We start from the raw sequence: 57,671 nt of genomic DNA, 5'->3' as shown, positions 1-57,671 counted from the left end.
GGAACAAGTTTCTTAACATCGTCTTCCACGTCTTGGAAATAACGGTCTTTTGAACCTTCTTGCATGGCTTCAACAGAACCCATTCCTCTATATGATTTGAATTTTCTTCCTTCAAAAATAATGGTCTCACCTGGAGATTCCATAGTACCAGCCAATAATGAACCTAGCATTACGCAATCTGCACCAGCGGCAATCGCTTTTGGAATATCTCCTGTGTAACGAATTCCACCATCGGCAATTACGGGAACTCCTGTTCCTTTTATAGCAGCTGCAACTTCAAGCACTGCAGAAAATTGAGGAAAACCAACACCTGCAACGATTCTGGTTGTACAAATAGAACCAGGTCCTATTCCAACTTTTACACCATCGGCACCATTTTCAACCAAATACAAAGCTGCTTCTGGAGTGGCAATATTACCAACGATTACATCAAGATTTGGGAATTTAGCTTTCACCGCTTTTAATACATCAACCACACCTTTTGTATGTCCGTGAGCTGTATCAATAATTACGGCATCAACTCCTGCGTTTACCAAAGCAGTTGCTCTTTCAACAGCATCGGCAGTAACACCCAAAGCGGCTGCTACTCTCAAACGACCAAATTTATCTTTATTGGCATTTGGTTTTTGAGTCAGTTTGGTAATATCTCTAAAAGTGATTAAACCAACTAGCTCATTTTTATCATTTACTACAGGTAATTTTTCGATTTTATGACCTTGTAAAACTACCTCAGCTTGTTCTAGCGAAGTTCCTTCGGCAACAGTTACCAGATTTTGGCTTGTCATAACCTCAACAATAGGTCTTGAACCGTTTTTTTCAAAACGTAAATCTCTATTGGTAACAATTCCTTTCAATATTTTATTCTCATCAACAATTGGAATACCACCAATACCATATTCTCTCATGGCACTTTTAGCATCGGCAACTGTAGCGGTCATTAATAAAGTAACAGGATCGATAATCATCCCAGACTCTGCACGTTTTACTTTACGTACTTTGGCTGCTTGTTGCTCGATTGTCATGTTTTTATGCAAAACACCTATTCCTCCTTCTTGAGCCATAGCTATAGCCATAGAACTTTCGGTTACGGTATCCATAGCTGCGGATACAATAGGAACATTTAGTGTAATATTTCTTGAAAATTTGGATTGGATACTCACTTCGCGCGGAAGAACATTTGAGTAATTGGGAACTAATAATACATCATCGTAGGTTAAACCCTCGCCGACAATCTTAGAGATATGTGCTTTCATGTTGCAATTTGTAGTTGAATTGCGTGCAAATATAGACAATCTTAAGCTAAAAAACACTTAAGTCCCCCGTTTTATTTTTAAATTGCATGGTAAAAATAAGTTAAAGTCTTATTTTATTTATAACCACACCTCGCAATTATGTCAGCAACAAACGGCTCTATTTCAGGATTAAACAAAGTTGAAATTGAACAATCCAGAATCAAAAATGGCTTAAATTCCATAGAACACCAAAAGAAAAACAACTTACTTTCTTCCATAATAGAAATGGTCAAAGAACCAATGTTTTTATTACTGCTAACTGCTACCAGTATTTATTTTATCACTGCCGATTTTGGTAACGGGATTTTTATGACAGTAGCAATTTTACTGGTTTCCACCATTTCACTTTATCAGGAATCCAAGAGCAGGAATGCCATTGAAGCCCTGCATAAATTAACGCAACCCAAAAGCAAAGTAATCCGAGATGGTGAGCTTATAGAAATACCCTCCGAAGAAATTGTTCTGGGTGATTATATCCAATGTGAAGAAGGTACCTTTATTCCTGCCGATGGTATTATCATTCAGTCGAACGATTTTTCGGCAAACGAATCGATAATCACAGGAGAATCATTCGCCGTTTTTAAAAGTGAAAAAGGTGAAAACAATCAAGTTTTTCAGGGAACAATTGTCGCCTCAGGTTTAGCTATTTGCAAAGTAATAGCAATAGGAAGCCAAACAGAATTGGGTAAAATCGGAAAAAGCCTGGATGATATTACCGAAGAGAAAACACCTTTGCAAATTCAGATTGGAAATTTTGTCACCAAAATGTCTCTTATTGGCTTGGGGGTATTCCTTATTGTTTGGGGAATCAACTACTACAATTCAAAAATTATTTTGGACAGTTTATTAAAAGCATTAACCTTGGCGATGAGTATTATTCCCGAAGAAATTCCAGTTGCATTTGCCACATTCATGGCTTTAGGCGCGTGGCGATTGATGAAAAGCGGAATCATTGTCAAACAAACCAAAACAGTGGAAACATTGGGAAGTGCCACCGTAATTTGCACAGACAAGACTGGAACTATCACCGAAAACAAAATGAGCCTGGCACAATGGTATTTATTGGAAGAGGACAGATTTAATGGCAATTTCAATGACAATAGCAATGGCAATAACAATTTCAATAAAAATGAAAACAACAGTTTATCCGCAAAAGACGAGGACTTATTAAGCCTTTCCATGTGGGCCAGCGAACCAATCCCATTTGATGCAATGGAAATTGCTTTACACGATGCTTACGCAAAAATAGGAATCAAAGATGAGCGCCCCAATTACAGAATGGTTCACGAATATCCTTTAAGCGGAAAACCGCCAATGATGACCCATCTTTTTGAAAACACAAACGGAGACCGAATCATAGCCGCCAAAGGAGCTCCCGAAGCCCTAATCGCTTGTTCTTCATTATCCGAAAATCAAACCAATCAAATTCTAGATGCAGTCCGATCTATGTCCGAAAAAGGGTATCGAGTTTTGGGAGTTGGCGTAACCCATTTTACGGGAACTGATTATCCAAAAACACAACAGGAATTTTTATTTGATTTCAAAGGGCTTGTTGCCTTTTATGACCCGCCAAAAGCCAATATAAAAGAAGTTTTCGAAACTTTTTACAAAGCCGGAATTCAAGTAAAAATCGTCACGGGAGACAACGCCTTGACGACAGCAACCATTGCCAATCAAATTGGATTTAGAAACTCTGCAAAAATCTTAAACGGAGACGAACTCATGACGATGGACGATGCTACTTTGAAAGTGAAAGTTATGGAAACCAATATTTTTACAAGAATGTTTCCTGAGGCTAAATTAAAAATCATAAAAGCTTTAAAAGACAACAACCAAATTGTTGCGATGACAGGTGATGGTGTCAATGATGGACCTGCATTAAAATCGGCTCATATCGGCATTGCGATGGGAAAAAAAGGAACCGAGATAGCCAAACAAGCAGCGAATTTAATTTTGATTGATGACGATTTTTCCAAAATGACAGAAGCCATAGCGATGGGGCGAAAAATTTATATTAACCTAAAAAAAGCCATTCAGTACATTATATCGATCCACATTCCTATTATTATGATTGTGTTTATTCCGCTAGTTTTAGGATGGGTGTATCCCAATATTTTTTCACCTGTTCATATTATTTTCCTAGAAATTATTATGGGGCCAACCTGCTCCATAATCTACGAAAATGAGCCTATGGAACCCAACCTGATGAAACAAAAGCCGCGTCCTTTTACCAATACTTTTTTCAATCTAAAAGAAATTACAATTAGCATTATTCAAGGACTTGTAATTACGCTTGGACTTCTATTCATTTACCAATACAGCACAAAAAATGGATTCTCAGAAGATCTCACCCGAACTATGGTTTTCCTCACATTAATTTCAGCTAATATTTTTCTGACACTTGCCAATCGGTCTTTTTATTATTCGGTCTTGACCACTTTAAAATACAAAAACAATTTGGTTATACTTATTATTGGAACAACACTGTTGATAACTGGTTCGCTATTAATCATACCAGCATTCAGAACATTTTTCCAGTTTGAAAGCATTACGCTTTTACAAATTGGTTTTAGTGTTTTAATTGGATTCGTTTCTGTAGTTTGGATTGAAATTTTTAAATTTTTCAGAAGAAGAAAAAAAGTAAAATCTATTGACTGATTCCATGTTATTTACTGCTTCCACCCGAAATTATATTAACTCCTATTTGAAAAGTAAGGGCATTTGCCTTAGAAACATCACTATAGGCTAGAAGATTATTGGCCATTGCGTAAAAATTGACCACGCCAATCTTGGTTGTCAATCCCAAACCTATGTTTGAATAGGAATAGGAATCAATGGTGTAAGTAGCTTTCATCTGCAATCCTTGAAGAAGCCTCCTTCTGTAATATGCGGTTAAGGCTAACATCGGAGCTCTGGGAGTTGACATTGCAAAAAATTGCGCCCCAACTGCGCTTCGATACCAAGAATCTTCATCCGTTGAACAATTACATTCTGTTTGCCTTTCTTCCTCAAATGAATATTGAAACGAAGAATAAAATTTCAAAGGTCGTTGTGTGGTGTACTTATTATAGATAGTATCCAAAGGAATCGCATCGTTAAAATCCTCATAGGCATCATCTACCGTCCCGTCTTCATTAAAATTGGTAAGAACTCCCTTGAAAACATAATCCCCTTTAAACGTATAATCGACAACGTCTTTCGTATGGCTTACAAATCCAATATCCACTAAACTAGCTGTGATTTGAATATTTTTTTCGGGATAATAAGTAAGCCCTAAATCCATTCCTAAGCCTAAATTCCCCCCAAAAAAGGCTTTTTGGGGAATATCATTCCTTAAATCAGTTGCTACATCTCCTTCATAATTTTCATCCAAATACTTTGCTGCGCCTGAAGTGTTGAGTTGCAAATTGGATTTTATGACTTGATCATAAATTAAGTTAGAACCTTGTGAAGTATAAAAATATCCTGAATTTTGCGTTGAAGTCGCATTGAAAATACTGGAATAAATTTTTCCACGAATTCCAAGTATAAGCTTCTCATTAAGCTGCTTATTAAAACCTACATGGAAGACAGAGAGCACTTCAGCTTTTGCGCTCAAATCACCCAAGTCAAAAGACTTGCCTATGTAATCTTTATTACCGTACAAAGACAAAATCGCCAGATCTTTTGGAACATAAATAAACGAGTCAAATTCTTGATACATTCCAAAAGAAACATAAGACTTACTTTCTTCACCACCTACTCTAAAACCGGCAGTAAATATTTCCAATTGTTGATTGGCAGTGATGTAATCGTTTCTGCTGGTTGAGGCTAAAACATTTTTTACTTTGGTTGTAAAATCCACTCCATCATCAGCAAATAAATTATAAGCGTCAAATCCTGTTGAACCTACATTTGCCGATATTCCAGATAACAATGGCACACCAAAAAACCATTTGTATTTTACATCGGCACCAGGATTAAGCAATAAGCTTTGAGGTTGAGGCGTGAAATTATATAAAACTTCTTTGTTTTGGGAAAAACTACAAAAAGAAATTGACAGACATAAAAGGATTATTATTCTTCTCATTTTACGTCAAAATAAGCGGTTATACTTGAACTCATTTCTATTCTACCTGGACTACTAGCTGTTAATGGCGGCCCTGGAAGTATCGTAATTGAAAAAACCATTTTAGTTGTACTCTTCAAAATGGCTACATCTGCAGAAGTAAACAACACCGTTTTTTCTTCTAAAATTTCAGTACCATTGTATGCTCCAACAGGTATATTTATAATTTTTACAGGGGCATTATTTACATCTAAAAAAGTAATATTATAATTGTAGGCTCTTGCAATGGTATTTTTAATTCTAAAATACAATTCCGCTTTTATCAAATCCTCTTCGACAAAAGAAGTGTTCAAAAAATCAACATTGGCAATATAAGGATAGACATTTAGTCCTGCTCCCGCAGCTTCAAAATCTGGAGCCTTTGCTTCATAATAAGCAAGATTTGTAGTAACTACAGGCTGCGCAGTAAAATCTTCGACTTGATTAAAATCGAGATCACTACTACATGAAAAAGTACATAATACCAATGTAGTAATTAGAATAATTCTATTGTAAATTCTATGTTTCATATTATTGTCACATTAATTATAATCTAACTTTTTATCAGCCAACTAAACATAATTAAAGTAACAACAAAAAATTGAAATTATTTAAATTTACTACTTTTTATTGCAGAAGTATTTTCAATGAAATTCCCCAAATATTTTTGAAGCCTCATTATAAGCACTTTCAAAACTCATTGGACTGCAATTGGTGTTTTCTTTTTGAACCGTAAAATAAGAGAGTAATTTCTCCGTAGGCATGTTACCTGTTAGATTATCCGTTGCCATCGGACAGCCTCCAAAACCTTGAATTGCACCATCAAAACGGCGACAGCCTCCCTTATAAGCTGCATCAATTTTTTCCAGCCATTTATCGGGTGTTGTATGAAGATGGGCTCCAAATTCAATTTGAGGATATTGGGGAATCAAATTAGAGTACAAATAATCAATTACGTCAGGTGTAGAGCTTCCCACAGTGTCGGAAAGGGATAAAATTTTCACTCCCATTCCTGCCAATTTTTCAGTCCATTGTGCCACAATTTCGACACTCCAAGGATCTCCATAAGGATTTCCAAAACCCATAGAAAGATAGGCTACTGTTTCTTTATTGGTCTTATCGGCAAGATTTAAAATCTCATCCAATGTCACTAAAGATTCCGCAATTGTTTTATGTGTATTTCGCATTTGAAAATTCTCGGAAATCGAAAAGGGAAAACCTAAATATTGAATAGCGTTATGTTCAGAGGCAAGAGTTGCTCCTTGTGAATTAGCAACAATTGCCAATAGTTTACTTGTTGTTTTGGATAAATCAAGTTGAGCTAAAACTTCGGCAGTATCTTGCATTTGAGGTATGGCTTTCGCCGAAACAAAACTCCCAAAATCAATGGTATCAAAACCTACACGCAATAAAGATTGTAAATAAGCTACCTTTCTTTCGGTAGGAATAAAAACTTTTATGCCTTGCATCGCGTCTCGTGGACACTCAATAATTTTTATTGCCTTCATAACGTTCAAATATATAAAAAGGTTTTGAGTTACAAAGAAAGAAAAATCGTTATCCTACTATTTTTTTGACAAAATTGCTTTGTTTATTTTCTTCACCAATGCCGGGCCTTCATAGATAAAGCCTGTATATAATTGGATTAAACTGGCGCCAGCCTCTAATTTCTCTAAGGCATCGGCTGCAGAATGTATTCCTCCTACTCCAATAATTGGAAATGCTTTATTGCTTTTTTGGGACAGAAAACGAATCACTTCGGTAGAGCGTGAGGTCAATGGCTTTCCGGATAATCCGCCAGTTTCCGTTTGATTGCAGGATTTCAATCCACTTCGGGAAATTGTAGTATTGGTTGCGATTACACCTGCAATCTTAGTTTCTTCGACAATATCAATAATATCAAGCAATTGCTCATCGGTAAGATCTGGAGCAATTTTCAGCAATACTGGTTTTTGCTTTGGCTTCGCCAAATTCTTATTCTGCAAAGTTTGAAGTAATTGAGTAAGCGGTTCTTTTTCCTGTAATGCTCGGAGATTAGGCGTATTAGGAGAACTCACATTGACTACAAAATAATCCACATAATCGTATAAGGCGTCAAAACAAATTTCATAATCTGAAGTAGCATCTTCGTTTAAAGTCACTTTATTTTTTCCGATATTTCCTCCGATAAGAACACCGTTATTTTCTTTTAACCGTTCAACCGCTTCCAGAACACCACCATTATTAAAACCCATTCTATTAATAATTGCCGAATCTTCGACCAAACGGAAAATTCTTTTTTTATCATTTCCGGGTTGTCCTTTTGGAGTAAGTGTCCCTATTTCGATAAATCCGAAACCAAAATTAGACAGTTCCTTATACAAAACTGCATTTTTATCAAAACCTGCAGCTAAACCTACTGGATTTTTAAACTTTAAACCAAAAACTTCGGTTTCTAATCTTTTGTCATTTACTTGATATAAAAATCTAAAAAGTGAAGGAAATCCTGGAATTTTTGAAACTATTCTAATTAACGAAAAAGTAAAGTGATGCACTTTTTCAGGGTCAAAACAAAAAAGAATAGGACGTATAAAAATCTTGTACATAGTTCAAATATTGATTGCCACAAAAGTAAAGAAATGTTTTTAGTTTTAAGGTATAGAAAACCGTATAAAGCCTCCCTTTTGTTAAATTACCCAACAAAATTTTCATCAAACCAAACTCCTTTTCATAAAAAAAAATAAAAAACGACACATAAGCATCGCTTTTTATTTTCACCAACCAATTAACAATTAAATTTACTTTGGCAAAGCAGCATTTATAGCCGCTTTATCTACATATTGTATAACCCGATCCACTTTATCATTCGAATTAAAATGATAATCGGTATGAATCCACTGAGTCATTTCTTTGCCGTTTCTATACTTTGCTGTTGTTTTGTGCCAAGCAAGCAACCAAACTCCTTTAGCCTCGACGCTTTGCGGTTTATTCACCATAATAGGTAAAAACACAGCATCGCTGAATTTTATGGTTTCGATTACATTGGCTCTTCTTTGCTTCCAATAAGAAGCTATTGCGGGTTTTCCAACCAAACTATCTCCGCTATTCCATACATAAACTGCGCTATCGGCATAGATTTCCATCCAACTGTCCATATCGCCTTTTTCCATATCAGCAAGCGTTTTCTTGCCTATTTCTATATACTTAGAATCGGCAAATTCAGCAGGCTTAACAACTGTATCGTCAGTTGCAACTGTCATATCCATTTCTTTGGATTCTTCTTTTTTACAGCTTATAATTAGGAAAAAACAACAAACGATCAATACGGTTTTTTTCATAGCTTAAATATTTAAAAAGAGTTAAAATATCTTAGATTAAGCTATCTCTAGAAAGGGTGTGTAAATTTAATTAAAAAACCAATAAGTTTACATAAATTTTAAAAATAAATTACCTGATTATCAAATTTTTACATTTAAATTTTAACACTAATCGAAAATATCATTTTTCACAATAAAAACAGGTATTTATGTCTTTTTTATAAAATAATCAAATTGGATCAGATAAACTTTGATGTGTTTTTGATGGGATTTTTCAAATCCAAAATGAAGCAGTGTTAAACTATATTTGGAACTCATAGTTTGAATCAAATAAAACCCATTTTATGCTAAAAATAATAACCTTCATCATATTGTGGATTAGCTCACTTTTTTACGCATCACTTTTTGCACAAGTAAGCCCCAAAAGAGGAGTTGCTTATGGAAAACACACCGTCGAAGATTTGAATATTTTAAAACCTGGAATTTCATGGTGGTACAATTGGTCACCTGAACCCGAATGGGCCGTAAATTCAAGTTACGAAAGTCTGGGAGTAGAATTTGTGCCGATGGCTTGGGGAAAAGTAAACAATCCAGATGCTTTTATTGCAACCGTAAAACCAGGAGCTAAATATTTAATGGCCTTCAATGAGCCCAACTTTAATGACGGTTCACGGTTAACTCCTCAAGAAGCCGTAGACGCTTGGCCAAATATTGAAAAAATTGCTGCCGCAAAAGGTCTGGAAATTGTAAGTGCCTCTCCTGCCTATAATGGCCCTTCCAATTATGGTGGATATCAAAGTCCCATTGCCTGGCATGACGAATTCTTCCGCCTTTGTCCAACCTGCAAAGTAGATTATATTGCTTTTCATACCTATGATGATACAGCTGGATCAGTAATTGGAGTTACTGAAGGATTAAAAAAATACAACATCCCAATTTGGGTAACCGAATTTGCCAATAGAGTAATACAATCTGCGACTGATAAAACCAATTTCATGAAACAAATTGTAACTGCTTTTGAAAATGATCCCGACATTTATCGTTATTCTTGGTTCACCTGCAGAGTTTCCGCAAACTGGACCGATATGCTCGAAGGACAGTTACTTGGCGCCAATAGTGGCGAAATTCGAACGATAGGAACTGCCTATCTTAACGTCCCTTATAACGCAAAAAAATGAATGTGCCAGGCAGAATTATAGCCAACAAACATTACCGTCGAAAAGGAACAGGTCTGCAAAACACCTCCGACGGAGGAACAACCCAAAATGTATGTTTTACAGATGCTGGAGATTGGGGAGAATATATGATAAACGTTTCCAAAAACAGTTCGTACCAAATGACTTTTCGAGTAGCCTCCTTAGTTCAAGGGAAATTTGACATCAGTGTGAATGGTATCATTGTAAAAACCGACGAAACTTTTGAACCCACTGGAGCATTACAAACCTACACTGACAAAGTAGTTACAGGAATCAACTTACCACAAGGAGAAAATTACATCCGGATTCTCTATAAATCGCAGTTTAACTTTAATTATATTGATGCAGTTGACGAAAATAATCTTGGAATTAATGACGGAAATTTAGAAAACAATGCGAATGTTTTTTATCCAAATCCTTTCACAAACGAAGCCACATTCCAAATTAAAAACACAACCACCCAACCACTTTTTTTTAAGATCATTGACATGAAAGGTACGGTTTGTTTTTCCAGCAATAATTTTCATACCAATCAAAAAATAACAATTGGTAATTATTTGGCAAGTGGGATTTACACCGTTATTGCTATTTATGGAGATGCACAGAAAACATTCAAAGTGATTAAGAATTAAAAAACAATTCATCACAATTCGGGCATGACCACAAGGGTCAGGCTGTCCATTATATCTTTTCTTTTCCTAAAAAAAGGAAAAGAAAAGGATGCCATTTCCATCCTTCATGCAAACCCATTTCCAAAACAGTATTTTTCTTTCAAAAATAAAATAATCCTATAAAACAGTAAGTAAAACCAGATTATCCTCTTAACGGTATTTAATAGTGTACATTAGCCAAAAAACAATGTCTATAGAACATAAAGTTCAATTGGTTGAAGAATTATTTGACCTTCTAGAGAATGAAATAACTAATTTCAAATCAGAAACAAATTTACATTGTCTTACAGGTTGTGGTCAGTGCTGTTCAAAACCAAACATAGACGCTTCGCCTTTAGAATTTTTCCCATGGGCCTTTTACTTATTTTTGAACGGAAAAGCCGAAGCTGTTTTAGAAGAACTAAATACAAAAACGAATACTTTTTGTCATTTATACCAATCACTTTCAACTACAGACAACAAAAATGGCCGATGTACTGACTATAAATACCGTGGATTAATCTGCAGACTTTTTGGCTATGCCGCCAGTAGCGATAAATATGGCGAGCTACGATTAAACACATGTAAAATCATAAAAGAGAATCAACAGGAAAACTACAACAATACCAAAGTAGCTATTAACAAAGGATTGTATGTTCCTGTTTTCTCGGACTATTATATGCGGTTAACGCAAATTGACCAGAGACTTGGGATAACTTTACTTCCCATCAATGAAGCCTTAAAAATGGCTATTGAAGAAGTTTTGCATTATTACGCTTATAGACCTTTTCCAGGCGGACTTGAAAACATTGCTTAGAATTAAAAATTCACTTGTACGCAATAATCAATATTGCAAAAACAATCGCTTTTTTTCCTAAATTAGTTGAATCAAATAAAAACCAATGAAAAAACTAACCAAGGAAGATATCAGTCAGGAAGTTTTTGACCTGTACGATGACTACGCACACAACAAAATAGAGAGAAGACAATTTATCGAAAAACTGTCCTTATTTGCAATAGGAAGCTTGACTGTCCCATCGCTTCTTAGTTTTATGACTCCTAATTATGTGGATTCTATCACTATCAAACCCGATGACCCAAGAATAAAATCAGAATACATAACCTATCAATCCCCTAAAGGCGGTGGAGCAATCAAAGGGCTTTTGTCACAGCCAACGAAAACCAAAAAAAAATTTCCTGGAATCATTGTCGTTCATGAAAATCGCGGACTGAATCCCTATATTGAAGATGTGGGAAGAAGAGCGGCTACAGAAGGATTTATTACTTTAGCACCAGATGCGTTATCTCCACTAGGAGGCTATCCCGGAAATGATGATGCGGGTAGGGAACTTCAAAAAAAACGTACCCGAGAGGAAATGCTCGAAGACTTTATAGCTGCCTACGAATACCTGAAATCCCATAATGACTGTAATGGCTATGTAGGTGTCGTAGGATTTTGTTTTGGAGGCTGGATTGCCAATATGATGGCGGTTAAAATTCCAACTTTATCTGCGGCGGTACCTTATTACGGAGGACAACCCTCTGCAGTAGAAGCCGAAAACATAACAACACCAATTATGCTGCATTATGCTGCATTAGATACCCGTGTCAATGAAGGCTGGCCAGCTTTTGAAGCCATACTCAAAAAGAACAAAGTCGAACATACCGCTTATTTCTATCCAGGAGTGAACCACGGTTTTCATAACAATACAACTCCTAGGTATGATGAAGCTGCTGCTACTTTATCTTGGACACGAACCTTTGATTTTTTTAAGGAAAAACTAAAAAAGAAATAATTATGAACCTTATAGCAAAAGCAACGATACAGATTCAGAAACCGATTGAAGAAGTTTTTGAAGGAATTGTTAATCCTGAAAAAATGACAAACTATTTCATTTCGGAAAGTAGCGGACGAATGGAAACTGGAAAAGAATTGATTTGGAAATTTCCCGAATTCCCAGTCGAAGTTCCCATAAAAAACATCCAGATTGAAATCAATCATTCGATTTCATATGTTTGGGATCCGAAAACCGTCGTGAAAATCATATTGGAAGAACAACCCGACAAAAGCACCGTTATAAAAGTAACCGAAGACGGAAAAACATACAACGAAGCCAACCTGAAATGGGCTATAGGAAACACCGAAGGTTGGGCAAATTTTCTCGCTTGTATGAAAGCTTATCTCGAATACGGAATACAACTTCGCAAAGGAGCATTTGATTTTATGCGCGAAAATTGAAAATAAAATTAAGTGAAGCAAACAAACTACTGCACATTAACTTAACATAATGCTTAAAAAGAGTTTAGCTTACATAAATTAATGTAATGAAGGCACTACATCTAAATTACAACTAATCAGATAGAGATATGTGTATAGTTTTTAATACAATTGGCTGTCTAAATGATATCCAAAAACAATTAGATAACCACAATATTGATGAATTTTCTTCGGTAGACGAATTAATTAATTTTCAGAAAACTTGTCATTTTACTCAAGAACAAATCATTTTAGAACATACACAGCAAATTGAAAAAGAGAAAATTATTCTTTATAAAGAAATAACTGAATTAAAAGACAACATTTCAACAAGAAAACGAGAGCTCCAAGAGTATTATAAAGAACGTCTTCTATATTTAGACCGACAAATCGAAAACTTACCAATACCCGATTCCAAAGCCATTCCAATTTTAAAAGATTACTATTTAAACCTAATTATTTGGCTGAATATATGGTTTACCCAAATTAAGCATTTCTTAAAAATTTTCTTCATATCACAACAATCGAATAAATTTCTTTCTAAAAAAAATAACCGTTTAAATTATATAACGACAAACTTCACTGAGGCAGTAAATCAAAACAGTTCAGCCCAATTACAAATATTACAGCAAAAAATAACAATAATTAATGAGATCAACAATTCAATTTATGGAGCTATCGGGGAGCAAAAAGTTGTAAATATTTTGAAGAACTTATCTGATGATTATATACTGATAAATGATTTCATTTGTTCATTTCAAACTCCAATATATAATCGAAAAGAAAATGATTATATAAAATCTATTCAAATTGACCATCTTCTAGTCTCTCCTTCCGGTATATTTATAATTGAAACAAAAAACTGGAGCGAACATACAATTAACAATCTAAATCTGCATTCTCCTGTTCAACAAGTAAAAAGGACAAATTTTGCATTGTTCAAAATTTTAGCTGATGAAATAAAGAACTTAAACTTAAGGAAACATAATTGGGGGGATAGAAAAATTCCGATAAGAAATCTTATTGTTTTTATTAACAACAAACCCATTGAAGAGTTTCAATTTGTAAAGATTTTATCTTTAACACAGCTATTATCACATATTGAGTACTTTAAACCAAGTTTTTCTTTTAATGAAACCCAAATGATTGCAGACTTTTTATTCAAGATTTCAGATAAAAGGAAACAATCTAATTTAATTATCCAATAGTTGCTATTACAAGTAAATTTATGCAAAGTAGCAACCCCACAAAAATCCAATAAAAAACAAAAAAGCTCCATAATTGGAGCTTTTTTTATATCAAAATTTGAGATTATTACTTACTCAAATACATTTTTCTTCTAGAGTACAATTCGTAGAATTGGTCGTCTTTCAAGTCATCAATAAACAAGATGCTTTCTCCTGTTGATTTCATCTCTGGTCCTAATGCTTTGTTCACATTTTGGAACTTACTGAAAGAGAAAACAGGTTGTTTGATGGCATATCCTTTTAATTGCGGATTGAAATCAAAATCAGTTACTTTATTGTGTCCTAACATTACTTTTGTAGCATAGTTCACATAAGGTTCTCCATAAGCTTTTGCAATAAATGGAACCGTACGAGACGCTCTAGGATTTGCCTCAATAATATAAACCGTATCGTCTTTTATTGCAAACTGAATATTGATCAAACCTACCGTTTTTAAAGCTTTGGCAATTTTATGCGTGTGATCTTTTATCTGTTGCATTACAAATTCACCCAAGTTGAAAGGTGGTAAAGTAGCATTACTGTCCCCAGAGTGTACTCCACAAGGCTCAATATGCTCCATTATACCTATAATATAAACATTACCATCAGCATCACAAATCGCATCCGCTTCGGCTTCGATAGCTCCAGCCAAATAATGGTCTAAAAGCAATTTATTTCCAGGAATTGTTTTCAATAAATTGATTACATGCTCCTCTAATTCTTGTTTGTTGATTACAATTTTCATTCCTTGACCTCCTAAAACATAAGAAGGACGAATCAATAAAGGGAAGTCTAAAGTATCTGCTAATGCCGAAGCCTCGTCTGCAGTTTCTGCAATTCCAAATTGCGGGAAAGGAATTTTTAATTCTGTCAACAATTCAGAGAAACGTCCTCTGTCTTCTGCTAAATCGAGAGCATCAAAACTAGTTCCGATGATTTTTACTCCGTATTTAGACAATTTTTCAGCCAATTTCAAAGCCGTTTGACCTCCTAATTGTACGATTACGCCTTCCGGTTTTTCGTGTTGAATAATGTCATAAATATGTTCCCAGAATACAGGCTCAAAATACAATTTATCGGCTGTATCAAAATCAGTCGAAACCGTTTCAGGATTACAGTTAATCATGATGGTTTCATAACCACATTCTTTGGCTGCCAAAACTCCATGCACACATGAATAATCAAACTCGATTCCTTGTCCAATTCGGTTTGGTCCAGACCCTAGTACTATAATTTTCTTTTTATCAGTTACAATACTTTCATTGTCCACATAACGTTCTCCGTTTGCTTTCTCAATTTCAGCCTCAAAAGTAGAGTAATAATAAGGTGTTTTTGCTTTAAATTCTGCCGCACAAGTATCAACTAGTTTAAAAACACGGTTGATATCCATTGTCATACGCAAAGCATGAACTTCACTTTCCATACAATTTATCATGTGAGCAATTTGTCTGTCGGCAAATCCTTTTTGTTTTGCTTCAAGTAAGAGTTCTTTAGGTAAATTAGAAATCTTATAGTTTGAAATTTCTTTCTCTAATGTATAAAGCTCTTCGTATTGTTTCAAGAACCACATATCAATTTTTGTGATTTCGTGAATACGACTCAATGGAATTCCCATTGCGATTGCATCATAAATTACAAAAACACGATCCCAACTTGCAAAAGTCAGTTTCTCGATAATTTGCTCGTAGTTTGTATATCCTTTTCCGTCGGCACCTAAACCATTCCTTTTTATTTCCAATGATTGAGTCGCTTTATGCAAAGCTTCTTGGAACGAACGTCCAATCCCCATTACCTCACCTACCGATTTCATTTGAAGTCCCAAAGTTCTGTCAGCTCCTTCAAATTTATCAAAGTTCCAACGTGGTATTTTTACGATTACATAATCCAAAGTCGGCTCGAATAAAGCTGAAGTTGATTTTGTAATTTGATTTTGTAATTCGTCAAGGTTGTATCCTAAAGCCAGTTTAGAAGCAATTTTTGCAATTGGGTAACCTGTCGCTTTTGAAGCCAAAGCTGATGAACGAGACACACGAGGATTGATTTCGATAGCCACGATATCTTCTTTTTCATCTGGAGAAACAGCAAACTGAACGTTACATCCTCCCGCAAAATTTCCGATACTTCTCATCATTAAGATGGCGTAATCACGTAATTTTTGGAATGTTGTATCCGACAAAGTCATTGCTGGTGCAACAGTAATCGAATCTCCAGTATGAATTCCCATTGGATCCATATTTTCGATAGAACAGATAATCACAACATTATCGTTCTTATCTCTCAACAACTCCAATTCATATTCTTTCCAACCTATCAAAGCTTTGTCAATCAAAACTTCATGAATTGGAGACATTTCCAATCCGTAGGTTAGTTTTTCGTCAAATTCTTCTTTCGTATGTACAAAAGCAGCTCCAGTTCCTCCAAGTGTAAACGAAGGACGAATTACTAATGGAAATCCAAATTCCTGTGCAATTTCTTTTCCTTCTAAGAAAGAAGTAGCCGTTTTTGCAGGTGCAGTAGGAACATTTATTTTTTGAAGCAATTGTTTAAATTGCTCTCTGTCTTCGGTAATATTAATGGCATTAACATCAACACCAATCATTCTTACTCCAAAATCTTGCCAAATTCCTTTTTCGTCTGCTTCCAAACATAAATTCAAAGCCGTTTGTCCTCCCATGGTTGGAAGTACGGCATCAATCTGAGGATGTGCTTTAAGAATCTCAATAATAGACTTAGTCGTTAACGGTTTCAAATAAACATGATCCGCCATAGAAGGATCCGTCATAATTGTCGCAGGATTCGAATTGATTAAGATTACTTCAATCCCTTCTTCACGTATAGAACGTGCTGATTGTGAACCTGCATAATCAAATTCACATGCTTGACCAATAACTATCGGACCTGAACCTATTATTAAAACTGATTTTATAGATGTATCTTTTGGCATTTTATTATGTATTGTAGTTGTTGTTGTTTTTTATCACTTAAAATTTGAAATTTGTTAGAAAAACTCGAATTTCAAACTTAATACAGCAGTACCGCTTGGGTATAAAAAAAGGCGATACTAAAAAAAGTAACGCCTTATAGATGTTTATTCAAACATTATTTTTTGTGTCTTGGTTCAGAAGAAACAGTCAATTTATGTCTTCCTTTAGCTCTTCTACGCGCTAGAACTTTTCTTCCATTAGCAGAAGCCATTCTATCCATAAATCCGTGTTTATTTCTTCTTTTTCTTTTCGATGGTTGAAACGTTCTTTTGCTCATTGCTTTGTATGTTTAAAAATCTTAATTAAGTATCTATTTATTTTTGAATAACCGTTATTCTAAAACCGAGTGCAAATATACAAAGACTTTTTTTTCTGGCAAGCAGTTTTTAAAAAATATTTTTAAATCCTTTTACTATCTTTGCAACCTTAAATCTTTATACATTATGTTTCACAAAAATATTAAATTTATTATCGCTGGACTTCTTATAGTCGCTGGTATTTATCTGATTACTGACAACTACACAGGTAACGGAATCTTCCTTATTTTATTATCCGCAATCCCAATTTTTTTATATTTCAAAAACGAGTTTATCCTGCTTGCCTTCTTAAAACTAAGAAAACAAGACTTTGAAGGTGCAAAAAAATGGTTAGCATACATCAAAAATCCCGAAACAGCTTTGGTTAGAAAACAACAAGGATACTTCAATTATTTGCATGGAATTATGCTTTCGCAAACAAACATTAACCAAGCAGAAAAATATTTCAAAAAAGCAATTGAGCTAGGATTATCAATGGATATGGACTTGGCAGTTGCAAAATTGAACTTAGCTGGTGTTGCAATGACCCGCAGAAGAAAATTGGAAGCAACCTCTTTATTAAACGAAGCAAAAAAATTAGACAAGCAAAACATGCTTAAAGAACAAATTGCCATGATGAAAGAACAGATGAAAAAAATATAAACACTAAGTTTAAAATACTTTTTTATCATATTACAAAAAGTCATTCTAGTTTAGGATGACTTTTTTTTGCCTAATAATTTTTACTAAAAATAAAATTACTACAATAAATGAGTGTATAAAAAACACAACATAAAATTTTAGCCCACTTATTTTATCATTTTAAAAAAAATATTCTAGTTTTAGGATGACTTTATTTACGCCATAAGTATTACATCGGATTAATATGCTATTCAACGTTATTTTTACATTATTAAATACAAACCAAATACTTTAGCTAATCGTTTTATAATTAATGATTTATGCGTAGATTTTTACTTACACTAATTTTATCATTATCCTTCACGGCATCTTATTGCCAAGATACAATTATGTACCTAACTGATGCCATAAAAGAAAACATTAATCCTTATAAAAGAGCAAGCAATATAGCTTACGAAAAAAGAAATATTGAAGAAGGTAAAAACCTTTTTGATTCCTTAGTAAAAACCAAACTCATCGGAACAAAATTTGATGATTTCAGCTTGAAAGTTTACAAAGAAAAAAACGTAAAAATTAACCGAATCTCCAAACCTATTTTCATTATCACCTATGCTTCATGGCTTGTTATCCCAAAGGGGGAGATTCCCGCTTTGAACATACTAGCCAAAGAACATCGCGATGACATGCAGATTATAGTAGTGTTTTGGGATAAAAAAAATGATTTAAAAAATATCGCTTACAAGTTTAGTGACAACATTAAGGTATGCTACGCTAATGAATATTACGCCAAGGACTCCCATATTGTCGCAACCATCAAGCATACTTTAGGCTTTCCAACCTCGATTTTTGTTGATGAAAATAAAAATGTCGTAAACATCAAGCATTTTGAAAGTAAAACAAAAATAAAGACTCCAATTAAAGAAGCCATAATTACCAGCTACAATTACTTCAGCAAAGACATTAATGAAAATCTCATGAAATCATTATCCAGCAAAAAAAGCTTTACCACTAATTAATTGCTTTTCCAACATGGCTTACTGTAGTTAGGTTATAATTATTTGCCATCATAATATTGATCTAGAATAATTTTAGGCAAATTTTCATTCAACCATTTGCATTTCATCAAAATCATCACGTGAGTACCTCCTTTGACAATTAAGCAATTAGAAATGTTTTTAATTGGAAAAACGTCGTCTGCATCTCCGTGAATATGTATAACATTTTGATCCGCAACCGTTCTATCCCACAAAACAACTTGCTCAATTGCCCAATCCAAATATCGTTTATCTCGCACCGAAAGAAATTTTTCATACAACTTAAGTCTTTCATTTACTTTTTTTCCAAAAGAAAATTTAGCCAGACTTTCTATATTTTGAACTAAACTTATTGGTATTAGTTTATAAGCTTTCGTACTTTTGGCTACCATCATTCTTTTAGGGAACTCCAAATTACTTTTTACGCTGGAAATAATTATAACTTTACGCACCTCAATAAAACGTACCATTTCCTGAACCAAAATACCTCCAAAAGAAACTCCTATCAAAACCGGATTTTCATGTTTAATCTTTTCTGTCATCCGTCTGGCATAATCTTGCAAAGATTCTTTTTCCAATGGAATTTCCCATTCCAAAAAAAACATTTCAAATTCTAACTCAGGAAGCTTTATCCTTTCAAAAATAGAAACGCTAGCCGCCAAACCTGGCATAAAATAAACTGGAATTTTATTCATAACTAATTAAATATTAACTGCACAATTATTATAATACACCGTTTTAAAATTAATTATTTTATTCCCATTTACAGCCTACTTGAACATCTATTTCAAATTTAAAACAAGATCTAAAAACAATTCACAGTCACTAATCCAAGCTTTTTGAAAATTCAGTTTTGCAAGTTAATCCAAAAAACATTTGTATCTGATTATCAAATCATTACCTTTGCACATTATGTAGCAAATTCGACACTTTCAAATTATTTCAACAATAATTTAAAAGCACCTTTTAAAAGATAAAACTTATTAAAGAATAATTTTAACACCTTATACACTACTTAAAACACAAAACAGCTCATCATTTGCATCAATACAACCAAAAAAATGGAAACTATCATAAAATTAGAGATTAAAGACAATGCTTTTGCTCGACAATTTGAAACAAAAGTTGAAACTGGAATTGTTTCTGTTGAATATTCTTTTCAGGAGAAAAAAATATTTTTGACCAAAATAAACACTCCTGAGGGCTATAATGACGAGGAGCTCCTTTCTAATTTCCTAAAGAACATCATGGAAACTGCTATTGAAAAAAAATTAAAAGTAGTTCCTATTCTTCCTAAAATTGTTACTTTCTTTAAAAAAAATCCAATCTACAAAGAATTGCTTCCACCTGGAATACGCATATAAAAACATTCATTTAAAACAAAAAAAAGCAGGAGTTTAATTTCTCCTACTTTTTTCGTTTTAATAAGAAATTTAAAATTTACTTTTCAATTTCTTTCATACTATCCATTTTCTTGTGAGCCAAGAAACCGGTAATATCTTCAAAATGTTCTACAACACGTTTGTTACCAAATTCGAAAACTTTTGTAGCCAATCCGTCAAGGAAATCACGATCGTGAGAAACTAAAATTAAAGTCCCGTCAAAATCACGCAAAGCATCCTTGATAATATCTTTGGTTTTCATATCCAAGTGATTTGAAGGCTCATCCAGAATTAACAAATTCACTGGCTCCAACAATAATTTAATCATTGCCAAACGTGTTTTTTCACCTCCAGAAAGCACTTTAACTTTCTTAGTAATATCATCTCCATGAAACATGAAAGCTCCAAGGATATTTTTTATTTGCGTTCTTACATCACCAACCGCAATATCGTCTATGGTTTCAAAAATAGTTGCATTTTCATCCAATAAGGCCGCTTGATTTTGAGCAAAATACCCAATTTGAGAATTATGCCCAATTTCTACCGAACCGCTGTCAGGAGCAAATTCCTTCATGATAGCCTTGATCATTGTTGACTTTCCTTCTCCATTTTTCCCAACAAAAGCTACTTTTTGCCCTCTCTCAATAACAATATTAGCATCTTTGAAAACCACGTGATCTCCATAGGATTTAGACATATCTTTTACAATAACAGGATATTGTCCAGAACGAGCTGCAGGAGGAAATTTTAATTTCAATGCCGAAGTATCTACTTCATCAACCTGAACAATAACTAATTTTTCAAGCATTTTAACTCGAGACTGAACCGCATCAGTTTTAGAAAATGTCCCTTTGAATCGATCAATAAAAGCTCGGTTATCTGCAATCATTTTTTGTTGCTCATCATACGCTTTTTGCTGATGCAGACGACGGTCTTTTCTCAACTCTAAATAATGAGTATACTTTGCTTTGTAATCATAAATACGTCCCATTGTCACTTCAATAGTTCGATTTGTAATATTATCTACAAAAGCTCTATCGTGCGAAATAACCACAACCGCTTTAGCCGAATTGATCAAGAAATCTTCTAACCATTGAATACTTTCAATATCCATGTGATTGGTAGGCTCATCCAGCAAAATTAAATCGGGTTTTTGTAAAAGTATTTTAGCCAATTCGATTCGCATTCTCCAACCTCCGGAAAACTCTGAAGTTTGGCGTGTAAAATCTTCACGAACAAAACCAAGACCCATTAAAATTTTCTCTACTTCAGCTTCATAATTTACCTCCTCAATGGCATAATATTTTTCGCTTAAATCAGAAACTCTTTCGATCAATTTCATATACGCATCACTTTCATAATCGGTACGAATAGTCAATTGCTCATTAATTTCATCTATTTCGGATTTCATACTGAAGATTTCACCAAAAGCTTTAGATGCTTCTTCCATTACCGTAGCGCCATCGGTGGTCAATAAATGCTGTGGTAAATAAGCAACAACAGCTTCTTTTGGCACAGAAACATTTCCAGTAGAAGGTTTGCCTTGTCCTGCAATAATCTTTAATAGCGTTGATTTACCAGCGCCATTTTTACCCATAAGGGCAATTTTATCATTTTCATTTATTGCAAAAGAAACATCACTAAAAAGTGTGGTACCTCCAAATTGAACCGAAATATCGTTAATTGTAATCATTTAGATTTTTAGATTATTAGACTACTTAGATTATTAGATCCCCTAGCCGTTATTTTTTGAAGGTGCAAAGATAGATTAATTAAATAATTGGACAACACAATTAGATTCATAGACTTCTTAGATTTTTATTAAAACTAAAAATTCGATAATTTGCATAGTAGTTTATACAAATTATCGAATCCATAAAAAATTCTAGAAGTCTAAAATTTTAACTATCCCAGAGCTATTCTTTTCTCCATTTTTTTGACTCCTCAAAAATATGCTCCAAAATAGCCGCTTCTTTCTCATCAAACTCTATATTTCTGCGGCTCATAACTAATCTTGCCGTTTCAAAAGCTTTCTTGGTCACATAAGTGGCAAATCCTGCTGCTCCTCCCCAAGAGAAACTTGGAACAAAGTTGCGTGGAAAACCACTTCCAAAAATATTGGCACTCACTCCTACCACCGTTCCTGTATTGAACATGGTATTGATTCCGCATTTACTATGATCCCCCATCATTAATCCACAAAATTGAAGACCTGTTTTGGCAAAACCTTCGGTTTCATAGCTCCACAATTTTACTTCTTCATAATTATTTTTCAAATTAGAATTATTACTGTCGGCACCAATATTACACCATTCCCCCAAGACCGAATCTCCAAGAAATCCATCATGTCCTTTATTAGAATATGCAAAAAGCACTGAGTTTTTAACCTCACCACCAATTCTGGAATAAGGACCAACGGTTGTTGCACCATAAACTTTAGCTCCCATTTTTACCTGCGCATTTTCGCATAAAGCAAATGGTCCGCGAATGATAGACCCTTCCATTATTTCAGAATCTTTACCTATATATATAGGCCCACTTGAAGCATTCAGGGTAACAAACTCCAATTTGGCTCCTTCTTCAATAAAAATATTTTCAGGTGCAATTACATTTACACTTTTTGGTATCGGCTGTGATTTTCTGTCTTCTGTCAAAAACTCAAAATCTTCACGAATTGCAATATCATTTTTGGAAAAAATATCCCACGTATTCTCAATAGTGATACAATCATCATTGTATTCCAGAATCTCATAAGTATCAAAATCTACTGATTCCTGTTCGTCATTTGTATAAAAAGCAATAACATCATCCCCTTTAAAAATAGCTTGGTTAGCTCTAAGATTACTAACCATTTCCGCCAAAACAGTATTTGGCAAAAAAGAAGCATTAATCATTACATTTTCCTCCAACTCTACCATTGGAAATTTCTCTGATAAATATTCCTCAGTTACTGTTGTCGTGGTAGACCCCAAATATGCTTCCCATTTTTGGCGAATTGTCATAATACCAACAAGAATATCGGCAACAGGACGTGTAAAAGTAAAGGGCAACAAAGCATTTCGAGCGGGACCGTCAAAAAGTATGTAGTTCATAAATTAAATTGTAAATTGTTAAAATGTGATTTGGTTATCACCGCAAAGTTACAACTATTTTTAAATGTTTAGAGGAGTAAGGAATCCCATACGAAAAGAATACGAGACAAATTTCCATAAAAAAAGCCCCGCAAAATGCGAGGCTTTAGTGTATTTGAAAACAAGTTAAAATTATTTAACGTGTTTAGCGTATTTAGTTTTGAATTTATCAATACGTCCTGCAGTATCAATAAGTTTAGATTTACCTGTGTAAAAAGGGTGAGAAGTTCTAGAAATCTCCATTTTTACAACTGGATATTCAACACCTTCGTGTATAATAGTTTCTTTAGTATCAGCAGTAGATTTAGTGATAAAAACATCTTCATTTGACATGTCTTTAAAAGCAACTAATCTGTAGTTTTCTGGGTGTACACCTTTTTTCATCTTGAATCTTTTTTATTTGTTAATCATAACTTGTCTTGAAGCTTTTCTTCTAACAGAAAAGGTATAAACACGCTATAACTTTTTGTTTTACAATATTATTTTGAGTTTGCAAATTTACACTTATTTTTCAATATACAAACCTTTGTTCAACTTTTTTTATATAGACTTAAAAATCATTTTTTACACGCCATTATATTGGGAATTGTTATATTTGTGAATTAATTTTAAAACATATAGAAATATGATTAATGAAGCCATTAAAAAGAACGGGATTACTTACGGAATTACCTTAGGTGTTATTTTAGCATTAATTACAGCTACGATGTATACAATTGACTTGAAATTATTTGTTTCTGGCTGGATAGGAGCATCAACATTTGTTATTTACTTGGTTATTGGTATTTTTTTACTTGTAAAAACAAAAAAAGATCTTAATGGTTTTCTCTCCTTTAAAGATGCATTCACTACTTATTTTATTGCCGTTTTAGCTGCTCTTTTAATTTCAACATTATTCAGTATTTTATTATTTAACGTAATTGACCCAGAGGCAAAAGATACTATAAGCGAATACCTTATAAAATATATGGCTGAAACGTTACAAAAATTTGGAACACCAGCCTCTGCAGTAAATGAAGCATTAGCAAAAATGAGAGAAACCAGTCCTTTTTCAACTTTAGAACAACTAAAAGGATTAGTTTTCAGTCTTGCACTTTACTCCATTTTAGGGTTAATTTTAGCAGCCTTTTTTAAAAGCAAAACTACACAAGAATAAAAATTTAAATGAATTTATCTATACTTATACCGCTTCTTAACGAAGAGGAATCCTTACAAGAGTTGTACACTTGGATCATTTCGATAATGAAATCTAACAATTACAGTTACGAGATCATTTTTCTAGATGACGGAAGTACAGATGAATCCTGGAATATTATATCCGGATTTGCCAATGAGAATCCCAATGTAAAAGGGATTCAGTTCATGAAAAATTTCGGAAAATCTCAAGCTTTACATGCTGGTTTTGCTAAGGCAAAAGGTGATGTAATCATCACTATGGATGCCGATTTACAGGACAGTCCGGACGAGATTCCTGGTTTGTACGAAATGATTACCAAAGAAAAATACGACTTAGTTTCGGGTTGGAAAAAGAAACGTTACGACTCTGTTGTAGCCAAAAATCTTCCTTCTAAATTATTTAATTGGGCAGCCAGAAAAACATCTGGAGTTGAATTGAATGATTTTAACTGTGGACTGAAAGCATACAAAAATGTTGTGGTAAAAAATATTGAAGTATCTGGTGAAATGCACCGATATATTCCTGTTTTGGCCAAAAATGCTGGTTTCGGAAAAATTGGAGAAAAAATAGTGCAACACCAAGCGAGAAAATATGGTGAAACCAAATTTGGAATGGAACGTTTCATAAATGGTTTCTTGGACTTGATAACGATTTGGTTTCTTTCCCGATTTGGAAAAAGACCAATGCATTTATTCGGCGCAATAGGTTCTTTTATGTTTATTCTTGGATTTTTATTGGCTGGTTATATTGGAGTTTCAAAACTATATCATATGTATATGGGAATGAAATATAGCTTAGTTACAAGCAATCCCTGGTTTTTCATTGCATTGACAACAATGGTTTTGGGAACACAATTGTTTTTGGCAGGATTTCTGGGAGAAATTATTTTGAGAACCAAAAACAACGAGGAACGTTACAAGGTTTCGACTGAGGTTAATTTTTAATTTTTTTCTTGTCTTTATAAAAACAACTTACTGAATTGAATATAAAAACTAAATTTCTCGCTTTACGGGTCTAGCCCTGATAGTAGCGACATCTTTTTTTTGATTTCTTTAGACAAGAAAAGATATAGCGAATAGCAGGACACGAACGAAGTGAACTGACGAAGTAAATAGCTCCTCGATTTGACAAAGCAGATTAACAACATAAACTAAATATAAAATGCATATACCGCAAAACATTTTAGACGCAGTAAACGAATGGTTGACACCAACATTTGACAACGAAACACATGTAGCAATCAAAGAATTAATGACTACTTCACCAAAAGAATTGGAAGAGAGTTTTTATAAAAATTTGGAGTTTGGAACTGGAGGTATGCGTGGTGTAATGGGAGTTGGAAACAACCGAATCAACAAATATACCCTTGGGAAAAGTACTCAAGGACTTTCTGATTATTTGAAAATTGCTTTTCCGAACCAACCTTTGAAAACTGTTATAGCTTTTGACTGTCGCCATAACAGTCAATCATTGGCCAAAGTGGTTGCTGATGTTTTCTCTGCAAATGGAATTCAGGTTTATTTGTTTTCGGACTTGAGACCTACTCCAGAATTGTCTTTTGCGCTTAAATATTTAGGTTGTCAATGTGGCATTGTACTAACAGCATCACATAATCCCCCAGAATACAACGGTTACAAAGTATATTGGGAAGATGGTGGACAAATTGTTCCTCCGCAAGACGGAGCTATTATTGATATTATTGAAAATTTAAATTACAACGAAATCAAATTTTCGGCAGATGAAAGTTTGATTAAATATATAGATACCGAAATTGATGAAGCTTTTGTAAAATCGTCTGTTGAAAATGCAAGTTTCAACACTCCAAAGGAAGCTAAAGACAACTTAAACATTGTTTTCACTTCTTTGCACGGAACTTCAATCATGTCTGTTCCTGCAACTTTGGAAAAGGCAGGTTACACCAATGTGAACATCGTTCCAGAACAAGCTAAACCAGATGGAAATTTTCCAACTGTAAAATCACCAAACCCAGAAGAGCCGGAAGCATTGACAATGGCACTTGCCTTGGCGGATAAACTGAACGCCGATATAGTTGTAGGTACCGACCCAGATTGTGATCGTTTGGGAGTTGCTGTTCGAAACAACGAAGGCAAAATGATCTTGTTGAACGGAAATCAAACCATGATTTTGATGACGGCTTTCCTATTGGAACAATGGAAAAAAGCTGGCAAGATAAACGGAAAACAATTTGTGGGTTCTACCATCGTTTCTACTCCAATGATTATGGAACTCGCTACAGCTTATGGTGTAGAATGCAAAGTAGGATTAACTGGCTTCAAATGGATTGCCAAAATGATTAAAGATTTTCCAGAACTGCAATTTATTGGTGGTGGAGAAGAAAGTTTTGGATACATGGTTGGTGATGCTGTTCGTGATAAAGATGCTGTTGCTGCTACTTTGTTGATTTGCGAAGTTGCGGCACAGGCCAAAGCTAAAGGAAGTTCTGTTTACAACACCTTACTACAATATTATGTAGATTTTGGATTTTACAAAGAGCATTTGGTTTCTATTACCAAAAAAGGAATGGAAGGATTGGCCGAAATCAATCAGATGATGATTTCCTTACGCGAAAATCCATTGAAAGAAATCAATGGTCAAAGAGTCGTAATGGTCGAAGACTACAAATCATCGATAGCCAAAAACTTATTTACAGGCGAAGAAGAAACTATGGATATGCCAAAATCGGATGTATTGATTTACTATACCGAAGATGGTTCTAAAATATGTGCCAGACCAAGTGGAACTGAGCCTAAAATTAAATTTTATATCAGCGTAAAAACAGAATTAGACAGCGTTGCCAATTTTACCAAAGTTGAGGAAATCTTAAACGAAAAGATTAAAAACATAATTACAGCAATGCAGTTGAGCTAATGAACAATTTTAAAAGAATATTTCCTTTTGTAATTCCGTATAAAAAGTATGCCTATATGAACATTTTTTTCAATGTTCTATACGCCCTCTTTAGTACACTTTCTTTTGTTTCCTTGATTCCGATGATGCAGGTTTTATTTGATCAAACTAAAAGAAATACTGAAATGCCGGTTTATAAAGGAATATGGGAACTCAAAAAATATGGTGAGGAATATTTAAGTTATTACATTACCCACACCACTGATACATTTGGTGTAGGACGTACTTTAACTATAATGGTCGCTATAATCATATCAATCTTTTTATTAAAAAATTTATGTGATTATCTAGCGATGTTTTTCATCACTTTTTTACGAAATGGAATTTTGAGAGACATGCGAAATGCCATGTACAAAAAGACAATTGAATTGCCATTGGCTTTCTATTCTGAAAAAAGAAAAGGTGATGTTATTTCTAGGATTTCGGGAGATGTCAATGAAGTTCAAACTTCCTTCTTGTCTATTCTGGAACTTATTGTAAAAGAGCCTCTGACTATTGTTTTTACTTTAATAACAATGGTTACGATCAGTACCCAATTAACACTTTTTGTATTTATTTTTATCCCCATTTCGGGTTATGTTATTTCCCTTATTGGAAAACAATTAAAAAAGAAATCAACCAGAGCACAAGAAGAACAAGGAATCTTTTTATCGACCATTGAAGAAACAATGGGAGGATTAAAAGTAGTAAAAGGATATAATTCCGAGAATTATTTCAACCGCGTTTTTCAAGAATCGACTCAACGTTTTTTTCTTTTATCGAATAGTATTGGTAATCGTCAAAACTTAGCTTCTCCGGCCAGTGAATTCATGGGAATTATGGTTATTGCCATTTTGCTTTGGTATGGAGGGCATATGGTTTTAATAGACAAAACACTGAATGGCGCTTCTTTCATCGCTTATATGGGATTGGCTTACAACATCCTGACTCCCGCAAAATCTATTTCGAAAGCATCCTATGCAATCAAAAGAGGAAATGCAGCTGCAGAACGTGTTTTAGAAATCTTGGATCAAGAAAATCCAATCACCAGTAAAATTGACGCTGTAGAAAAAAATACTTTCGATTCTGAAATTGAAATTCAAAACATCAACTTTAAATACGAAGATGAAAATGTATTAAAGCATTTTTCACTTACCGTAAAAAAAGGTCAAACTGTTGCGCTTGTGGGACAATCAGGAAGCGGAAAAAGTACTATTGCCAATTTGCTAACCCGCTTTTACGATGTAAATGAAGGGAGCATAGCTATCGACGGTGTTGCTATAAAAGATTTGAATTTGCAATCACTTCGTGGATTAATGGGATTGGTGACACAAGACAGTATTTTATTTAATGATACCATAAAAGCTAATATATCCTTAGGAAAACTTGATGCAACTGACGAGGAAATCATCGAAGCCCTAAAAATAGCGAATGCCTACGAATTTGTACAAGAACTCCCAAAAGGTATTTACACCAACATTGGCGACAGCGGAAACAAACTTTCCGGAGGGCAAAAACAAAGACTTTCTATTGCCCGCGCCGTGTTAAAAAACCCTCCAATCATGATTCTGGATGAAGCTACATCTGCTTTGGACACGGAAAGTGAAAAATTTGTACAAGTGGCTCTTGAAAATATGATGCAAAACAGAACTTCTATTGTAATCGCACATCGTCTTTCGACCATACAAAAGGCAGATGTTATTGTGGTTATGAAAAAAGGAAAAATTGTGGAGCAAGGAAAACACGAAGAACTTATCGCTTTGGATGGCACTTATAACAAATTGGTAACGATGCAAAGTTTTGAATCATAATTTAGATTAGTAATTTAGATTTCTAATGACTTCCCCTATATAATTCTAATTATGTATCTAAACAATCCTAACATAAAACTTCCACAAGATTCAGATACCATTGTATGGAAATATCTGGACTTGTCGAAGTTTTTGGATTTATTGCTTTCGCGAAAATTATTCATGTCCCGATCGGATAAATTTGAAGATCAATACGAAGGTACTTTTAGCGAACCTACATTTGAGGAAATCAAAAAACTTTCGATAGACAATCCTGACTTTTTAAATTACTACAAAACGCATCGGGAGAAAGTCGCTATCAGCAGTTGGCATATTAATGAATACGAATCATTTGCCATGTGGCAAATTTTTACCCAAAACAGTGAAGGACTGGCCATACAATCTACAGTAAAAAGACTTCAGGATGCCTTGATTCCCGAAAAAAATTACAAGCAGTATATTGGAGAAGTCAATTATATCGATTACAAAAAAGAATATATTCCGTTTGACGATTTGTTTTTCCCTTTTTTGTTCAAACGAAAAAGTTTTCAATACGAACGTGAGGTACGAATCATTACCGATGTGACCGAGAATACCATCAAATTAAATGATGGCCTAAAAATAAATGTGGATATTACCCAATTGATTGAAAAAATATACATCCATCCCAAATCCGAGAATTGGTATAAAAACTTGGTAATTCAGTTGGTAACGCAACTGGGTTTTGATTTTGAAATAGAAAAATCCGATTTGGAAAGCGATATTTTGATTTAGCTTTTTATATTGGATTATAGCTCTCTACTTTCCAGTCTTTATTAGCCAAATCGATGTAATTATAATGCACTACATCTTTACTGTCAAATTTCCCGTTTTTATTGGTGTCTTCAACAGTTCTAAAGTACAAACGATTTTGAGATTCAATTAGATTCCAATCAATCAATTCCTGAAAATCAGCTGAAACTTTGGTTAATTTATCTCCACTAATTTTGCTTAAATACAATGTTGTGATATCACTTACATCGAGTTTTCCGTCTTTATTGGTATCCAAATCCATCATCGAATACACCATAATTTGCTTGTTAATTTTATCGGAAACTGTTTTTAAGTACGTTGCAGTTTGAATCAAAACAGGTTTGTCTGTTAATGCTTTTATAGAATCTGAACCTATTCTTTGAAATTTAAGATTTTGTAAATATCCTGTAATTTCATACTCGGAAGCATTTGATATAGTAAAACTCAAATCATTCACACTCGAAGAACCGTATCTGTTTTTGGAGCCTTTTTCATAAACACTCAAATCACCTACTGGATGGATTAAATAATCAGTCCCCGTCATCTGTATTGGTAAATCTGCAATTTTTATTTGGGTAGAATCAGCTTTGGTGAGTTCTCTCCCAACTTTTGAAGCATCGTAAGTCACTTTCGGCTTTTCAATTTCTTCTTTACAGCTTGCTAAAAGCAAAAGCGAAATCCCAATATAGACAAAACGTGATGTTCTCATAATAATTCTAGTATTAAAAAATAAACTCAAATGTAATCATTTTTAAAAACGGAAAGGAAATATACAACAGATTTATTAATTCTGGTAATCCCGAAAAAACAGGCTACAATCTCATATTTAACTTCAAGTTAAAAACTCGGGTGGTCATATAATTTGGAATCGCATATTCTGTTTTGGTATATACATCACGAACCCAAGTATTGGTAATGGCATTTTGATTATCAAAAAGATTAAAAATTTCAAAACCCAAAGATAGCTCTTTAAAATTCTTAAAAAATTTCTTTTTGGACATCCCGACCTTTTGATCAATAAAGACTTTTGAAAACCCAACATCAACTCGTCGATAATCGTTCAATCTGTTTTGGTACAAATAGGGATCTGCATAAGCGGGTGAACCACCAGGCAATCCAGTATTGTAAACCATATTAAGATACAGTTTTAAACTTGGAATCTTTGGCATATAATCCTGGAACAAAAGCCCAAATTTTAATCGTTGATCTGTTGGTCTGGCGATATATCCTTTGTTGTCAATATTCTCTTCAGTTTTTAAATACCCAAAACTAATCCAAGAATCGGTTCCAGGAACAAATTCTCCATTAAGCCGAACATCAATCCCTTGTGCATAGGCAACAGCATTATTATCCGCAGCATAGCGTATCCTTACATTATCAACCGTATAAGGATTTACATCCGTCATTTTTTTATAATAGGCTTCGGTAACCAATTTAAATGGGCGTTTCCACATTTTGAAACTATAATCATTCCCCAAAACAATATTTAGGGATTTTTGGGCTTTAGTATCGGGTTGCACTACTCCATCATAATCACGCAACTCCCTATAAAATGGTGGCTGACTATAGATACCTGCTGTAAATCTGAAAAGCATATCTTTTTTCCAATCTGGTTTGATGGCAAATTGGGCTCTCGGACTAAAAATAGTTTGAAAATTACTAGCTAAATTATCACCTGACACTTCCCAATTTTGCATTCGTATACCCAAATTATACCAAATCTCGTTTGTTCCTAAATTGTCTTTTCGTCCCCATTGTCCATAAGCCGAAAATCTATCAATATTGGTAAAATTAGTGGCATACACATATTGATATGGAATCAGCAGTCCTGCATATGACTGATAAGGCTCGTCGTTTTTAGGCAATACAATTGGAGGTCGTATTGAAAACCCTGCCGAATCAATGACTTCCCATTCTGAAACTCTGTCTCGAATAGATTCTCTGGTGTATTTCACTCCCCATTCGATTTGATTTTGCTTCCAATTTTTAAAGCCTTTTACTTCCAAATTGGCAATTAAAGCATCCAAATCATTTCGGGCGTGATTGAGTTGGGAACCAATTCCTCTTGAAAAGGCAATATCGCCATAAGTGTCCGATCCAATATTAGTATCCACTTCCCCTAAACGATACTGTGCATAAATATCAAAATATTCTTGTTCTATCGTATGAAATACTGACCCAATAAATTTTAAGGTAAAACTATCATTCACTTGGTAAGTACTTTTTAAAGCTCCAAAATAAGTATCATATTTATCTTTTTCCTTGCCTTCGTAATAAACCGCAAGAGCCATTGGCGCATCTGCAGTACCAAAATTGGTTTGGCGAGTCAGTGGTTGGTACAAATACTTATTCTGGGAAATATTCCCCAAAAAACTCCATTGCCATTTTGGTGAAGCCTGATAATTGATATTAGTTTGAATATCTGCAAAAGTAGGAGTGTAATTCGTTTGGGTTTCTTGGCTATTGACAAGAAGACTATTATTTCTATATCTTATTCCAGTAATTGCAGACCATTTTTTATCTTTAGAAACCGCATCAACAGCAAGGCTTCCGCCTAGGAAACTCATTTCTAGAATGGCACCAAATTGTGTCGGATTTCTATAGGTGATATCCAAAACAGACGACATTTTATCACCGTACTTTGCCTGAAAACCTCCAGCCGAAAACTCTATATTTTGTACTAAATCAGTATTAACAAAACTCAATCCTTCCTGTTGCCCCGAACGAATCAGAAAAGGGCGATACACTTCAACTTCATTGACATAAACCAAATTCTCGTCATAATTTCCTCCGCGAACCGAATATTGTGTACTGAGTTCATTATTCGAATTGACTCCCGGTAATGTTTTCAGGACATTTTCTATACCCGCATTAGCACCTGGAATAAACCGTATGTCTTTGGCTTCAAAAGTAAGAATCCCTTGAACCGATTTTTTATTATTATTTATAACAACCTCCCCCATCTGTTCTGCCTGATCATTCATATACATATTAAATACATATACTTCATTGGGCAGCAGAGAAATTTTCAGACTTGCTTTTTTCAACGAAACATGAGTAAATTCGACTATAACACTTTGATTGGATGGAACAGCAATCTGATAAAATCCCTTTTTATCGGTTTGATTGCTGTTATTGGCACAAATCACATTCACACCCTCAACCGGATGATTCTTTTCATCCAAAACAATACCTTTTACATAAGCCGTTTGGGAATATGCATTTATTCCCATACCCAAAAAAACAAAACAATACAGGGATTTAATAATATTCAATTGATTTCGCTTTTACTTTTTTTGATTTCTTAGAAAATGAGTTTCAAAGGTAGCAGAATTCCCTACATTATCAACCACGACTACTTTTAATTCATTGTCTCCTTCAGCTACGATTCCGTCACTAAAATCATGGGTTAAAAGTTTTGTTTTGTTGTCATATTCCATCAAAATCCATTTCCCGTTAAGATAACCATTATATGATTTTATTCCAGACATACCATCTGAAATACTCACTTGAAGTCTTTTTTGGTTATCCAATCGTTTTCCTTCAATAGATTTTGCAATCTTAATAACCGGCGTAATGGTGTCTAAAACTAATTTATACTGACCTAATGTTTTAACCCTAATCTCATACACATTATCTTTCTTTCGAGTTGTATTGTAACTTACCCTTCCTCCATCTATTCGCCCAATAAACACTTTGTCTTTTTGACCTAAAGAAAAACTATCATTCTCAATACTAATTGTAAAATTTGTATGCGCTGGAACCGTATCGTCATGTACAGTCAAAACACCATTCTTTGCATCAAAATTCAAATTGAAGTCGTTGTAAAAAGTCCCAGCAGGAAAGAAAACGGAACATTTATCTTTTTCAAAAAAACAATCTTTAGAAGCTTTTACAACATAATTAGAAACTACTGGTTCGTTTTCGATTATAGTTGTAAGAATGTCATATTCTACAGGAATTGCAATTTTAGTTTTATTTCCAAAAAAATCAGAAACCTCCAAATTACAAACCGAAGTTAAGTTAGGCACAACAGAAACAACACCATTTTCAGCATCCGTTTTTATAATACTTAAATTATAAGGAGGATCCATAAACAACTTTTGAATCCTTTGCCCCGTTTTTTTGTAACGTGAGTAATCGATTAAAGCATTTATGTATCTCATCTCATCAAAAGCATAGGTATTAAATTGATAGCCGAAAATAGATTTTCCGTTGCAGGACAAATTAACGTCAAAAACACCGTTTCTATTAAAAGAGACATCATCATAATCGAACGCTATAATACCAAAACCTATTTTTCCATTAGAAATAACTTTATCTGCCAAATAGGTTCCGTCTTTTTGCAAGGACAAATTAACTGGAATAGGTCGTTGCGAATTATTGACTGTTGTTTTTGAATCCAAAGGAAAAGCATACAAATTGGAAACTATCGGTTTCTTGGAATCTTTTAACAAGGCATCAAAACCAAAAAACATAGGATTGATGATTTTCTCCGTTTTTGTATCTCGAAATTCAAAATGCAAATGAGGCCCTTCGGAAGCACCAGAATTCCCAGAAAGTGCAATCAATTGTCCTTTTTTGACAGGCATTTCATTGGGTTTGAAATACATTTCAATTTCAAAAGACTGTTCTTTATAATGCGTTTTCTTTATAAAACTTTCGATCGAATCAGTTGCTTTTTGCAAATGACCATATACTGAAGTAAACCCATTTGGATGATCAATGTAAATTGTCTTTCCGTTCCCAAAAGTGGAAATCTTGATTCTGGAAACATATCCATCTGCCACTGCATACACGTTTAAGCCTTCTTTTTGAAGGGTTTTAATATCAAAACCCGCATGAAAGTGATTAGGCCTCAATTCACCAAAATTTCCAGACAATTGCAACGGAATATCCAATGGAGGAGAGAAATAATCTTTAGGGTAATCCGTTTGAGCAAAAAGGGTAGTGGTGAATACTAGTAAAAAAAAAGAAAATTTCATGGAATAGATTTTTGCTAAGATAAAAAAAGCAAGTAAACCCCACAAGACAAAACAAAACCAAAACACAATAATCTGATTTTTAAATAATTGATTAATTTAGTGTAAAAAAAGCGATAAAATATTGCAATAATAAAAAGGAATACTAACTTTGTAAGATTAAGTAATGAATAGGAATTATAATGAGTGTGATTGCAGAAATAATTGATACTCTTGAAAATAAGATTGGAAAACTTTTTTTAAAAATAAAAAGTTTAGAAAAAAACAATCAAGAATTACATATAGAGTTAAAGAACGCTGCAGTGTTGATACAAAATCAGTCCAAAGAGATTGAAGCATTAAAAACACAATTAGAAACACTCAAAATAGCCAATGCATTATTAGGCAGTGACGACAATAAAAGAGATACAAAGCTTAAAATAAATTCAATAATTCGTGAAATTGATTACTGTATAGCTCAGCTATCAGACTAGTAAAAAATATGGACGAAAAGCTTAAAATTAAAATATCAATTGCTGACAGAGTTTACCCGTTAACGGTAGATTTCTCTCAGGAAGAAGGATTAAGAAGTGCTTCTAAGAAAATTGATGCAATGATTAAGCAGTTTGAAGAAAATTATGCTGTGCGGGATAAACAAGATGTATTGGCCATGTGCGCTTTACAATTTGCATCTCAAGCAGAACAAAAACAGATTGATAATACCATAAATGGTGACGAAACCATTGAAAGATTAAACAAAATCAATTTGCTTTTAGACGAATATCTCGAAAATTAAACGTTCTTTACAAAGACTAAGATACTGCCTACATTAGTTCATATTGGTAAACTCAACACTAACAATTTAGAATGAGCAAATCATCACTACTATAGTATGCCACGCTTCGGCGAGGAAACTTGAACAGTGAGTTAGCTCAAAACTTGTCTTTTCGAGTTTATACAACTTCTAATGTAGGCTTTTTTATATATAAATTTTAACAAACATGGACATCTTAACAATAATTATTTCAGGAATTACGGGTATTGCAGCAGGATTTGGCATCGCCAAAATCATCGAAAAAAGCAACATCTCTAATTTGATTAAAAGTGCAAAAAAAGAAGCAGCCTCAATACTAAAAGACGCCAATCTTGAAGCCGAAAACATTAAAAAAGATAAAATTCTTCAAGCAAAAGAAAAATTTATTGAATTAAAATCGGAGCATGAACAAGTAATTCTAGCCAGAGACAAAAAAGTAGCCGAAGTAGAAAAAAGAGTTCGTGACAAAGAATCACAGATTTCAAATGAATTATCAAAAGCTAAGAAAGTAAACGATGATTTTGAAGCAAAAACAGCAGAATACACCTCTAAAATTGAAAATTTAGAAAAAAAACAAATAGAAGTAGACAAACTGCACAAAAGCCAATTGCAACAACTGGAAGTTATCTCTGGATTATCTGCTGACGAAGCCAAAGAACAACTAGTTGAAGGCTTAAAAGCAGAAGCTAAAAGCAAAGCAATGTCGCATATTCAAGACACCATTGAAGAAGCGAAATTGACCGCACAGCAGGAAGCCAAAAAAATTATCATCAACACTATCCAAAGAGTTGGTACCGAAGAAGCCGTAGAAAACTGCGTTTCGGTTTTCAACATAGAATCGGATGATGTAAAAGGAAGAATTATTGGACGTGAAGGAAGAAACATCAGAGCTCTTGAAGCTGCAACTGGAGTTGAGATTATTGTTGACGATACTCCTGAAGCCATTATTCTTTCTTGTTTTGATCCGGTACGTAGAGAAATTGCTCGTTTGGCACTTCACAAATTAGTTACAGACGGACGTATTCACCCAGCTCGTATTGAAGAAGTGGTTGCCAAAACAACTAAACAAATTGATGACGAAATCATTGAAGTAGGTAAACGTACTGTAATAGATTTAGGAATCCACGGATTACACCCAGAGTTAATAAAAGTAGTTGGTAGAATGAAATATCGTTCTTCATACGGACAAAACTTATTGCAACACTCCCGTGAAGTTTCCAAACTTTGCGGAATTATGGCTGCCGAATTAGGATTGAATGTTAAACTTGCCAAAAGAGCTGGATTACTTCACGATATTGGTAAAGTACCAGATGCAGAAAGCGATTTACCACACGCATTGTTAGGAATGCAATGGGCTGAAAAATATGGTGAGAAAGAAGAAGTTTGTAATGCAATTGGAGCTCACCACGACGAAATAGAAATGAAATCATTACTATCTCCTATTATTCAGGTTTGTGATGCTATTTCGGGTGCTAGACCAGGTGCAAGAAGACAAGTTTTGGATTCTTACATACAACGTTTAAAAGATCTTGAAGAAGTTGCTTACGGGTTCAGCGGTGTCAAAAATGCTTATGCCATTCAAGCCGGTAGAGAACTTCGTGTTATTGTAGAAAGCGAAAAAGTATCTGATGATAACGCAGCTAATTTATCGTTTGAAATTTCTCAAAAAATACAAACTGAAATGACTTATCCAGGTCAAGTGAAAGTTACCGTAATTAGAGAAACAAGAGCTGTGAATATCGCTAAATAAACGACAATCTATTGCAAAAGCGACAGAGTGTAAAATACCAAAAAATCCAAATCCCAATTTATCAACAATTGGAATTTGGGTTTTTTATTTAGATGTCTTTTTATACAAAAACTATTACTCTTTTTTGAAATAAATTTTAAAAGTAGATCCAAAATCAAGAGTGCTTTCAACTTCAATTTTACCTCCCATATTTTCAATTTGGTTTTTGGTGAGGTATAGACCAACTCCTCTCGCATCATTGTTTCTGTGGAAAGTTTTATACAATCCAAAAATAGAGTCTTTGTGTTTTTCGAGATCAATGCCCAATCCATTATCCTTTACATTCAAAACAACAAAATCATCATTGGCTTCGGTGGTAAAAATAATTTTGGACTGGTCTTTATTGGGGTCTGAATATTTAATCGCATTAGTTACCAAATTCAACATGATGCTTTCCAAATAGGCAGGAACACACACTACTTTTAGGGAATTTGGGACATAATTAAGAACCTGAATCGATTTTAGCTTGATTGACTCATTCAAAACATCAAGAACTTTATCAATAAAGCCATTAATCTTCAATTGCTGCTTATCATTTTCTTTCTCTGCATAAATACTCACCAAATCATTTAAATTCTCGATAGTTGAAAATAACTCATCCGATACAATTTTAATATTACTCATTGTATCTACATCCGACAAAAGCCCTTCGTTATGCAAGTCCAATAATGATTTTATATTCCCGCTATGAGTCCTTAAATTATGGGAAACGATATGCGCAAAATTCAGCAACTTGTTATTCTGAGTATTTACAATTTCGAGCATTTTGGCAAGCTCAATTTCTTTTTCCTTTTGAGCAGATATATCGGTATGGGTACCTACGATTCGCAAAGGTTTGTCATCATCATCTCTTTCTATTACTTTACCCCTATCCAAAATCCATTTGTATCTACCGTTACACATAACGCGGTGGCAGGTTTCATAAAAAGGGATTTTATTATCAAAATGCAGGTTTATGTTTCCGTAATATTCTTCCCTGTCGTCTGGGTGCACTCTTTCGTCCCATTCTTCGGGAGCGGCAACAAGGTCTGATTCCGTTAGTTCCAAAATTTTCATCGATTCTGAGGAATAGTAGACTTTGTTCGTAATCAAATCCCAATCCCAGACCCCCCTATCCGAGGCTTGTACTGCAAAATGATATCTTTCATCAGCTACCTTTAATCGGATCTCTTGTTCTTTTACTACTGTTATGTCCGAAATCAATCCATAAAAAACTACCTCATCATTATCGTTTTTCTTGGGTGTGGCATCAATACGAATCCATTTATATCCACTTTCCGGCATTAGCAGCCTGAAATCAATTTCCCATTTTTCATTGCTTGAAATGGCTTTTTCATAGGAATCCAAAAAACTTTTAAAATCAGGCTCATAGATTTTATAATTCGATAATTTATATGAATCTTCCAGAAATTCATTTATCGAAAATTCATTTAAAAACTCAATGGGTTTACTCAAAAAATCAACAGCTATATGTTTTTGAGAATTAATTCGTATTTGAAAAATTATATTAGGAAGTTGTTTAATTAAACTTTCATATAATTTATTTAAATCTTCTGGTGTTTTATTGGCTGTAAAAATCATAACTTATGATACTTCTTAGTGTATTAACAAAAATATCAAATCTTAGATAGATAACGTTATAAAAATCATATTTAATACAGAAATTACTTTCTTGGATGATAAGTATTCATCACTTCCGTTAAAAATTTTCTATCCAAATGAACATAAATCTCTGTTGTAGTAATCGATTCGTGCCCAAGCATTAATTGGATCGAACGCAAATCGGCACCGTTTTCCAACAGATGAGTAGCAAAAGAATGCCTGAAAGTATGGGGACTTATTTTTTTATTCAAATTTATTTTTACCGCCAAATCCTTAATAATAGTAAAAATCATCGCACGAGTCAATTGGCGTCCTCTTCTGTTTAAGAACAAAGTATCTTCAAAACCTTTTTGAATGTTAAGATGAACTCGCACTTCATTTCTATAAATTCCAATATATTTTTGGGTCAAATCTCCAACTGGAACAAAACGTTGCTTATTGCCTTTTCCGGTAATTTTTATAAATCCTTCTTCAAAAAACAAATCGGATATTTTTAAGGCAACCAATTCGGAAACCCGAAGTCCACAACCGTATAAAGTTTCCAATAAAGCTCTGTTACGTTCCCCTTCATTCGAACTCAAATCGATAGCCGAGATAAGTGCATCGATTTCCTCGACTGCCAAAGTATCGGGTAGTTTACGTCCTGTTTTGGGAGATTCCATCAATTCTAAAGGATTATCATTTCTAAAATCTTCAAATATTAAATAAGAAAAAAAACTTTTTAATCCAGAAATTATTCTAGCCTGAGATCTTGGATTTACTTCTTTGGAAACTGCATAAATGAATTGTTGTACTGTTTCCTCATTAATGACTATAGGTGATACTTGAATTGAATTTTGATTTAAAAACAAGCATAACCGCTCAATATCAAAAGAATAATTGTCAATGGTGTTTTTTGACAAACCTCTTTCAATCTTAAGATAAGACTGATAACTCTTTAAATACGATTCCCACTTCATTCCAACAAAGTAAGGACTTTTTTGGGTAAAAAAAAACCTCCCAAGTTGGGAGGTTAAATTTTGATTCCTAATAAAATATTAGAATTTATATCCTAAAGATACAGAGAAAACACCGTTTTTAACTGAATCATCAGAAATATCAACATCATATACATTTGTTAAACCAAGATTGTATCTTAATCCAGCAGATAAATTTTCAGTAAAATCATATCCTGCACCAAAGTTGAAGCTAAAATCTGTTGAACTCACGAAATCTTTAACATCTTCACCTTCATATTCTGCTGACACTAAAAATCCAATTTGCGGACCAGCTTCTACACTAAAAGATTTAGCTACATAATATTTGGCCATTACTGGAATATTAATATAATCTAAATTAAAATTTTCCCCTTCACTTTCAGACCCTTGAGTAGAAAACATTAACTCAGGTTGAACTGCGAATTTTTCAGAAACTTTAATTTCAGCAAAACCACCAACTTGAAAACCTACTAATGAAGATGCATCATCAACATCTCCTGTAAGAGTTGAAACGTTTAATGCAGCTTTTACTCCAAATTTAACACCTTGTGCATTTGTAAATCCAAATGCTAAAACAGCAACTGCTGATAAAATAATTTTTTTCATTTTTTTTTATTATAATGGTTATTTTCGGCAAATGTATTGTTATTTTTTTTTCTTTAATAAAAAAATAACAGTATTTTTCATATTTATCCCAACAAAAACGCTAATCTTTTGACAATCAACAACATTGTCTTTTATTACAATGAACGAAAAATTAATAATAATTATAGTAATAAAAGTTAATTAATACCTACAATAATTTTAAAGACCTTTTCTATTTAAAATTGAGCCAACTACTAGTTAAAAAAACTTTTGCATATAAAAAAGCCTCTCGAATTGAGAGGCTTTGATAAACTAAAATAATCAAATTACCATTTGTACAATAGTCCAAATTTTGGTTGAGCAAAAACATTGTTGAATAAATTCACATTAATCACTAAGTCACTAGTACTTGAACCATTTTCAGGGTTTGCATTATTATAGCTTAAAATTTCAGCTAAAGTAAATGTCGCAGCCCACTTTGGTGTGAAAAAATAATTGATACCCAAATCAATATTGGCTTTAATACCATTATTCATATTAGTAGAACCATTCATATATTCTAATTTTGTATGGTTGTACCCCAATCCAGCTTCTCCAAATGCCTTGAAATTTCCTAGATTCAAGAAATAATATCTTGCAAACACTCCAATACCGTATGAGCTTGATTTGTCAAGATTATTACTGTTAGGCAAATAAGACACTGATGAGATGTTAAAATCAGCACCTACAGCCCATTTTTCATCTAAAAAATAACCAAATTTGGGTGTTAACGCAAAATAATCGTTACTGCTGTCTCCAGTAGTCAAAGTAATTCCACCCTCAAGCCACATATCTCCTTTTGAAAAAGTAGCTTTAGTCATTCCTGATTCTTGAGCATTTGCAAAACTAAAAGCAAAAACTGTTACCAATAATAAAATAATTTTTTTCATTTTTTTTTTATTTTGTTTGTTAATACGTCTATAAATGTACGAAATACCAGTTAGTATTTATCAAATAAAACTTAATTTAATGTTAAAACAAGCTCCTAAAATTTTATTTTTTAAAATTCAACAAAAACATAAACCACTTAACAAAAGCACCTTATAATAAAACAAAAAGAACAAATCACTTAACAAAATTCAAAAAGAGACTTTTTTTCTAACAAAAACACAACAATCCGTTTAATTTGAAAAAATAATAGCTTTTAGACAAAAAGTGCATCTTTAATCTATATGGATTATTTATTTTTACAAAAACAAAACTTATGAAAATAGCCATCCTTAATGGTCCGAATTTAAATTTATTGGGAAAAAGAGAACCTGAAATTTATGGCTCTCAAACATTTGAAGATTATTTTGAAATTTTAAAAAACAAATTCCCTCAATTAGAATTAATCTATTATCAAAGCAATATTGAAGGAGAATTAATTGGTAAAATACAGGAACTGGGATTTACTTATGACGGAATAATTCTTAATGCTGGCGCATATACTCACACTTCTGTCGGGATTGGAGATGCAATAAAAGCGGTTACAACGCCAGTGATTGAAGTTCACATATCAAACACTTATGCACGTGAAAGTTTCAGACATCAATCCTATATTTCTGGAAATGCTAAAGGAGTGATTTTAGGTTTTGGGTTAAAAAGCTATGATTTGGCTATAGAAGCATTTTTGTAATATTTTTATATAAACTTTAACAGAATTCCCTCAATATTCTCGTAACATACTTACAAAAAAGCGTCAAACATAAAAATTAAAATTTATGAAAAACGCTTTTTTGTACTTTCTATTGTTTTTATCCTTTTATGCCACAGCCCAAATAAAAGGCACGGTCACAGATGAAAAAGGAAATCCTTTACCGTTGATTAATGTTTTTGAAGAGAACACCTATAACGGAACAACCACAAACGAGCAGGGAAAATATCAGCTACATTTAAAATCTTCTGGCAAGAATAAAATTGTTTTCCAATATTTGGGCTTTAAAACTCAAAAAATAGAAGTTCCAGCTGAAAAATCAGCATCTCCTCTGGATGTAAAAATGATTGAAGAAAACTTTTCACTTAATGAAGTAATAATTCATACGAAAGATAATCCAGCAAATGCAATCATAAAAAAAGCAATTGCCAGCAAAAAAGAAAATACCCGCAAAACATCACGCTTTAAAGCCGATTTTTATTCGAAAGGAATTTTTAAACTGAAAAATGCTCCTAAAAAAATATTCGGTCAGAAGATAGGCGACATGAATGGCGCTTTAGATTCTACTGGAACTGGAATCATATCGCTCTCTGAAACATTTTCTAAAATTGTCTATGAAAAGCCAAACAATCTGAAAGAAGTTGTTACGGCTTCAAAAGTAAGCGGAGACAACAAAGGATATGCATACAATACCGCAAGATCTTCGTTTTATGATTTTTATGACAATACTATCCGTTTTGGCATCAATATGATTTCGCCAATAGCAGATAATGCATTCAACTATTATAAGTATAAATTGGAAAGCACTTTTGTCGATGAAAACAGTCAAACGATCAATAAAATAAAAGTCATTGCCAAAAGAGATAAAGAACCTGTTTTTGAAGGTTACATTTATATTGTAGATGATTCATGGGCTATTTATGCCATAGATTTAGACATAAAAGGCTACCGGATGAAGGAAGATGTTATTGATGTAATGACGCTGAAGCAAAACTTCAGCTACAATAAAAACAACAAAATTTGGGCAAAAAACACACAAAGTCTTGAATTTAGTGCTGGAATATTTGGAATTAAATTCAACGGACAGTACACTTACGTCTACAACAATTATGAGTTTGTTGATTCCTTTGACAAAAAAACATTCACCAACGAAATTACGACAGTCGATATAAATTCGAATAAAAAAGACACTGTTTTCTGGAACGCAAACAGACCCATTCCTTTAACAACCGAGGAAATTACCGATTATGTAAGGAAAGACAGCATTCACAAAGTTCGTAACTCTCCAAAATACTTGGATTCAATTGATAAGAAAGAAAACAAGTTTAAATTCTTTGACCCTATTACTGGTTATACATACAAAAGCAGTTCAAAAAAATTCTCTTTGGGATATAAAGGCTTGCTTGACCTCAGCTCATTAAGCTTCAATACAGTGCAGGGATGGAATTTTGATACCGGTTTCTCCTATTCCAACTGGAAGCAGGAAGAAAAAGGACGCCAAACCAACATCGATGTAAAAATTAATTATGGATTTTCAGAAGATCGCCTTCGTGTTAGCGGAAAATATTGGCACCAATTCAACAATCAAAATTATGCGAATATAAAAGTTGCCGGAGGAAGCACAGTACAGCAATTTAATCGGGAGGAACCCATCAGTCCATTTATAAATTCCATCAGTACTTTGTTTTTCAAGGACAATTACATGAAATTATATAATTTAGAGTTTGCCGAAATTGAGTATGGTCAAGACGTAGCAAACGGAGTTTATCTAAAAGGGAAAATCGATTTTGAGCAGCGAAAACCATTATTCAACACAACCGATTTTTCTTTTTTCAATAAAGAGGATATATACTTTTCAAACAATCCCTTAGATCCCATTGACTATACTAATCCTGGATTCGAAAAACACAGTTTGGCAAAATTGAATTTGACTGCCAAAATAAATTTTGGTAACAAATATGCTTCTAGACCAGACGGAAAATTTAATATTAGAAACAAAAAATATCCTATTTTATTTTTAGGATTTGAGAAAGGATTTGCCGGAAGCGAAAAGAAATATGAATTTAGCCAAATCAATGCACAATTAAAATACAACTATACTTTTGGAAATAAAGGCGATTTTGGATTAAACCTTAAAGCTGGAAAATTCTTTAATGCCGAAAATATTGCTTTTATGGATTATCAACATTTCAACGGAAATCAAACCTATGTTGGACTATCCGGAAATTATCTGAATGTATTTAATTTAATGCCTTATTACTCAAACAGCACAAATGACAGTTATTTAGAGTTCCATACTGAGCACAATGACAGAGGATTTATAATGAACAAAATCCCTTTGCTAAACCTGCTAAAATCAAACTTAGTTGTGGGCTATCATTTACTGGCGGTACCCAATACCAGTCCTTATTCAGAGTACAGTGTAGGCTTGGACAACTTGGGCTTTGGAAAATTAAAAATGTTCCGAATCGATTATGTTCGTTCGTATCAAAACGGATTCCAAAATGAAGGTGTAATCGTAGGGATAAAATTCATGGATTAGATAAAAATCGTTTAGCTCACATATGGGCGTGACCTGTAGTCTCGTCCCAAAAGACGAAACTACGGGTCGGGCTTTCCGTTCCCGCTTTTTTTATCCCGCAAAAAAGCGGGATAAAAAAGAGCTCCACTTTAATCCCTCACGCGGGCAAGTGCAAGCCAATAAATTTGTATAAATTAAGTATTTCAATTTTCAAAATCAAAACAGCAATAAAAAAACCAATACTTTTAAAATAGTATTGGTTTTGTCTTTTAAGCTAAAATCTATTTAATTAGGTTCAATATGAATTAAAACATGACCTAACTCAGGTATTTTCTCCCGAAGAGTATCTTTGAGTAAATGAGACAAATCATGTCCTTCTTTTACCGATATATCTCCATTTACTCTAGCATGAAGATCAACATGATATTTCATTCCAGCTTTACGGATAAAACATTTTTCGGTATCGATAATTCCATCCACTTGATGAGAGACTTGTCTAATTTCTTCAACCAAATCGTCATACAAATGTTCGTCCATGATTTCACCAAGTGCAGGTCTAAAAATCAGGTAACTATTATACAAAATGAAAACTGATGCAAACAGTGCCGCCCAATCATCGGCAGATTCATATCCTTTTCCTAAAAACAATGCAATCGAAATCCCAATAAAAGCAGCTATCGAAGTCAGAGCATCGCTTCTGTGATGCCAGGCATCAGCTTTGAGAGAAGAACTATTGGTTTCTTTACTCCTTTTCATTACCAATCGAAACGAATACTCTTTCCAAAGAATAATGGCACCAAGTATATAAAGCGTCCACGATTTTGGCAATTCGTGTGGCGTTTGAATATTTATAATACTCTCATACCCTATGATTGTAGCAGAAGTAATCAAAAATCCAACAACCAAAAAGGTAATCAGTGGCTCTGCTCTTCCATGTCCGTATGGATGATTCTCATCTGCCGGTCTACTGGAATATTTTATACCAAATAAAACCAAAAGTGAAGCAAAAATATCCGTTGTAGATTCAATTGCATCTGCAACTAGGGCATAGGAATTTCCGAAAAAGCCAGCTAACCCTTTTATAAGAGCCAAAGAAGTATTTCCAATTATGCTAAAATAAGTCGCCTTTATCGCTTTTTGTTCGTTAATTCTATCCACCATACTTTTTTCTGCTAAAAATCGCTTAAACAAACTATTTTCGAATGAAAATTAAATTTATTTAAGCGATTTTTAAATTGTTATTTCTTATTGTTTTTCTCGAACTATTTTTGCTCCTATTGCTCTTAAACGTTCGTCTATGCGCTCGTATCCTCTATCAATTTGTTCAATATTTTGGATTGTGCTGGTTCCTTTGGCAGATAGTGCTGCAATCAATAATGAGATTCCTGCACGAATATCAGGAGAAGACATTGTTGTTGCTTTTAAAACGGATTTAAAATCATGACCTATAACTACAGCTCTATGCGGATCACACAGCATGATTTTGGCTCCCATATCAATCAATTTGTCAACAAAGAACAAACGGCTTTCAAACATTTTTTGGTGAATCAAAACATCTCCTTTGGCTTGCGTAGCAACTACTAATATGATGCTCAATAAATCGGGTGTAAATCCTGGCCAAGGTGCATCGGCGATAGTAAGAATTGAACCATCAATATCCGTTTTCACTTCGTATCCATCTTTATGTTCTGGAATGTAAATATCATCTCCTCTTTTTTCTAATGTAATTCCTAATTTTCTGAACACACTTGGAATCACCCCTAAATTTTCCCAGCTTACATCTTTGATTGTAATTTCGCTTCTTGTCATAGCCGCAAGACCAATCCAAGAACCAATTTCGATCATATCCGGTAAAATTCTATGAACACAACCACCTAGTTTTTCAACTCCTTCAATTGTCAATAAATTAGATCCAACTCCAGTAATATTGGCTCCCATAGAGTTCAACATTTTACAAAGTTGTTGCAAATAAGGCTCACAGGCAGCATTGTAAACAGTTGTTTTTCCTTTGGCCAAAACTGCGGCCATAACGATATTGGCAGTTCCAGTTACAGATGCTTCATCCAATAACATATCAGCTCCGACAAGTCCATCTGGAGCTTCAACTCCATAAAAATGGTCTTCTCTGTTGTATCGGAATTTGGCTCCTAAATTGATGAATCCTTCAAAATGGGTATCCAATCTTCTACGTCCAATTTTGTCACCGCCTGGTTTTGGGATATACCCTTTTCCAAAACGTGCCAAAAGCGGCCCAACAATCATAATGGAACCACGAAGTGAACCACCTTCTTTCTTGAAAGCTTCAGTTTCTAGATATCCTACATTTACCTCATCGGATTGAAAAGTATAAGAACCATGTCCTAGTTTTTCTATTTTAACTCCCAAATTTCCCAAAAGGGTTATCAATTTATTAATATCGATAATATCAGGGATATTGTTGATTGTTATTTTTTCTGGCGTTAAAAGTACTGCACACAAAATTTGCAATGCTTCGTTTTTCGCTCCTTGCGGTATTACTTCCCCTTTTAGATGAACTCCTCCTTCTATTTTGAAAACTTCCATGTTTTAATTTTTAGATTCTAAGATTCTAAGACACTGAGATTCTAAGTTTTTTTTCAGCTTAGTCTCTTAGTAACTCTGTTTTATTTACTTTTTCTGAAACGGTTTTGGTTTACCGGTTTTATTATTCTTGTTGCTTTGAATTTTTGGTTGTCCTGCTGGACCAATTTTATTAGAAATCCTTTTATTGGTTCTTAATAAATCAGTGGTATTTAATAATTCCTCTGAACTTTGCAGTAAATTCAACTTCCCATCTGATAATTCATAAAGATGTTCGAAAATCACATCGTCTTTTACGGTATCTTTATTCCAACTCAAATAGGATTTTTTCATGTGATTGGCAATTACTTTGACCAATGCACTCTTCATTTCTCCTTCTTCCCATTTGTTGGCCACATCAATCATATACTTGATGTTATTCCCATAATACCTGTATTTTGGGTAGTTTTGAGGATATTTTAAAACATCGGGTTTGAGTTGTAATACTTCTCTTGAAGGAATTGGATAAGGCGAATCGGCTGCTAACTTAAAATCAGACATGATGAAAAGCTGATCCCAAAGTTTGTGCTGAAAATCGGGTACGTCACGCAGGTGAGGATTCAAACTTCCCATTACCTGAATGATGTATTTTGCCGCTTTGTTGCGTTCTGCATCATCTTCTATAATAGTAGCCTGCTCGATCAATTTTTGCAAATGACGACCATACTCCGGAATGATTAAATGCTTTCTTTCGGAATTGTATTCCAAATTGAAAACAACATCGTTCGCGTTTTCTTTTTTATATTTTTCGATCATAATTATAAGGAAACTATACCTTCTATTGTGGATAATTCTTGGTACTTATCTATTATTTCTTGCGAATCTTTTACAGTTACATCTACTGAAACACTAGTAAATTTTCCAGTTTTGGATTTTGTTGTTTTGATTACGGCTCCCATACAATTGAAGGCATTTTCCACTTTTTGGATATTATCCTCGGTTGTAGGAACTATAAATTTAAACAAATACTCTGCTGGCCAAGAATTACTAAGATCTAACTCAACCTTCAGTCTTTCATAAAACTCTGCAGCCTCTTTTTCTTTATCGTTGTCCATTCTTAAATTAAAAATAAAGGCAAATATACGTTTTAGATTTTAGATTTTAGATTTTAGATTTAGGAATTATAAGTATCATTTTAAGATTTTAAAAACAAGAAGTACGATACTAACATTTTTCTTTATTTATAAAAAGAGTTTCAATCGAAATTTTGTTTGCAAAAATACACAATATCTCTCCTTTAGCCCTGATGGAAGCGGCATCTCCCGATTTAAAAAACAAGGCTTTTTTGCCGTAGTTTTTGTTAATCGGGAAATATAGCGGACAGCAGGAATCCCTATCTCCTGAAAAAGCCCCATCTTTCGCTCCTTGATATTGAACTATAATTAGCAATCAATAAACTTTTTAATTTCCAATAAGTTTGAGTATTTTTGCCGCTTAATTACAGAAAGTGCAGAAAGAAATTATTGTTATCATTGGAGGTCCCGGTACTGGGAAAAGTTCTATTATTAAAAGTTTGGAAACGAAAGGCTATTGCTGTTACCCTGAAATTTCACGTGAAGTTACACTTGAAGCCCAAAAAAGAGGTATTGAACAATTGTTCTTGGAGGATCCTTTATTGTTTAGCCAAATGTTGCTTGATGGCAGAATAAAACAATTTAACAATGCTCAAAATGAACCTCACAAATGGGTATTTATTGACCGCGGAATCCCCGATGTTGTAGCTTATCTGGACTATATTGGTGATGATTATCCTGAGCATTTTGATAATGCCTGCCGTGAAAATATGTACACCAAAATTTTCATGCTCCCGCCTTGGGAGGAAATTTATGAAAGCGACAGTGAGCGTTATGAAAATTTTGAACAAGCAAAAACCATCTACAAACACCTTACTAAAACCTACACAGATTATGGTTATAATCTAATTGAAGTACCAAAAGATAGTGTAGATAACAGAATTCTTTTTATATTAGATAAAATTTAGCAATTTATTGAAAATCAAGATTGTAAATTATTAAAAATCTAAACCATAAATAATGCCAGAAGCATTAGCGATTCTTCAGAAATATTGGCAGCATAATACCTTTAGATCACTACAAAAAGAAATTATTGATTCCGTTTTAAGTGGTCAGGATACTTTTGCCTTGATGCCAACGGGTGGCGGTAAATCTATTTGCTTCCAAGTGCCTGCCCTAATAGAAGAGGGAATCTGCTTGGTTATTTCTCCGCTAGTTGCTTTGATGAAAGACCAAGTTGCCAATTTGCAAAATCGCGGCATTAAAGCCATCGCTTTGACTGGAGGAATACGATCTGAGGAAATGATTGACTTGCTTGACAATTGTCAATTTGGGAATTATAAATTTCTGTATGTTTCTCCGGAGCGTTTGCAATCGGATTGGATTTTGGAACGTATAAAAAATCTTCCCATAAACTTGATTACCATTGACGAAGCCCATTGTGTTTCTCAGTGGGGACATGATTTTCGCCCTGCTTATCTGAAGATTTCAGCATTGAAAACTTATTTCCCAAAAGTTCCGTTTTTGGCTCTAACAGCAACTGCCACTCCAAGAGTAAAAGAAGATATTATTACCGAACTTGGGATGCACAATCCCAAACAATTTGAAAAATCTTTTGCCAGAAAGAATATTGCCTATATGGTTTTTGAAGTGGAAGACAAGCTTTTTCGAATTCAACAAATTCTTAAAAAAAACCCTCAGCCTTCTATTATATATGTTCGAAACAGAAAATCGTGTTTGGACATTTCGGCTCAATTGCAAACGTTAGGATTTAAAAGCACTTATTATCACGGAGGTCTTACCTCTAGAGAAAAAGACAAAAACATGCAACTCTGGATGGAAGAAAAGGCGCAGGTTATTGTTGCCACAAATGCCTTTGGAATGGGAATTGACAAGCCCAACGTTAAAACCGTAATCCATATTCAGCTACCGGAAAATATAGAAAATTACTATCAGGAAGCGGGACGCTCCGGAAGGAACGGTGAAAAAGCTTATGCCATTTTATTGACTAGTCCTTCAGATATCATTCAAACTGAAAGTCAATTCATAAATATTTTGCCTGACAAAGCTTTTTTGAACACGATGTTTATCAAACTCTGCAATTACTTTCAGATAGCCTATGGAGAAGGAATAAATGAAGAATTTACTTTTAATTTGCACCATTTTTGTTTGAAATATGGATTCCCGGCACTAAAAACCTTCAATGCAATGCGTTTTTTGGACGGGCAAGGTGTATTGACTTTGTCTCAGGAATTTTCGGAAAAAATCACAATGCAATTTTTAATCCCCTCCAAAGAAGTCATTCGCTATACGAGTTTGAATCCCAATGACGAAGAAATCATTTTGACTATTCTGCGGACTTATCCCGGAATTTATGAAATGCAGACCGCCTTCAATTTACCAATGATTGCAAAAAAATCACATCACTCTGAATCCGAAATATTAGCGGTATTGCACAAACTGAAAGACAAAGAAATTATAGATTACCATTCTAAAAACAATGACGCTACATTAATCTTCAATGAAATTCGGGAAGACGAAAGAACTATCAACAAAGTCGCCAAATATTTAGCACGACAAAACGAACTCAAAAAAGAACAACTACAATCGGTGCTGAATTATGTAAAGGAAAAGAATGTTTGTAAGAGTAAAATGATTTTGGATTATTTTGGAGAAAAAGCAACTTCCAATTGTGGTATTTGTTCCTATTGCATAACACTGACCAAACCTAAAAAAGACTACAATGCCCTTTCAAAAAAAATCATCACTTTATTGCAAAGTGAAGATTTAAATTCAAGAGAAATCCAAGAGAAAACAAAAAATACTGCAGACGATGTTATCTTTGTATTACAACAATTATTGGAAGGCGACCTTTTAATAATTAAAAAAAACAATAAATACACTTTAAAAGCCTAATGGAAAAATTAAGAATTATATTTATGGGAACTCCAGAATTTGCCGTTGGTATTCTGGACACCATAATCAAAAACAACTATGAAGTGGTTGGTGTAATCACCGCAGCGGACAAACCTGCAGGTCGAGGACAAAAGCTGAAATATTCGGCAGTAAAAGAATATGCACTGGAAAACAATTTAAACCTATTACAACCAACCAATCTAAAAGACGAGAGCTTTCTTGAAGAATTAAAATCATTGAACGCAAATCTACAAATCGTTGTTGCTTTCCGAATGTTGCCAAAAGTAGTATGGGAAATGCCATCATTGGGAACATTTAACCTACACGCTTCCCTCCTCCCTAACTATAGAGGAGCGGCACCTATTAACTGGGCAATTATCAACGGAGAAACCAAAACTGGTGTGACTACTTTTTTTATTGATGACAAAATAGACACCGGAGCGATGATTTTGAGTGCTGAAACAGCAATCGATGACACCGAAAATGCGGGACAATTGCATGATAGATTAATGCATTTAGGATGCGATACCGTAATAGAGACTTTAAAAGTGATTGAAAGTGGAAATGCAACAACCACGATTCAGAATGATTCATCTGATATCAAAACAGCATACAAGCTAAATAAAGAAAATTGCAAAATTGATTGGTCAAAATCTATTACTGAAATTTACAATTTAATTCGAGGCCTAAGTCCTTATCCAGCTGCTTGGTGCTTTTTTTCAGACAAAGATGAAGAGTGGAATGTAAAAATCTATGAGGCCAAAGCTATTTTAGAAGAACACACTCAAACTATCGGTAGTTTAATTTGTACCAAAAAAGAAATGAAAGTTGCAGTAAAAGAAGGATATATTCAAATACTATCCCTTCAATTTCCAGGAAAAAAGAAAATGATTGCTTCCGAATTATTAAATGGAATTACTTTTTCAGAAAACGCAAAAGTCCATTAAGGTCAATAAAAACAGGAGTTAAGCAGTGTTTTTTTCAGAATTTTAACCCACTTTATGAACAAAGATTGTAAGTTATTAACAAAATACGCTAAAAATGTATAAAACACTTGCACAGACCGTATTTCCTGCTAATTTTGTTCTATTAACAATTATTTTAACCAACAATTAACATCAAATTATTATGAACAAATCAGAATTAATCGACGCTATCGCTGCTGATGCAGGAATCACTAAAGCTGCTGCAAAATTGGCATTAGAATCATTTTTAGGAAATGTAGGTGGAACTTTGAAAAAAGGTGGTAAAGTATCTTTAGTAGGATTCGGATCATGGTCAGTATCTTCAAGAGCTGCAAGAGACGGAAGAAATCCTCAAACTGGAAAAACTATTCAAATCGCTGCAAAAAATGTTGTAAAATTCAAAGCTGGAGCTGATTTAGAAGGAGCAGTAAACTAATCATAGTTTATCTTATATAATTAAACCTTCCGATTGGAAGGTTTTTTTTTGCTTTTAAACGATTAAAAACGAAATTATTTGGTTATTCAATTTAAATTTTCTTAAATTTAATTAAAAATATAGCCTTATGATTTCAGAAAAATTAAAAAAAGGATATTTACTTATAGCTGAACCATCTATAATTGGGGACTTATCATTTAATCGATCAGTAATCCTCTTGGCAGATCATAACGAAGATGGCTCGGTAGGATTTATTATGAACAAACCCTTGAAATATACCATCAATGATTTGATTCCCGAAATAAACGCCAATTTCAAGATTTTTAATGGTGGGCCAGTAGAGCAGGATAATCTTTATTTTATTCACAACATTCCGGAATTAATTCCAAACAGTATTGAAATATCAAACGGAATTTATTGGGGAGGTGATTTTGAATCGACAAAAGAACTCATCAATAATGGCAAAATAAAAAAAGAAAATATTCGTTTCTTTTTGGGCTATACCGGATGGGAAGAACACCAACTTGAAAAAGAAATGGAAGCCAATTCGTGGATTATTACCAAGAATAATTACGAGAATAAAATAATTGGAAAATCAACTGCTCATTTTTGGAAAGAGCAAATCATAGAATTGGGAGGCGAGTACCTAATCTGGTCCAACGCTCCCGAAAATCCTTACTTAAACTAAACCAAGTTTAAAGTCTCATTCAGTTTTGCAACTAAAATTTTTGAAAATTCAATCGAAAATTCCTTTTTTCTATATTTTGTTATCGGTTGTACCCCCTTAATAACATTGGTTATAAACAATTCATCCGCCTTTTGAAGATCAAAAGGAGAAATAATTTCCTCAGTTACTTCAATACCATTTATTTTTTTGGACAGTTCTAAAATTTGCTTTCTCATAACTCCATTCAAACAGCCTTCTGAAACTGGAGGAGTGATTAATCGATTGCCTTTTAGCATAAAAACATTACCCTGTAAAGCCTCAACAACATTTTTGGCATCGTTAATTAGAATACAATTATCCAATCCATTTTCATTAGCATAAATACTTCCTGTCAAATTTATCAATCGGTTTGTCGTTTTAATCGAAGACAATAATTGCTTAGTAACATAAAAATCCTTGTATAAATCTACTTCATATTCACTTTCACTAAGTAAATACGATGTGTTATCAATCGCAACAGCTTGTATCAAAAAAGAAACAGTATTGTTTTGTGGCAAATAATACCCGCCATCATTTCTATAAACTGTAATTCTAGCCCTTGAAGAAGATGCTATATCGTTGTTTTTAACCAATGAAAGAATTTGTTCTTCCAAATATTCCATAGTAAAATTCATTGGAATCTCCATTCGAACCACACGCATGGAAGACATTAACCTGAAGTAATGATCTTCTAAAAACAGTATTTTTCCATTTACAATTTTCACAGTCTCAAAAACGGCATCACCATACAAAAAGCCTCTGTTTTGAACTAAAATATTTGTATCTTCAGATACTATCGCACCATTAAAATTTATCATACTATATTTAAAAAAAAGTCACGCTAAAAAGCGTGACAAATATAAGCTATAATATGCAATTCTTCTATACGGATCCAATAACATGTTTCAAGTCCGAAATTTGGTTTTCCCAAAGCTGCGTTGCCTCTTCAACTTCCTCTTTTCGAGCAAAGTCAACTACCATTAAAGACACATCTTTTGTCAATTCATCAACCAAAATATTCAATTCGAAAAAATATTCCGTATCCTTATTATTATCATCAACCCATCTAAATTTCACTTTCTCCCCTGATTTTTTGGAAGCTAACCTTGCTTTCTCTTGGGAATCATTCCAGATAAAAGTAAAAAACTCACCACGAGAATTTACATTATCTGCAAACCACTCGGACAGACCCGAAGGTGTCGAAATATATTGGTACAACAATTGAGGAGAGGAATTTATGGGGAATTCGATTTCGTAACGCACTTTTAAATCCATGAATTTTGTCTAATTTTTGCGAAATATATAGATTATTACTTTCAAAAAAAAACGTTTTCAAAAAAAATTTTTTTTTGTTGTTTTTTACTTGCAAACTCTAATTATTGTTTTATATTTGCACCCGCATTCAGGGATAGGATATATCCCAAATATGGCGAGGTAGCTCAGTCGGTTAGAGCGCAGGATTCATAACCCTGAGGTCACGGGTTCAACTCCCGTCTTCGCTACAAGAACAAACCCTTAAACATCAATTGTTTAAGGGTTTTTTATTGAAATTATGTTTCAGAAACATCTAACTACCACTCACAGGAGTCACGAAAAGGAGTGACTTATCACACATTAAGCATTTGCAATAATCTACAAACTATTCATTGGATAACAATCTTCATAATACAAATTTTTAACGCTAGTCAAATCAATTGTAGATAATTGATTCCGTATCACCTGAGCATCTCTTAACTGATCGTAAAATTTATTTCCATTTATAAGTTCTATAGAAAATCGCTTGGCTATAGAGTATGCACCTTTTTGGAAATCGGAAGTACAAACAAACATACCTGCTTTGTATTGATTAATTATCATTGAGCCTAGTAAAGATCGTATCTGCTCCACTTTAATTTTATTCTTTGATCTTTTAACTTGCACACCGATTACTGAATTCTTTTTTAATAGAATTACATCAATCCCTCCATCATTTGTGTATCCAGTGCAAATACTTTGATAACCAAAATCACTATATACATCAGCTACTAATTCTTCAAAAAGTCTGGGATTAATATTATATCTTTTTTCATAATTCCTAACCAAATAAGACCTTATTTCAGATAAGGGTAAATCAGATTTATTTAAATCCAGATTTCTCAACGTTCCATTTAAACTAAAAAAAACATCCCACATTTGGTACTCTGCTCCTATCCAGTACTTTTCTGAAATTTTCCACCATCCACAAGTCAAACAAATTCCTAGAATAGTACTCTCATACATTAATTCGGAAATAATCTTAAAGTAATTCTTAGTAAAATCACCATGAATATTCTCCATTTTTATTCTATGTCCATAGAAACGTCTTTCAATATCAGCTAAAGAAACATTTAAAATCTTATCAATTTTTTGAATAGAAAGTTGCTCATTGCAATAAACACATTTACTATTATGCGCATTATCAAATGTGTATTTCGGATTTATTGAATCGGGATACATAATACTTACAGATTTAAAACTTAAGAGTTATTAAATTTACAATGTAAAACACAATGCAATTGTAATAGTAGGTACTATTTAATTTGTATTATGATTACGAATAGCTTCTATTTTGAAAATATTTATCTCATTCTTTTTTATTTCAAAACAAAATAATAAAATTTCATTATTTCTAATGGAAGAACTTCTATGGTAAAACCGATATTATAAAAATTACTTAGATTTACAACTCTAAATAAATATGTTTTAAAAGTTGATTATAACAATATTAACAAATCAATCAAGCTTAAAATCCATAATATAAAATTAAAACAAATGAGCCAATATTCCCTTCCATCATTGCCTTTACAACACGAAGTAGAAAGTAAGGTAGTGCTTAAAAAATTAGCATTGGCACACAAAGCACTTGCTGAACTTAACGGAGTTGCTGAAACTATTCCAAATGAAGTTATTGTCTTAAATACACTTTCTCTACAAGAAGCAAAGGATAGTTCGGCTATTGAAAATATCATTACAACACACGATGAATTATTCAGTAGTGACAATATAGCACAGCAATTTGCTAGTTCAGCAGCCAAAGAAGTTTATAATTATGCTTCAGCTTTAAAGGAAGGATTTAGTATTGTACGTGAAAAACGACTTATTACTTGCAATCAAATTATAGAGATACAAAGTATACTTGAAGAAACCAAATCAGGTTTTAGAAAACTTCCGGGTACTGCACTTAAAAACGGTGAAACTGGCGAAACTGTTTATACTCCACCACAAAGCCATAATGAAATTGTTTCGTTGATGAGTAATTTAGAAAACTTTATGAATGATGATAGTTTAACTGATATTGATCCATTAGTGAAAATGGCAATTATACATCATCAGTTTGAAAGTATTCACCCATTCTATGATGGAAACGGTAGAACTGGAAGAATAATTAATATTTTATATCTAGTAAAAGAAGATCTATTACACTTACCTATCCTTTATTTAAGCAGATATATAAATCAAAACAAAGGAAGTTATTATCACTTATTACAAGAAACCAGAATTACTCAAAATTGGGAGCCATGGATTTTATTTATGCTTGAAGCTGTAGAACAAACATCTAATCAAACTACTGGTATAATCAGGGGAATTAAAAAGCTAATGATGGATTACAAACAAAAAATTCGAACCAATTTACCAAAAATATATTCTCAAGATTTAATTAATAATTTATTTAAACATCCTTATACTAAGATTGATTTTCTAGTGCACGATTTGGATATTACAAGACAAACAGCTTCAAAATATCTAGAACAACTTATACAACTAGAATTAGTAACATTACATAAAATAGGAAAAGAAAATTTCTATATTAATACAGCCTTATATGACTTTCTGCACAATGCTCCGCAGCAGTTTAAGTTCAAATAATTAAAAAAAAAATCAACAAGATGTTAGTATCATGTAAAAAAAACTAAAAAAACTTAACATGTTAAAATTCTCATGTTAGAAAAAGTAAA

53 protein-coding genes and 1 tRNA gene (1 of these 54 only partly in view) are annotated in these 57,671 nt (G+C 33.5%); 27 read left to right on the top strand and 27 right to left on the bottom strand.

What is annotated here, in order from left to right; translation table 11 throughout:
- A protein-coding gene (gene guaB, locus B0E44_RS12725) for an IMP dehydrogenase (protein WP_077375690.1) crosses the window boundary here: on the bottom strand, nucleotides 1–1,253 show its 5' portion. It extends 220 nt beyond the left edge of the window; only the first 1,253 of its 1,473 coding nucleotides appear in the window; its start codon is at nucleotides 1,251–1,253; the stop codon falls past the left edge of the window.
- A 138-nt stretch (nucleotides 1,254–1,391) separates the two neighbouring features.
- On the opposite strand from guaB, the gene B0E44_RS12720 reads away from it, so the two are divergent.
- The gene (locus B0E44_RS12720) at nucleotides 1,392–3,950 is read left to right on the top strand and encodes a cation-translocating P-type ATPase (RefSeq protein WP_077375687.1); all 2,559 of its coding nucleotides are present in this window, start codon (nucleotides 1,392–1,394) and stop codon (nucleotides 3,948–3,950) included.
- A gap of 7 nt (nucleotides 3,951–3,957) precedes the next feature.
- On the opposite strand, the gene B0E44_RS12715 is transcribed toward B0E44_RS12720, so the two are convergent.
- From B0E44_RS12715 to B0E44_RS12690, 5 genes are all read right to left on the bottom strand, one after another.
- The gene (locus B0E44_RS12715; protein ID WP_077375683.1) at nucleotides 3,958–5,361 is read right to left on the bottom strand and encodes a DUF5723 family protein; all 1,404 of its coding nucleotides are present in this window, start codon (nucleotides 5,359–5,361) and stop codon (nucleotides 3,958–3,960) included.
- On the bottom strand, nucleotides 5,358–5,909 hold the full coding sequence (locus B0E44_RS12710; RefSeq protein ID WP_077375680.1) for a hypothetical protein: 552 nt from the start codon (nucleotides 5,907–5,909) through the stop codon (nucleotides 5,358–5,360). Before B0E44_RS12710 ends, B0E44_RS12715 begins: the two co-directional genes overlap by 4 nt.
- Nucleotides 5,910–6,023: 114 nt before the next feature.
- Complete coding sequence (locus tag B0E44_RS12705) at nucleotides 6,024–6,887, bottom strand: hydroxymethylglutaryl-CoA lyase (protein ID WP_077375677.1); 864 nt, start codon at nucleotides 6,885–6,887, stop codon at nucleotides 6,024–6,026.
- 57 nt (nucleotides 6,888–6,944) lie between these two features.
- A complete protein-coding gene (locus B0E44_RS12700; RefSeq protein WP_077375674.1) occupies nucleotides 6,945–7,964 on the bottom strand; it encodes a quinone-dependent dihydroorotate dehydrogenase in 1,020 nt (339 codons plus the stop codon).
- A 192-nt stretch (nucleotides 7,965–8,156) separates the two neighbouring features.
- Nucleotides 8,157–8,696 carry a nuclear transport factor 2 family protein gene (locus B0E44_RS12690; protein ID WP_077375668.1) on the bottom strand — a complete coding sequence of 180 codons (540 nt, stop codon included), beginning with the start codon at nucleotides 8,694–8,696 and terminating at the stop codon, nucleotides 8,157–8,159.
- Nucleotides 8,697–9,019: 323 nt separating this feature from the next.
- Here B0E44_RS12690 and B0E44_RS12685 point away from each other — a divergent pair, with 323 nt between their 5' ends.
- The 6 genes from B0E44_RS12685 to B0E44_RS12660 all read left to right on the top strand — a co-directional run bounded on the left by B0E44_RS12685 (nucleotide 9,020) and on the right by B0E44_RS12660 (nucleotide 13,986).
- Complete coding sequence (locus B0E44_RS12685) at nucleotides 9,020–9,853, top strand: glycosyl hydrolase (protein ID WP_077375665.1); 834 nt, start codon at nucleotides 9,020–9,022, stop codon at nucleotides 9,851–9,853.
- Complete coding sequence (locus tag B0E44_RS12680; RefSeq protein ID WP_077375662.1) at nucleotides 9,850–10,503, top strand: carbohydrate-binding protein; 654 nt, start codon at nucleotides 9,850–9,852, stop codon at nucleotides 10,501–10,503. The genes B0E44_RS12685 and B0E44_RS12680 overlap by 4 nt, the downstream gene beginning before the upstream one ends.
- A 226-nt stretch (nucleotides 10,504–10,729) precedes the next feature.
- The gene (locus B0E44_RS12675; protein ID WP_077375659.1) at nucleotides 10,730–11,338 is read left to right on the top strand and encodes a YkgJ family cysteine cluster protein; all 609 of its coding nucleotides are present in this window, start codon (nucleotides 10,730–10,732) and stop codon (nucleotides 11,336–11,338) included.
- Between the two features lie 85 nt (nucleotides 11,339–11,423).
- On the top strand, nucleotides 11,424–12,317 hold the full coding sequence (locus tag B0E44_RS12670) for a dienelactone hydrolase family protein (protein ID WP_077375656.1): 894 nt from the start codon (nucleotides 11,424–11,426) through the stop codon (nucleotides 12,315–12,317).
- Nucleotides 12,318–12,319: 2 nt separating this feature from the next.
- Nucleotides 12,320–12,760 carry an SRPBCC domain-containing protein gene (locus B0E44_RS12665; RefSeq protein ID WP_077375653.1) on the top strand — a complete coding sequence of 147 codons (441 nt, stop codon included), beginning with the start codon at nucleotides 12,320–12,322 and terminating at the stop codon, nucleotides 12,758–12,760.
- Nucleotides 12,761–12,888: 128 nt separating this feature from the next.
- Nucleotides 12,889–13,986: a nuclease-related domain-containing protein gene (locus B0E44_RS12660; RefSeq protein ID WP_077375650.1), complete on the top strand. Its 1,098-nt coding sequence runs from the start codon at nucleotides 12,889–12,891 to the stop codon at nucleotides 13,984–13,986.
- A 106-nt stretch (nucleotides 13,987–14,092) separates the two neighbouring features.
- On the opposite strand, the gene carB is transcribed toward B0E44_RS12660, so the two are convergent.
- Both carB and rpmH read right to left on the bottom strand, forming a co-directional pair.
- Nucleotides 14,093–16,948, bottom strand: a complete 2,856-nt coding sequence (gene carB / locus B0E44_RS12655; RefSeq protein ID WP_077375647.1) for a carbamoyl-phosphate synthase large subunit — start codon at nucleotides 16,946–16,948, stop codon at nucleotides 14,093–14,095.
- Between the two features lie 155 nt (nucleotides 16,949–17,103).
- The gene (rpmH, locus tag B0E44_RS12650) at nucleotides 17,104–17,265 is read right to left on the bottom strand and encodes a 50S ribosomal protein L34 (protein WP_008464848.1); all 162 of its coding nucleotides are present in this window, start codon (nucleotides 17,263–17,265) and stop codon (nucleotides 17,104–17,106) included.
- Between the two features lie 166 nt (nucleotides 17,266–17,431).
- Between rpmH and B0E44_RS12645 the strand changes: the two genes are divergently transcribed.
- Together B0E44_RS12645 and B0E44_RS12640 are read left to right on the top strand one after the other, a co-directional pair.
- On the top strand, nucleotides 17,432–17,947 hold the full coding sequence (locus tag B0E44_RS12645) for a hypothetical protein (protein ID WP_077375644.1): 516 nt from the start codon (nucleotides 17,432–17,434) through the stop codon (nucleotides 17,945–17,947).
- 299 nt (nucleotides 17,948–18,246) lie between these two features.
- Nucleotides 18,247–18,942 (top strand): thioredoxin family protein, encoded by a 696-nt coding sequence (locus B0E44_RS12640; RefSeq protein ID WP_124019327.1) that lies wholly within the window; start codon nucleotides 18,247–18,249, stop codon nucleotides 18,940–18,942.
- A gap of 38 nt (nucleotides 18,943–18,980) precedes the next feature.
- Here the strand turns inward: B0E44_RS12640 and B0E44_RS12635 are convergent, their stop codons facing one another.
- Complete coding sequence (locus B0E44_RS12635) at nucleotides 18,981–19,655, bottom strand: alpha/beta hydrolase (protein WP_077375638.1); 675 nt, start codon at nucleotides 19,653–19,655, stop codon at nucleotides 18,981–18,983.
- A 366-nt stretch (nucleotides 19,656–20,021) separates the two neighbouring features.
- On the opposite strand from B0E44_RS12635, the gene B0E44_RS12630 reads away from it, so the two are divergent.
- Nucleotides 20,022–20,324, top strand: coding sequence for a GNAT family N-acetyltransferase (locus tag B0E44_RS12630; protein WP_077375635.1), 303 nt, complete (start codon nucleotides 20,022–20,024; stop codon nucleotides 20,322–20,324).
- A gap of 76 nt (nucleotides 20,325–20,400) precedes the next feature.
- Here B0E44_RS12630 and B0E44_RS12625 read toward each other — a convergent pair whose 3' ends face one another.
- The 3 genes from B0E44_RS12625 to B0E44_RS12615 all read right to left on the bottom strand — a co-directional run bounded on the left by B0E44_RS12625 (nucleotide 20,401) and on the right by B0E44_RS12615 (nucleotide 23,857).
- Complete coding sequence (locus B0E44_RS12625; RefSeq protein ID WP_077375632.1) at nucleotides 20,401–22,035, bottom strand: ABC-F family ATP-binding cassette domain-containing protein; 1,635 nt, start codon at nucleotides 22,033–22,035, stop codon at nucleotides 20,401–20,403.
- 223 nt (nucleotides 22,036–22,258) lie between these two features.
- Nucleotides 22,259–23,434 carry a GlmU family protein gene (locus tag B0E44_RS12620; RefSeq protein WP_077375629.1) on the bottom strand — a complete coding sequence of 392 codons (1,176 nt, stop codon included), beginning with the start codon at nucleotides 23,432–23,434 and terminating at the stop codon, nucleotides 22,259–22,261.
- Between the two features lie 171 nt (nucleotides 23,435–23,605).
- Nucleotides 23,606–23,857, bottom strand: a complete 252-nt coding sequence (locus tag B0E44_RS12615; RefSeq protein WP_077375626.1) for a type B 50S ribosomal protein L31 — start codon at nucleotides 23,855–23,857, stop codon at nucleotides 23,606–23,608.
- 241 nt (nucleotides 23,858–24,098) lie between these two features.
- Between B0E44_RS12615 and B0E44_RS12610 the strand changes: the two genes are divergently transcribed.
- The 5 genes from B0E44_RS12610 to B0E44_RS12590 all read left to right on the top strand — a co-directional run bounded on the left by B0E44_RS12610 (nucleotide 24,099) and on the right by B0E44_RS12590 (nucleotide 30,121).
- Nucleotides 24,099–24,629, top strand: coding sequence for a DUF4199 domain-containing protein (locus tag B0E44_RS12610; RefSeq protein ID WP_077375623.1), 531 nt, complete (start codon nucleotides 24,099–24,101; stop codon nucleotides 24,627–24,629).
- Between the two features lie 8 nt (nucleotides 24,630–24,637).
- Nucleotides 24,638–25,594 (top strand): glycosyltransferase family 2 protein, encoded by a 957-nt coding sequence (locus tag B0E44_RS12605; RefSeq protein WP_077375620.1) that lies wholly within the window; start codon nucleotides 24,638–24,640, stop codon nucleotides 25,592–25,594.
- A 217-nt stretch (nucleotides 25,595–25,811) separates the two neighbouring features.
- On the top strand, nucleotides 25,812–27,539 hold the full coding sequence (locus tag B0E44_RS12600; protein ID WP_077375617.1) for a phospho-sugar mutase: 1,728 nt from the start codon (nucleotides 25,812–25,814) through the stop codon (nucleotides 27,537–27,539).
- Nucleotides 27,539–29,368 (top strand): ABC transporter ATP-binding protein, encoded by a 1,830-nt coding sequence (locus B0E44_RS12595; RefSeq protein ID WP_077375614.1) that lies wholly within the window; start codon nucleotides 27,539–27,541, stop codon nucleotides 29,366–29,368. Before B0E44_RS12600 ends, B0E44_RS12595 begins: the two co-directional genes overlap by 1 nt.
- Nucleotides 29,369–29,419: 51 nt before the next feature.
- Nucleotides 29,420–30,121: a DUF2971 domain-containing protein gene (locus B0E44_RS12590; protein ID WP_077375611.1), complete on the top strand. Its 702-nt coding sequence runs from the start codon at nucleotides 29,420–29,422 to the stop codon at nucleotides 30,119–30,121.
- 4 nt (nucleotides 30,122–30,125) lie between these two features.
- Here the strand turns inward: B0E44_RS12590 and B0E44_RS12585 are convergent, their stop codons facing one another.
- From B0E44_RS12585 to B0E44_RS12575, 3 genes are all read right to left on the bottom strand, one after another.
- Nucleotides 30,126–30,848, bottom strand: a complete 723-nt coding sequence (locus B0E44_RS12585; protein WP_077375608.1) for a hypothetical protein — start codon at nucleotides 30,846–30,848, stop codon at nucleotides 30,126–30,128.
- Nucleotides 30,849–30,951: 103 nt separating this feature from the next.
- Entirely contained in the window at nucleotides 30,952–33,372 is a 2,421-nt protein-coding gene (locus tag B0E44_RS12580; protein WP_077375605.1) for a carboxypeptidase-like regulatory domain-containing protein, read from the bottom strand.
- A gap of 54 nt (nucleotides 33,373–33,426) precedes the next feature.
- Complete coding sequence (locus B0E44_RS12575; protein WP_077375602.1) at nucleotides 33,427–35,124, bottom strand: M23 family metallopeptidase; 1,698 nt, start codon at nucleotides 35,122–35,124, stop codon at nucleotides 33,427–33,429.
- Nucleotides 35,125–35,303: 179 nt separating this feature from the next.
- Here B0E44_RS12575 and B0E44_RS12570 point away from each other — a divergent pair, with 179 nt between their 5' ends.
- The 3 genes from B0E44_RS12570 to rny all read left to right on the top strand — a co-directional run bounded on the left by B0E44_RS12570 (nucleotide 35,304) and on the right by rny (nucleotide 37,664).
- Nucleotides 35,304–35,594: a hypothetical protein gene (locus B0E44_RS12570; RefSeq protein WP_077375599.1), complete on the top strand. Its 291-nt coding sequence runs from the start codon at nucleotides 35,304–35,306 to the stop codon at nucleotides 35,592–35,594.
- 8 nt (nucleotides 35,595–35,602) lie between these two features.
- Nucleotides 35,603–35,896: a cell division protein ZapA gene (locus B0E44_RS12565; RefSeq protein ID WP_077375595.1), complete on the top strand. Its 294-nt coding sequence runs from the start codon at nucleotides 35,603–35,605 to the stop codon at nucleotides 35,894–35,896.
- A 205-nt stretch (nucleotides 35,897–36,101) separates the two neighbouring features.
- A complete protein-coding gene (rny, locus tag B0E44_RS12560) occupies nucleotides 36,102–37,664 on the top strand; it encodes a ribonuclease Y (RefSeq protein ID WP_077375592.1) in 1,563 nt (520 codons plus the stop codon).
- A 114-nt stretch (nucleotides 37,665–37,778) separates the two neighbouring features.
- Here rny and B0E44_RS12555 read toward each other — a convergent pair whose 3' ends face one another.
- The 4 genes from B0E44_RS12555 to B0E44_RS12540 form a co-directional block, all read right to left on the bottom strand.
- On the bottom strand, nucleotides 37,779–39,284 hold the full coding sequence (locus B0E44_RS12555; protein WP_077375589.1) for a PAS domain-containing protein: 1,506 nt from the start codon (nucleotides 39,282–39,284) through the stop codon (nucleotides 37,779–37,781).
- Between the two features lie 83 nt (nucleotides 39,285–39,367).
- Nucleotides 39,368–40,264, bottom strand: coding sequence for a site-specific tyrosine recombinase/integron integrase (gene xerA / locus B0E44_RS12550; protein ID WP_077375586.1), 897 nt, complete (start codon nucleotides 40,262–40,264; stop codon nucleotides 39,368–39,370).
- A gap of 78 nt (nucleotides 40,265–40,342) precedes the next feature.
- Nucleotides 40,343–40,888: a porin family protein gene (locus B0E44_RS12545; protein WP_077375583.1), complete on the bottom strand. Its 546-nt coding sequence runs from the start codon at nucleotides 40,886–40,888 to the stop codon at nucleotides 40,343–40,345.
- 305 nt (nucleotides 40,889–41,193) lie between these two features.
- Nucleotides 41,194–41,796, bottom strand: a complete 603-nt coding sequence (locus tag B0E44_RS12540; RefSeq protein ID WP_077375580.1) for an outer membrane beta-barrel protein — start codon at nucleotides 41,794–41,796, stop codon at nucleotides 41,194–41,196.
- Nucleotides 41,797–42,110: 314 nt separating this feature from the next.
- Between B0E44_RS12540 and aroQ the strand changes: the two genes are divergently transcribed.
- Both aroQ and B0E44_RS12530 read left to right on the top strand, forming a co-directional pair.
- Nucleotides 42,111–42,524: a type II 3-dehydroquinate dehydratase gene (gene aroQ, locus B0E44_RS12535; RefSeq protein WP_077375577.1), complete on the top strand. Its 414-nt coding sequence runs from the start codon at nucleotides 42,111–42,113 to the stop codon at nucleotides 42,522–42,524.
- Nucleotides 42,525–42,609: 85 nt separating this feature from the next.
- A complete protein-coding gene (locus tag B0E44_RS12530) occupies nucleotides 42,610–45,084 on the top strand; it encodes a DUF5686 and carboxypeptidase regulatory-like domain-containing protein (protein ID WP_077375574.1) in 2,475 nt (824 codons plus the stop codon).
- A gap of 264 nt (nucleotides 45,085–45,348) precedes the next feature.
- On the opposite strand, the gene B0E44_RS12525 is transcribed toward B0E44_RS12530, so the two are convergent.
- The 5 genes from B0E44_RS12525 to B0E44_RS12505 all read right to left on the bottom strand — a co-directional run bounded on the left by B0E44_RS12525 (nucleotide 45,349) and on the right by B0E44_RS12505 (nucleotide 49,050).
- A complete protein-coding gene (locus B0E44_RS12525) occupies nucleotides 45,349–46,224 on the bottom strand; it encodes a cation diffusion facilitator family transporter (protein ID WP_077375571.1) in 876 nt (291 codons plus the stop codon).
- A gap of 84 nt (nucleotides 46,225–46,308) precedes the next feature.
- Entirely contained in the window at nucleotides 46,309–47,625 is a 1,317-nt protein-coding gene (gene murA / locus B0E44_RS12520; RefSeq protein ID WP_077375568.1) for a UDP-N-acetylglucosamine 1-carboxyvinyltransferase, read from the bottom strand.
- Between the two features lie 84 nt (nucleotides 47,626–47,709).
- The gene (locus B0E44_RS12515; RefSeq protein ID WP_077375565.1) at nucleotides 47,710–48,417 is read right to left on the bottom strand and encodes a DUF4290 domain-containing protein; all 708 of its coding nucleotides are present in this window, start codon (nucleotides 48,415–48,417) and stop codon (nucleotides 47,710–47,712) included.
- A gap of 2 nt (nucleotides 48,418–48,419) precedes the next feature.
- Nucleotides 48,420–48,716: a DUF493 family protein gene (locus tag B0E44_RS12510; protein ID WP_077375562.1), complete on the bottom strand. Its 297-nt coding sequence runs from the start codon at nucleotides 48,714–48,716 to the stop codon at nucleotides 48,420–48,422.
- Between the two features lie 109 nt (nucleotides 48,717–48,825).
- Nucleotides 48,826–49,050, bottom strand: coding sequence for a hypothetical protein (locus B0E44_RS12505; protein ID WP_077375559.1), 225 nt, complete (start codon nucleotides 49,048–49,050; stop codon nucleotides 48,826–48,828).
- Nucleotides 49,051–49,108: 58 nt separating this feature from the next.
- On the opposite strand from B0E44_RS12505, the gene B0E44_RS12500 reads away from it, so the two are divergent.
- From B0E44_RS12500 to B0E44_RS12480, 5 genes are all read left to right on the top strand, one after another.
- Nucleotides 49,109–49,642 carry an AAA family ATPase gene (locus B0E44_RS12500; RefSeq protein WP_077375556.1) on the top strand — a complete coding sequence of 178 codons (534 nt, stop codon included), beginning with the start codon at nucleotides 49,109–49,111 and terminating at the stop codon, nucleotides 49,640–49,642.
- A 52-nt stretch (nucleotides 49,643–49,694) separates the two neighbouring features.
- On the top strand, nucleotides 49,695–51,590 hold the full coding sequence (locus tag B0E44_RS12495; RefSeq protein WP_077375553.1) for an ATP-dependent DNA helicase RecQ: 1,896 nt from the start codon (nucleotides 49,695–49,697) through the stop codon (nucleotides 51,588–51,590).
- Nucleotides 51,590–52,537: a methionyl-tRNA formyltransferase gene (gene fmt / locus B0E44_RS12490; protein WP_077375550.1), complete on the top strand. Its 948-nt coding sequence runs from the start codon at nucleotides 51,590–51,592 to the stop codon at nucleotides 52,535–52,537. The genes B0E44_RS12495 and fmt overlap by 1 nt, the downstream gene beginning before the upstream one ends.
- 181 nt (nucleotides 52,538–52,718) lie before the next feature.
- Nucleotides 52,719–52,991 carry an HU family DNA-binding protein gene (locus B0E44_RS12485; protein ID WP_077375548.1) on the top strand — a complete coding sequence of 91 codons (273 nt, stop codon included), beginning with the start codon at nucleotides 52,719–52,721 and terminating at the stop codon, nucleotides 52,989–52,991.
- 127 nt (nucleotides 52,992–53,118) lie between these two features.
- Nucleotides 53,119–53,679, top strand: a complete 561-nt coding sequence (locus B0E44_RS12480; protein ID WP_077375545.1) for a YqgE/AlgH family protein — start codon at nucleotides 53,119–53,121, stop codon at nucleotides 53,677–53,679.
- Here the strand turns inward: B0E44_RS12480 and B0E44_RS12475 are convergent.
- Both B0E44_RS12475 and B0E44_RS12470 read right to left on the bottom strand, forming a co-directional pair.
- Nucleotides 53,676–54,515, bottom strand: coding sequence for an aminotransferase class IV (locus tag B0E44_RS12475; RefSeq protein WP_077375542.1), 840 nt, complete (start codon nucleotides 54,513–54,515; stop codon nucleotides 53,676–53,678). The two genes, B0E44_RS12480 and B0E44_RS12475, sit on opposite strands and share 4 nt — an antisense overlap.
- Before the next feature lie 64 nt (nucleotides 54,516–54,579).
- Nucleotides 54,580–54,972, bottom strand: a complete 393-nt coding sequence (locus tag B0E44_RS12470; RefSeq protein WP_077375539.1) for an START-like domain-containing protein — start codon at nucleotides 54,970–54,972, stop codon at nucleotides 54,580–54,582.
- Nucleotides 54,973–55,125: 153 nt separating this feature from the next.
- Here B0E44_RS12470 and B0E44_RS12465 point away from each other — a divergent pair.
- Nucleotides 55,126–55,199 (top strand) — tRNA-Met (locus tag B0E44_RS12465).
- Nucleotides 55,200–55,329: 130 nt separating this feature from the next.
- On the opposite strand, the gene B0E44_RS12460 is transcribed toward B0E44_RS12465, so the two are convergent.
- On the bottom strand, nucleotides 55,330–56,172 hold the full coding sequence (locus tag B0E44_RS12460; protein ID WP_077375536.1) for a restriction endonuclease: 843 nt from the start codon (nucleotides 56,170–56,172) through the stop codon (nucleotides 55,330–55,332).
- A 315-nt stretch (nucleotides 56,173–56,487) separates the two neighbouring features.
- Between B0E44_RS12460 and B0E44_RS12455 the strand changes: the two genes are divergently transcribed.
- Entirely contained in the window at nucleotides 56,488–57,582 is a 1,095-nt protein-coding gene (locus tag B0E44_RS12455; protein WP_077375533.1) for a Fic family protein, read from the top strand.
- Nucleotides 57,583–57,671 lie beyond the last annotated feature (89 nt).

Origin of the sequence: Flavobacterium sp. A45 (genome assembly GCF_002001005.1) — a bacterium.
GTDB lineage: Bacteria > Bacteroidota > Bacteroidia > Flavobacteriales > Flavobacteriaceae > Flavobacterium.
Note: the sequence above shows the minus strand (reverse complement) of the source record. Positions and strands in the feature narration are given on the sequence as shown.

Bases quoted from the DNA above. Each gene is read 5' to 3' on its own strand.
- B0E44_RS12720 (WP_077375687.1), top strand. From the start codon at position 1,392: ATGTCAGCAACAAACGGCTCTATTTCAGGATTAAACAAAGTTGAAATT.
- B0E44_RS12715 (WP_077375683.1), bottom strand. From the start codon at position 5,361: ATGAGAAGAATAATAATCCTTTTATGTCTGTCAATTTCTTTTTGTAGT.
- B0E44_RS12710 (WP_077375680.1), bottom strand. From the start codon at position 5,909: ATGAAACATAGAATTTACAATAGAATTATTCTAATTACTACATTGGTA.
- B0E44_RS12705 (WP_077375677.1), bottom strand. From the start codon at position 6,887: ATGAAGGCAATAAAAATTATTGAGTGTCCACGAGACGCGATGCAAGGC.
- B0E44_RS12700 (WP_077375674.1), bottom strand. From the start codon at position 7,964: ATGTACAAGATTTTTATACGTCCTATTCTTTTTTGTTTTGACCCTGAA.
- B0E44_RS12690 (WP_077375668.1), bottom strand. From the start codon at position 8,696: ATGAAAAAAACCGTATTGATCGTTTGTTGTTTTTTCCTAATTATAAGC.
- B0E44_RS12685 (WP_077375665.1), top strand. From the start codon at position 9,020: ATGCTAAAAATAATAACCTTCATCATATTGTGGATTAGCTCACTTTTT.
- B0E44_RS12680 (WP_077375662.1), top strand. From the start codon at position 9,850: ATGAATGTGCCAGGCAGAATTATAGCCAACAAACATTACCGTCGAAAA.
- B0E44_RS12675 (WP_077375659.1), top strand. From the start codon at position 10,730: ATGTCTATAGAACATAAAGTTCAATTGGTTGAAGAATTATTTGACCTT.
- B0E44_RS12670 (WP_077375656.1), top strand. From the start codon at position 11,424: ATGAAAAAACTAACCAAGGAAGATATCAGTCAGGAAGTTTTTGACCTG.
- B0E44_RS12665 (WP_077375653.1), top strand. From the start codon at position 12,320: ATGAACCTTATAGCAAAAGCAACGATACAGATTCAGAAACCGATTGAA.
- B0E44_RS12660 (WP_077375650.1), top strand. From the start codon at position 12,889: ATGTGTATAGTTTTTAATACAATTGGCTGTCTAAATGATATCCAAAAA.
- carB (WP_077375647.1), bottom strand. From the start codon at position 16,948: ATGCCAAAAGATACATCTATAAAATCAGTTTTAATAATAGGTTCAGGT.
- rpmH (WP_008464848.1), bottom strand. From the start codon at position 17,265: ATGAGCAAAAGAACGTTTCAACCATCGAAAAGAAAAAGAAGAAATAAA.
- B0E44_RS12645 (WP_077375644.1), top strand. From the start codon at position 17,432: ATGTTTCACAAAAATATTAAATTTATTATCGCTGGACTTCTTATAGTC.
- B0E44_RS12640 (WP_124019327.1), top strand. From the start codon at position 18,247: ATGCGTAGATTTTTACTTACACTAATTTTATCATTATCCTTCACGGCA.
- B0E44_RS12635 (WP_077375638.1), bottom strand. From the start codon at position 19,655: ATGAATAAAATTCCAGTTTATTTTATGCCAGGTTTGGCGGCTAGCGTT.
- B0E44_RS12630 (WP_077375635.1), top strand. From the start codon at position 20,022: ATGGAAACTATCATAAAATTAGAGATTAAAGACAATGCTTTTGCTCGA.
- B0E44_RS12625 (WP_077375632.1), bottom strand. From the start codon at position 22,035: ATGATTACAATTAACGATATTTCGGTTCAATTTGGAGGTACCACACTT.
- B0E44_RS12620 (WP_077375629.1), bottom strand. From the start codon at position 23,434: ATGAACTACATACTTTTTGACGGTCCCGCTCGAAATGCTTTGTTGCCC.
- B0E44_RS12615 (WP_077375626.1), bottom strand. From the start codon at position 23,857: ATGAAAAAAGGTGTACACCCAGAAAACTACAGATTAGTTGCTTTTAAA.
- B0E44_RS12610 (WP_077375623.1), top strand. From the start codon at position 24,099: ATGATTAATGAAGCCATTAAAAAGAACGGGATTACTTACGGAATTACC.
- B0E44_RS12605 (WP_077375620.1), top strand. From the start codon at position 24,638: ATGAATTTATCTATACTTATACCGCTTCTTAACGAAGAGGAATCCTTA.
- B0E44_RS12600 (WP_077375617.1), top strand. From the start codon at position 25,812: ATGCATATACCGCAAAACATTTTAGACGCAGTAAACGAATGGTTGACA.
- B0E44_RS12595 (WP_077375614.1), top strand. From the start codon at position 27,539: ATGAACAATTTTAAAAGAATATTTCCTTTTGTAATTCCGTATAAAAAG.
- B0E44_RS12590 (WP_077375611.1), top strand. From the start codon at position 29,420: ATGTATCTAAACAATCCTAACATAAAACTTCCACAAGATTCAGATACC.
- B0E44_RS12585 (WP_077375608.1), bottom strand. From the start codon at position 30,848: ATGAGAACATCACGTTTTGTCTATATTGGGATTTCGCTTTTGCTTTTA.
- B0E44_RS12580 (WP_077375605.1), bottom strand. From the start codon at position 33,372: ATGGGAATAAATGCATATTCCCAAACGGCTTATGTAAAAGGTATTGTT.
- B0E44_RS12575 (WP_077375602.1), bottom strand. From the start codon at position 35,124: ATGAAATTTTCTTTTTTTTTACTAGTATTCACCACTACCCTTTTTGCT.
- B0E44_RS12570 (WP_077375599.1), top strand. From the start codon at position 35,304: ATGAGTGTGATTGCAGAAATAATTGATACTCTTGAAAATAAGATTGGA.
- B0E44_RS12565 (WP_077375595.1), top strand. From the start codon at position 35,603: ATGGACGAAAAGCTTAAAATTAAAATATCAATTGCTGACAGAGTTTAC.
- rny (WP_077375592.1), top strand. From the start codon at position 36,102: ATGGACATCTTAACAATAATTATTTCAGGAATTACGGGTATTGCAGCA.
- B0E44_RS12555 (WP_077375589.1), bottom strand. From the start codon at position 39,284: ATGATTTTTACAGCCAATAAAACACCAGAAGATTTAAATAAATTATAT.
- xerA (WP_077375586.1), bottom strand. From the start codon at position 40,264: ATGAAGTGGGAATCGTATTTAAAGAGTTATCAGTCTTATCTTAAGATT.
- B0E44_RS12545 (WP_077375583.1), bottom strand. From the start codon at position 40,888: ATGAAAAAAATTATTTTATCAGCAGTTGCTGTTTTAGCATTTGGATTT.
- B0E44_RS12540 (WP_077375580.1), bottom strand. From the start codon at position 41,796: ATGAAAAAAATTATTTTATTATTGGTAACAGTTTTTGCTTTTAGTTTT.
- aroQ (WP_077375577.1), top strand. From the start codon at position 42,111: ATGAAAATAGCCATCCTTAATGGTCCGAATTTAAATTTATTGGGAAAA.
- B0E44_RS12530 (WP_077375574.1), top strand. From the start codon at position 42,610: ATGAAAAACGCTTTTTTGTACTTTCTATTGTTTTTATCCTTTTATGCC.
- B0E44_RS12525 (WP_077375571.1), bottom strand. From the start codon at position 46,224: ATGGTGGATAGAATTAACGAACAAAAAGCGATAAAGGCGACTTATTTT.
- murA (WP_077375568.1), bottom strand. From the start codon at position 47,625: ATGGAAGTTTTCAAAATAGAAGGAGGAGTTCATCTAAAAGGGGAAGTA.
- B0E44_RS12515 (WP_077375565.1), bottom strand. From the start codon at position 48,417: ATGATCGAAAAATATAAAAAAGAAAACGCGAACGATGTTGTTTTCAAT.
- B0E44_RS12510 (WP_077375562.1), bottom strand. From the start codon at position 48,716: ATGGACAACGATAAAGAAAAAGAGGCTGCAGAGTTTTATGAAAGACTG.
- B0E44_RS12495 (WP_077375553.1), top strand. From the start codon at position 49,695: ATGCCAGAAGCATTAGCGATTCTTCAGAAATATTGGCAGCATAATACC.
- fmt (WP_077375550.1), top strand. From the start codon at position 51,590: ATGGAAAAATTAAGAATTATATTTATGGGAACTCCAGAATTTGCCGTT.
- B0E44_RS12485 (WP_077375548.1), top strand. From the start codon at position 52,719: ATGAACAAATCAGAATTAATCGACGCTATCGCTGCTGATGCAGGAATC.
- B0E44_RS12480 (WP_077375545.1), top strand. From the start codon at position 53,119: ATGATTTCAGAAAAATTAAAAAAAGGATATTTACTTATAGCTGAACCA.
- B0E44_RS12475 (WP_077375542.1), bottom strand. From the start codon at position 54,515: ATGATAAATTTTAATGGTGCGATAGTATCTGAAGATACAAATATTTTA.
- B0E44_RS12470 (WP_077375539.1), bottom strand. From the start codon at position 54,972: ATGGATTTAAAAGTGCGTTACGAAATCGAATTCCCCATAAATTCCTCT.
- B0E44_RS12460 (WP_077375536.1), bottom strand. From the start codon at position 56,172: ATGTATCCCGATTCAATAAATCCGAAATACACATTTGATAATGCGCAT.
- B0E44_RS12455 (WP_077375533.1), top strand. From the start codon at position 56,488: ATGAGCCAATATTCCCTTCCATCATTGCCTTTACAACACGAAGTAGAA.